The organism is Pedomonas mirosovicensis, assembly GCF_022569295.1.
In the GTDB taxonomy this organism is placed as follows: Bacteria; Pseudomonadota; Alphaproteobacteria; order Sphingomonadales; family Sphingomonadaceae; genus Pedomonas; species Pedomonas mirosovicensis.
The window spans coordinates 2334112-2388815 of record NZ_JAKFIA010000001.1 but is presented as its reverse complement, the minus strand read 5'-3'; the positions used below and the strand labels follow the sequence as shown (position 1 = coordinate 2388815).

General features: G+C 64.9%; 53 protein-coding genes, 1 tRNA gene and 1 pseudogene. 23 read left to right on the top strand and 32 right to left on the bottom strand.

Translation table 11 applies throughout. The features are described from left to right. Positions 1-12: 12 nt before the first annotated feature. Positions 13-1782 carry a sensor histidine kinase gene (locus L0C21_RS11390; RefSeq protein WP_259278463.1) on the bottom strand — a complete coding sequence of 590 codons (1770 nt, stop codon included), beginning with the start codon at positions 1780-1782 and terminating at the stop codon, positions 13-15. Between the two features lie 492 nt (positions 1783-2274). Between L0C21_RS11390 and L0C21_RS11385 the strand changes: the two genes are divergently transcribed. Further along, entirely contained in the window at positions 2275-2778 is a 504-nt protein-coding gene (locus L0C21_RS11385; RefSeq protein ID WP_259278462.1) for a Dps family protein, read from the top strand. Between the two features lie 106 nt (positions 2779-2884). Here the strand turns inward: L0C21_RS11385 and L0C21_RS11380 are convergent, their stop codons facing one another. The 3 genes from L0C21_RS11380 to L0C21_RS11370 form a co-directional block, all read right to left on the bottom strand. Then, positions 2885-3517 carry a YciE/YciF ferroxidase family protein gene (locus tag L0C21_RS11380; protein ID WP_259278461.1) on the bottom strand — a complete coding sequence of 211 codons (633 nt, stop codon included), beginning with the start codon at positions 3515-3517 and terminating at the stop codon, positions 2885-2887. Positions 3518-3581: 64 nt separating this feature from the next. After that, a complete protein-coding gene (locus L0C21_RS11375) occupies positions 3582-5789 on the bottom strand; it encodes a hypothetical protein (protein WP_259278889.1) in 2208 nt (735 codons plus the stop codon). A gap of 269 nt (positions 5790-6058) precedes the next feature. Beyond that, positions 6059-7318 (bottom strand): glycosyltransferase family 2 protein, encoded by a 1260-nt coding sequence (locus L0C21_RS11370; protein ID WP_259278460.1) that lies wholly within the window; start codon positions 7316-7318, stop codon positions 6059-6061. Between the two features lie 298 nt (positions 7319-7616). On the opposite strand from L0C21_RS11370, the gene ku reads away from it, so the two are divergent. Both ku and ligD read left to right on the top strand, forming a co-directional pair. Next, on the top strand, positions 7617-8525 hold the full coding sequence (ku, locus tag L0C21_RS11365) for a non-homologous end joining protein Ku (protein ID WP_259278459.1): 909 nt from the start codon (positions 7617-7619) through the stop codon (positions 8523-8525). 51 nt (positions 8526-8576) lie between these two features. Beyond that, on the top strand, positions 8577-9443 hold the full coding sequence (gene ligD / locus L0C21_RS11360) for a non-homologous end-joining DNA ligase (protein ID WP_259278458.1): 867 nt from the start codon (positions 8577-8579) through the stop codon (positions 9441-9443). 9 nt (positions 9444-9452) lie between these two features. On the opposite strand, the gene L0C21_RS11355 is transcribed toward ligD, so the two are convergent. The 9 genes and pseudogenes from L0C21_RS11355 to L0C21_RS11315 form a co-directional block, all read right to left on the bottom strand. Beyond that, positions 9453-9896, bottom strand: a complete 444-nt coding sequence (locus L0C21_RS11355; protein ID WP_259278457.1) for a DUF421 domain-containing protein — start codon at positions 9894-9896, stop codon at positions 9453-9455. Between the two features lie 10 nt (positions 9897-9906). After that, positions 9907-10413 (bottom strand): hypothetical protein, encoded by a 507-nt coding sequence (locus tag L0C21_RS11350; protein ID WP_259278456.1) that lies wholly within the window; start codon positions 10411-10413, stop codon positions 9907-9909. 138 nt (positions 10414-10551) lie between these two features. Further along, positions 10552-10857, bottom strand: a complete 306-nt coding sequence (locus tag L0C21_RS11345; protein WP_259278455.1) for a hypothetical protein — start codon at positions 10855-10857, stop codon at positions 10552-10554. 264 nt (positions 10858-11121) lie between these two features. After that, positions 11122-11283, bottom strand: a pseudogene (locus L0C21_RS11340) (plasmid stabilization protein); the annotation flags it as partial. Between the two features lie 207 nt (positions 11284-11490). Next, positions 11491-12114, bottom strand: a complete 624-nt coding sequence (locus tag L0C21_RS11335) for a DUF4142 domain-containing protein (protein ID WP_259278454.1) — start codon at positions 12112-12114, stop codon at positions 11491-11493. Positions 12115-12180: 66 nt separating this feature from the next. After that, complete coding sequence (locus tag L0C21_RS11330) at positions 12181-13308, bottom strand: OmpA family protein (RefSeq protein ID WP_259278453.1); 1128 nt, start codon at positions 13306-13308, stop codon at positions 12181-12183. Between the two features lie 308 nt (positions 13309-13616). Further along, on the bottom strand, positions 13617-13805 hold the full coding sequence (locus L0C21_RS11325; RefSeq protein WP_259278452.1) for a hypothetical protein: 189 nt from the start codon (positions 13803-13805) through the stop codon (positions 13617-13619). Positions 13806-14093: 288 nt separating this feature from the next. Further along, positions 14094-14534, bottom strand: coding sequence for a hypothetical protein (locus tag L0C21_RS11320; RefSeq protein WP_259278451.1), 441 nt, complete (start codon positions 14532-14534; stop codon positions 14094-14096). A gap of 7 nt (positions 14535-14541) precedes the next feature. Further along, positions 14542-14835 carry an ElaB/YgaM/YqjD family protein gene (locus L0C21_RS11315; RefSeq protein WP_259278450.1) on the bottom strand — a complete coding sequence of 98 codons (294 nt, stop codon included), beginning with the start codon at positions 14833-14835 and terminating at the stop codon, positions 14542-14544. A 195-nt stretch (positions 14836-15030) separates the two neighbouring features. Between L0C21_RS11315 and L0C21_RS16730 the strand changes: the two genes are divergently transcribed. After that, entirely contained in the window at positions 15031-15657 is a 627-nt protein-coding gene (locus tag L0C21_RS16730) for a PRC-barrel domain-containing protein (RefSeq protein ID WP_310593371.1), read from the top strand. Positions 15658-15988: 331 nt separating this feature from the next. Here L0C21_RS16730 and L0C21_RS11305 read toward each other — a convergent pair whose 3' ends face one another. Beyond that, a complete protein-coding gene (locus tag L0C21_RS11305; protein WP_259278448.1) occupies positions 15989-17086 on the bottom strand; it encodes a mechanosensitive ion channel family protein in 1098 nt (365 codons plus the stop codon). Between the two features lie 345 nt (positions 17087-17431). Then, the gene (locus L0C21_RS16890) at positions 17432-17788 is read right to left on the bottom strand and encodes a con-10 family general stress protein (protein ID WP_374940235.1); all 357 of its coding nucleotides are present in this window, start codon (positions 17786-17788) and stop codon (positions 17432-17434) included. A 226-nt stretch (positions 17789-18014) separates the two neighbouring features. Between L0C21_RS16890 and L0C21_RS11290 the strand changes: the two genes are divergently transcribed. Then, entirely contained in the window at positions 18015-18470 is a 456-nt protein-coding gene (locus tag L0C21_RS11290) for a PA2169 family four-helix-bundle protein (protein ID WP_259278446.1), read from the top strand. Between the two features lie 83 nt (positions 18471-18553). Here the strand turns inward: L0C21_RS11290 and L0C21_RS11285 are convergent, their stop codons facing one another. From L0C21_RS11285 to L0C21_RS11255, 7 genes are all read right to left on the bottom strand, one after another. Next, on the bottom strand, positions 18554-19258 hold the full coding sequence (locus L0C21_RS11285; protein WP_259278445.1) for a phytanoyl-CoA dioxygenase family protein: 705 nt from the start codon (positions 19256-19258) through the stop codon (positions 18554-18556). Positions 19259-19498: 240 nt separating this feature from the next. Continuing rightward, a complete protein-coding gene (locus tag L0C21_RS11280; protein WP_259278444.1) occupies positions 19499-20134 on the bottom strand; it encodes an acyl-homoserine-lactone synthase in 636 nt (211 codons plus the stop codon). Between the two features lie 94 nt (positions 20135-20228). Beyond that, positions 20229-21032 carry a LuxR family transcriptional regulator gene (locus L0C21_RS11275; RefSeq protein ID WP_259278443.1) on the bottom strand — a complete coding sequence of 268 codons (804 nt, stop codon included), beginning with the start codon at positions 21030-21032 and terminating at the stop codon, positions 20229-20231. A 146-nt stretch (positions 21033-21178) separates the two neighbouring features. Beyond that, positions 21179-22138, bottom strand: a complete 960-nt coding sequence (locus L0C21_RS11270; RefSeq protein ID WP_259278442.1) for a hypothetical protein — start codon at positions 22136-22138, stop codon at positions 21179-21181. Further along, on the bottom strand, positions 22135-22992 hold the full coding sequence (locus L0C21_RS11265) for an ABC transporter ATP-binding protein (protein WP_259278441.1): 858 nt from the start codon (positions 22990-22992) through the stop codon (positions 22135-22137). Before L0C21_RS11265 ends, L0C21_RS11270 begins: the two co-directional genes overlap by 4 nt. Continuing rightward, positions 22989-23360 (bottom strand): GntR family transcriptional regulator, encoded by a 372-nt coding sequence (locus L0C21_RS11260; RefSeq protein WP_259278440.1) that lies wholly within the window; start codon positions 23358-23360, stop codon positions 22989-22991. Before L0C21_RS11260 ends, L0C21_RS11265 begins: the two co-directional genes overlap by 4 nt. A gap of 68 nt (positions 23361-23428) precedes the next feature. Then, the gene (locus L0C21_RS11255) at positions 23429-24358 is read right to left on the bottom strand and encodes a DUF3667 domain-containing protein (RefSeq protein WP_259278439.1); all 930 of its coding nucleotides are present in this window, start codon (positions 24356-24358) and stop codon (positions 23429-23431) included. 83 nt (positions 24359-24441) lie between these two features. Here L0C21_RS11255 and L0C21_RS11250 point away from each other — a divergent pair, with 83 nt between their 5' ends. The 5 genes from L0C21_RS11250 to L0C21_RS11230 all read left to right on the top strand — a co-directional run bounded on the left by L0C21_RS11250 (position 24442) and on the right by L0C21_RS11230 (position 31953). Beyond that, complete coding sequence (locus L0C21_RS11250; protein ID WP_259278438.1) at positions 24442-24972, top strand: hypothetical protein; 531 nt, start codon at positions 24442-24444, stop codon at positions 24970-24972. A gap of 232 nt (positions 24973-25204) precedes the next feature. Further along, positions 25205-26611: an efflux transporter outer membrane subunit gene (locus L0C21_RS11245; protein WP_259278437.1), complete on the top strand. Its 1407-nt coding sequence runs from the start codon at positions 25205-25207 to the stop codon at positions 26609-26611. Positions 26612-26616: 5 nt separating this feature from the next. Then, a complete protein-coding gene (locus tag L0C21_RS11240; RefSeq protein ID WP_259278436.1) occupies positions 26617-27765 on the top strand; it encodes an efflux RND transporter periplasmic adaptor subunit in 1149 nt (382 codons plus the stop codon). A 12-nt stretch (positions 27766-27777) separates the two neighbouring features. Further along, positions 27778-30903 (top strand): efflux RND transporter permease subunit, encoded by a 3126-nt coding sequence (locus tag L0C21_RS11235; RefSeq protein WP_259278435.1) that lies wholly within the window; start codon positions 27778-27780, stop codon positions 30901-30903. A 114-nt stretch (positions 30904-31017) separates the two neighbouring features. Then, a complete protein-coding gene (locus L0C21_RS11230; protein ID WP_259278434.1) occupies positions 31018-31953 on the top strand; it encodes a MerR family transcriptional regulator in 936 nt (311 codons plus the stop codon). Between the two features lie 40 nt (positions 31954-31993). On the opposite strand, the gene L0C21_RS11225 is transcribed toward L0C21_RS11230, so the two are convergent. After that, positions 31994-32587 (bottom strand): nitroreductase family protein, encoded by a 594-nt coding sequence (locus tag L0C21_RS11225; RefSeq protein ID WP_259278433.1) that lies wholly within the window; start codon positions 32585-32587, stop codon positions 31994-31996. Positions 32588-32994: 407 nt separating this feature from the next. On the opposite strand from L0C21_RS11225, the gene L0C21_RS11220 reads away from it, so the two are divergent. The 6 genes from L0C21_RS11220 to L0C21_RS11195 all read left to right on the top strand — a co-directional run bounded on the left by L0C21_RS11220 (position 32995) and on the right by L0C21_RS11195 (position 40603). After that, the gene (locus L0C21_RS11220) at positions 32995-34641 is read left to right on the top strand and encodes a peptide MFS transporter (RefSeq protein WP_259278432.1); all 1647 of its coding nucleotides are present in this window, start codon (positions 32995-32997) and stop codon (positions 34639-34641) included. A 4-nt stretch (positions 34642-34645) separates the two neighbouring features. After that, positions 34646-36094 carry an amidohydrolase gene (locus tag L0C21_RS11215; RefSeq protein ID WP_259278431.1) on the top strand — a complete coding sequence of 483 codons (1449 nt, stop codon included), beginning with the start codon at positions 34646-34648 and terminating at the stop codon, positions 36092-36094. Beyond that, a complete protein-coding gene (locus L0C21_RS11210; protein ID WP_259278430.1) occupies positions 36091-37395 on the top strand; it encodes an amidohydrolase family protein in 1305 nt (434 codons plus the stop codon). Before L0C21_RS11215 ends, L0C21_RS11210 begins: the two co-directional genes overlap by 4 nt. Before the next feature lie 145 nt (positions 37396-37540). Further along, entirely contained in the window at positions 37541-38251 is a 711-nt protein-coding gene (locus L0C21_RS11205; protein ID WP_259278429.1) for an NnrU family protein, read from the top strand. A gap of 159 nt (positions 38252-38410) precedes the next feature. Next, complete coding sequence (locus L0C21_RS11200) at positions 38411-39331, top strand: PEP-CTERM sorting domain-containing protein (RefSeq protein ID WP_259278428.1); 921 nt, start codon at positions 38411-38413, stop codon at positions 39329-39331. Positions 39332-39523: 192 nt separating this feature from the next. Next, positions 39524-40603 carry an acyltransferase family protein gene (locus L0C21_RS11195; RefSeq protein ID WP_259278427.1) on the top strand — a complete coding sequence of 360 codons (1080 nt, stop codon included), beginning with the start codon at positions 39524-39526 and terminating at the stop codon, positions 40601-40603. A 115-nt stretch (positions 40604-40718) separates the two neighbouring features. Here the strand turns inward: L0C21_RS11195 and L0C21_RS11190 are convergent. The 3 genes from L0C21_RS11190 to L0C21_RS11180 form a co-directional block, all read right to left on the bottom strand. Continuing rightward, positions 40719-40806: transfer RNA gene (locus tag L0C21_RS11190), tRNA-Leu, on the bottom strand. Positions 40807-41029: 223 nt separating this feature from the next. Then, entirely contained in the window at positions 41030-41410 is a 381-nt protein-coding gene (locus tag L0C21_RS11185; protein WP_259278426.1) for a hypothetical protein, read from the bottom strand. Between the two features lie 151 nt (positions 41411-41561). Beyond that, the gene (locus tag L0C21_RS11180) at positions 41562-42317 is read right to left on the bottom strand and encodes a competence/damage-inducible protein A (protein ID WP_259278425.1); all 756 of its coding nucleotides are present in this window, start codon (positions 42315-42317) and stop codon (positions 41562-41564) included. Between the two features lie 50 nt (positions 42318-42367). Here L0C21_RS11180 and sfsA point away from each other — a divergent pair, with 50 nt between their 5' ends. Genes sfsA through radC form a run of 3 tightly spaced genes read left to right on the top strand, consistent with a single transcriptional unit; the run spans position 42368 to position 44683 of the window. Beyond that, a complete protein-coding gene (sfsA, locus tag L0C21_RS11175; RefSeq protein WP_259278424.1) occupies positions 42368-43168 on the top strand; it encodes a DNA/RNA nuclease SfsA in 801 nt (266 codons plus the stop codon). After that, positions 43165-44004, top strand: a complete 840-nt coding sequence (gene map, locus L0C21_RS11170; protein ID WP_259278423.1) for a type I methionyl aminopeptidase — start codon at positions 43165-43167, stop codon at positions 44002-44004. Before sfsA ends, map begins: the two co-directional genes overlap by 4 nt. Next, on the top strand, positions 43997-44683 hold the full coding sequence (gene radC / locus L0C21_RS11165; RefSeq protein ID WP_259278422.1) for a RadC family protein: 687 nt from the start codon (positions 43997-43999) through the stop codon (positions 44681-44683). The genes map and radC overlap by 8 nt, the downstream gene beginning before the upstream one ends. Positions 44684-44781: 98 nt before the next feature. On the opposite strand, the gene L0C21_RS11160 is transcribed toward radC, so the two are convergent. The 6 genes from L0C21_RS11160 to L0C21_RS11135 all read right to left on the bottom strand — a co-directional run bounded on the left by L0C21_RS11160 (position 44782) and on the right by L0C21_RS11135 (position 50595). Beyond that, positions 44782-45570 carry an MHYT domain-containing protein gene (locus L0C21_RS11160; protein WP_259278421.1) on the bottom strand — a complete coding sequence of 263 codons (789 nt, stop codon included), beginning with the start codon at positions 45568-45570 and terminating at the stop codon, positions 44782-44784. A gap of 210 nt (positions 45571-45780) precedes the next feature. After that, positions 45781-46569, bottom strand: a complete 789-nt coding sequence (truA, locus tag L0C21_RS11155; protein WP_259278420.1) for a tRNA pseudouridine(38-40) synthase TruA — start codon at positions 46567-46569, stop codon at positions 45781-45783. Between the two features lie 9 nt (positions 46570-46578). Further along, complete coding sequence (gene fmt, locus L0C21_RS11150; RefSeq protein ID WP_259278419.1) at positions 46579-47496, bottom strand: methionyl-tRNA formyltransferase; 918 nt, start codon at positions 47494-47496, stop codon at positions 46579-46581. Between the two features lie 120 nt (positions 47497-47616). After that, positions 47617-48846, bottom strand: coding sequence for an HlyC/CorC family transporter (locus tag L0C21_RS11145; protein ID WP_259278418.1), 1230 nt, complete (start codon positions 48844-48846; stop codon positions 47617-47619). A 31-nt stretch (positions 48847-48877) separates the two neighbouring features. After that, complete coding sequence (gene aroB / locus L0C21_RS11140; protein ID WP_259278417.1) at positions 48878-50002, bottom strand: 3-dehydroquinate synthase; 1125 nt, start codon at positions 50000-50002, stop codon at positions 48878-48880. After that, positions 49999-50595 (bottom strand): shikimate kinase, encoded by a 597-nt coding sequence (locus L0C21_RS11135; RefSeq protein ID WP_259278416.1) that lies wholly within the window; start codon positions 50593-50595, stop codon positions 49999-50001. Before L0C21_RS11135 ends, aroB begins: the two co-directional genes overlap by 4 nt. Positions 50596-50776: 181 nt before the next feature. On the opposite strand from L0C21_RS11135, the gene L0C21_RS11130 reads away from it, so the two are divergent. The 4 genes from L0C21_RS11130 to L0C21_RS11115 are packed head-to-tail and all read left to right on the top strand — an operon-like array spanning position 50777 to position 54686. Beyond that, positions 50777-50917 (top strand): hypothetical protein, encoded by a 141-nt coding sequence (locus tag L0C21_RS11130; protein WP_259278415.1) that lies wholly within the window; start codon positions 50777-50779, stop codon positions 50915-50917. Continuing rightward, a complete protein-coding gene (locus L0C21_RS11125; protein ID WP_259278414.1) occupies positions 50898-52760 on the top strand; it encodes a hypothetical protein in 1863 nt (620 codons plus the stop codon). Before L0C21_RS11130 ends, L0C21_RS11125 begins: the two co-directional genes overlap by 20 nt. Positions 52761-52766: 6 nt before the next feature. Beyond that, complete coding sequence (locus L0C21_RS11120; protein ID WP_259278413.1) at positions 52767-53699, top strand: tyrosine recombinase; 933 nt, start codon at positions 52767-52769, stop codon at positions 53697-53699. 36 nt (positions 53700-53735) lie between these two features. Next, positions 53736-54686 (top strand): acetyl-CoA carboxylase carboxyltransferase subunit alpha, encoded by a 951-nt coding sequence (locus tag L0C21_RS11115; protein ID WP_259278412.1) that lies wholly within the window; start codon positions 53736-53738, stop codon positions 54684-54686. The last annotated feature ends 18 nt before the right edge of the window (positions 54687-54704 follow it).

The window sequence follows — 54704 nt, the reverse complement described above, 5'->3', positions numbered from 1 at the left end:
CGCGGGTCAGGGTCAGACCCCGGAGGACCCGCGCGCCTGGAAGTTGATTTCCCAGAGCGAATCCGTCCTGCCCTTGCTCTGGTGATCGAGCTGCTTTCGCAGCACATTGACCAGCTTCTGGCTTACGTCTTCCACATCGTCATAGTCATGCGGGGATATTCCCTCAATTCCGATCAGCTTCATGGTGACGAGGCCGGAGATCCGGTCCATCGTCAGGCTGAGCACGGGGGTTACCGCCTCATCCGTGTGGATGTGATTGAGGGCGCGCACCCATTCGCACACCAGCAGCGCCAGCGGTACCGCCTGGTCGATGGGCAGCTCGCATGAGGCCGCTTTCATTTGCAGGCGCTTCACCAGCGGCGAGGCGTTATCCTGCCCGCGCAGCCGGTCCAGCAGGTCCGAGAGGCTGCTGGTAAAGTCGATCATGTCCGTTCGCAGCCCCTCGTAGAAGCGGCGGTGGACGATGGCGATGGCCAGCACCCTCTGGATCAGATTGTTGAGCTGGGAGACGTCTTCCTCGCGGTTGGCGGCGCGGGCCTCCAGGTTCAGCAGCCCGAGGATGATCTGCATGTTGTTGTTGACGCGGTGATGCAGCTCGCGCCGCAGCGCCCGTTCCCGCACCGCCGCATGCACCAGGTTCTGGTTGATCTCGGCGAATGAGCCGGCCATGCGGTTGAAGGAGACGGCGAGGGAGCGGATCTCCCGCGCCGCATGGGCCTGGGGCCGGGCGCGCACGGACAGGTTGCCGTTGGCGTAGGCAAGGAAGGTCTTCTCCAGGCTGGCGACCGGCCGCGTCACGAAGTGGTGGAACAGCCACCAGACCGCGCCCAGCATCAGCACCAGCATGAGAAGCGACCCGGCGATGCCGCTCAGCAGCACGAACAGGGCCATGTCCCGCACCGAGGCAATGGGGGCGGCGGCCACCAGCAGCATCTGGGAGTCGCCCAATTTCCGCACGATGTAGAGCCGCTCCTTGCCGTCTCGCGCCACCAGCGTCGAGGCAACGGCGTTGCCGGCCAGAGGCAGCAGGGCTTGCGAGGGCAGCCACTGCACGCTGTCCGGGTCGTCGCCCGCCAAGGTCAGATGATGGCCTTCGCGGTCGATGACCGCGAGGGACGTCTGGCTGGGCAGGGACAGATCATCCGCCGCATCTGTGAAGGCGCGGGCGTCGATGGCCGCGATGAGCTGCCCGCTGGTCTCGCCGTTTGCGCCGGTCATCCAGGGCACGGCCACAAGGCCGATCGGCCTGTGCTGGTTCGGCAGGGCCGGCATCAGGCTGACGAGGCTGGAGGACTGGCGAAAGGCGAAGCGCTCGGACGAGATCTCCACCGAGAGGTCGTTGCCATAACGGCACACCGTCTGTCCCAGCGGATCGATCGCCTGGAAGCCGATCAGGTAGGGCGCCATGGAGGGGCTGGCGCTGATGTCGGGCTGGCACGTGGCGGTCGAGGCGGTCGTGTCGATGTTCAGCTTGGCATCGCCGCCGATGCCCTGCAGCATGTGGCGGGTTTCTTCCAGCAACAATTTCTCGCGGGCCGAGATGACTTCGGCGGCGAGAAAGACCGTGTGCTCAAGCTGGTCGCGGTAGGTATCGTAAGCGCGATTGGCATTGAGCAGCGCAAGGAGGAAGAACGGTGCCAGCGACAGGGCCAGGAGGAAGGTGAGTTGCTCGCGAAAGCCGATCGATCGCAGGGGCGTCCGCAGGCGCAAGCGCCCAAGCCCCGGTCCGCGGCGGACCTGGCGAGCCTGCTTCTTGCGCGCGAGGTGAAGGGCGGTTGTCAACAGCTTGCCGCTCCTATGACTTGGTCCACCCATTTTATGGCACAGGAAGCCTTAAGAAAATCAGAATTACGGCCGATTTGCCGGGCGAGCCGCCGCCCGCGCGCGCGTGGCGGCATCGCTGCGTGCGTCACGCGCACGGCAAGGTGGTCGCGCCGGATTGGCGTGGCTGACCACCGGCATCTCGTCTTTGGCATATTGCCCCCTTCCCGGCCGCGGGCGGCTCCGCAAGCGGATTGCCCAGCTGGCAAGGACTGCCTGCATGATTACGTTGTTTATAAAAATGGTTTGTTGTTGGCCGCTGGCACCCCCACCGACCGCATTTTCGCAAAATTCCCCGCGCCGCGGTTTGTTCCCCCAAGTTTCGATGTGCGACGCCTGACCGCAGCCATGCCGATGGGGGGGTAGGGCGGGAACGGGGGCGGATGTGTCGCGTTAGCCGGTCAAGAGACGGCGCTTTTGCCCAAGACAAAAAAGCTGAAAAGGAGTCGCCCTGTGATCAGCAATGAACCGACCCACACTGCCACCGTGCAAACCCTTGATACTGGCATCGATCAGGCCATGATCGGCCGACTGGCGGATGCCCTTTGCCGCGCCGTGGCCGATACCTTCAGCCTGTACCTGAAGACCTTGGGAACGCACTGGAACATTGTCGGCCCGAACTTCTACGGCATCCACAAGCTGACCGAGCAACAGTACGAGGATTTGGACGAGGCCATTGATGCTCTGGCGGAGCGCATCCGCGGGCTGGGCTATCCGGTTCCGGCCGGGTTTGCCGAGTTCCGCCAATTCAGCATCATCGAAGTGGAAAGCACCATCAAGTCCTCCGAGGAGATGCTGCGGGCCCTCATTGCGGACAATGAGGCGCTGGCGAAGCGGTTCCGCGAATTCTCGAATGCCGCGCAGGACGCGCAGGACAAGTTCACCGAGGACATGCTCATCGGCCGCATCGGCGCGCACGAGAAGAATGCTTGGATGCTCAAATCCCTTCTGTCCTGAGACATTGCGGGCATGGGCCCAGACCTGGGGTATCCGTCGCGGGCCCCGGGTCTGAAGGCCAGGGCAGGAGGGCCGGAGGCAGTGGCATTGCCTCGTGGCGGGAGCGTTACTTCAGGCGCCCCTCGTCTTCATCATCCTCATCTTCGCCGTTTATGTCTTCCTCGTCGAAGCCATCCTTCTCCTCGACGAGGCTGAAATCATCTGCCTCGTCGTCCTCGTCGTCTTCCTCCTCATCCTTGTCTTTCTCCTTGGCGGAGGCGGGGTTGATGGCAGTTTCGGCAAGGTGGGTGAGCAATTCGTCGCTGGCATAAACCTTGTCGAGGTCGGTGGACAGAGTTTCGGCATCGGCGCTCAGGCCGAGCGCTTCGGCAAGGGCGCGCGCCGTGCCGTAGGCGGCGATGCAGTAATGGGACATGCGTTGGATCCGGGCGATAATCACTACATCGCGCGAGGCCTCGGTGAGCGGTTTTTCCAGAGCTTCGTCGCGCGCCTGGCGCACCAACCCCTGCATGGCCATGCTAAGGGTTGGTTCGTCCTGCTCGCCATGCTTGGCAAGAAGCTCGCGGATGCTGCGGCTGCGGGCCTCCAGACGGGTGATAACGCCCTTCAGCAGTTCGGACAGGCGGCGGTTGCCCGCGGCATCGGCCATCTCGATCACGAAGTCGCGCATCTGCTCGTTGGCGTTCCACATGTCCTTCAGTTCGTCGAGGTAGACATCCAGTAGGGTGTTATCATCCATGAGGGTTCATCCTTGGGCGGGCGTCGGGGCGGGGCGGCCCTGCCCCGACGCGCCCTGGCTGCCGTTACTTGCGCTCGCTCGATCCCCGGCTGGTCGAGGATGTCGACTTGTCGGAGGCCGACCCGCTGCGTGAGCCGCTGGCGCTCCGGCTGGTGCCGGATGCGGCGCTGTGCTCGGTGCCCGTGTCGGTGTCGTCGCCCAGGCCGCGCGAGCCGGTCGGGTCGGAGGACATGCCGCTCGCAGAAGCGCCGGAGGACTGGCTGCCCGTTGCGGAGCTGCCCGACGACAGGCCCGCCGTGCTGCTGCCGGTGGCGCTACCCATGCCGGACGAGCTGCCCAGCGTGCCTTGGTCGCTCCCGCTGCCGGTAGCGCCCAGGGAGGTGGAGGACGGCGAGCGGCTGCGGCGCCACTCGTCGAATTCGGAGCTGAAGCGCTTCTGGCGCTCCCGGCGCCATTCGTCATAGTCCTGGTCGAAGGCCTTCAGCTGGCTCTCGCGCCAGTGGTAGTAGTCTTCATCGACATGACCGCGCGGCGTCTGCTGGCCACCATAGGCGCCCTGCGATGTGCCGCCGCCCATGCTGGAGCTGCTGTAGCCGCTGTGGCCGCCGTAGCCTTGGCCGTAGCTCTGGGCTCCGTAACCGCCACCATAGCCTTGTCCGCCGTAGCCTTGGCCGTAGTCCTGGCTGCCATAAGCGCTGCTCTGGCCGCCATGGCCGCCGTAGCTTTGGGTGCCGTAATCACTGCCCTGGCCACCGTAGCCTTGCTGGCCGCCGTAGCCCTGACCGCCATAACCGTGGGCCTGGCCGCCCATACCATGGCTGCTCATATAGCCTGGGCTGTAGCCGCCATAGTTCTGGCTCTGCCAATTTTGGCCGGTGCCGAGCCCGCCGTAGCCATAGCCACCCTGGCCGGCCTGGCTGCCGCTATAGCCGCCCTGGCCGTAGCTGCCCTGGCCATAGCCGCCCATGCTGGCGCCGCCGCCACCGCCCATGCCTCCGCCGTAGCCGGGGCTGCCCGAACCGCCATAGCCGCTCGCGGCGCTGTAGCCGCCGCCGGTGCCGCTATAACCCATGCCGCCACCACCGTAGCCTTGGCCGCTGTAACCCTGACCACCGTAGCTCTGGCCGCCATAGCTGCTGCCACCGATGCCGCTGGCCTGGCTCAGGCCGCCATAACCCTGCTGGCTGCCGTAGCCGGTGCCGCCGTGGCTGCCCTGGCCGCTTTGTCCACCATAGCCGCCCTGGCCGCCGTAGCCCTGCTGGCCCTGTTGACTGCCATAACCTGCGCCATAGCCGCTGGCATAGCCCGAGCCACCGTAGGTGCTCTGGCTCAGGCTTCCGCCCTGATGGCTTTGGTTGCCATAGCTGCTCTGGCTGCTCTGGCTCCCTTGCGTTCCGCCGTAGCCGCTCTGGCCGCCGTAGCCTTGGCCACCATAGCCCTGGCTCCCGTACCCTCCGAACTGGCCGCCCTGGCCGAACTGGCTGCCCTGACCAAACTGGCCACCCTGGCTGAAGCTGCCGTAGCCGCTCTGGTAGCCGCGGCTGCCGTCATCAATGCCCTGGGTGGCATAGCTCTGGCCGATCGCCCCATGACCCTGGCTCTGGCCCAGCGCGCCGTAGCCCTGGCTCTGGCCGCCGTAGCCGCTCTGGCTACCATAGCCGCCAGTTCCGCCAATGCCGCCGTAGCCTGCGCTGCCGGTGTTCTGGCTGCCCTGGCCCATGCCGCCATAGCTCTGGCTGCCATAGCCGCCATAGCCTTGGCTGCCGTAAGACTGGCCATGGCCGCCATAGCCCGACTGCGATCCCTGGCCGTAGCTCTGGCTCGAGCTGCCCGGCGACTGTCCCTGGCCAAACTGGCTGGAGCTGCGCTCGCCCGAGGTGCCGCCGCCATAGATGCCGCCCGTGGACTGGCCATAGCCGCTCATGCCAGTCTGGCCGTAGCTGCCGGCAGCCTGGCCATAGCCGCCCATGCCGCCACCCAAGGTGCCGCCGCCGCCCATGCTGCGGCCGGAAGAATAGCCTTCGTCATGGCCGCTCTGACGGTATTGTTCGGATCCGCTTTGAGAGCCAAGATCCTGGCGCTCACGGTGGCTGTATCCGCCCTGCGAACCGGAGCTGTGTCCCAGGCCTGATGGGCTCTGGGTTTCCTGGCTGGAGCCGACCTCGCCCTGTCCGTAGGTGCCCTGGTGGCCGTGCGTCTGATTGGTTGAGGTGGATCCAGGGGTGCGTTGTTCTTCTGATTTTTGTCCGCCGAATTGGTCTCGCTGGCTCATGATCATCTCCTGATGACTTTGGGAAAGGGGGAAGCGCCAAACTCACGCGGCGGGCCAAAAGCCGCGTTTCAGCGCTTGCTGCCCGCCTTTGAAGAAAACGAACGGAGTCTCGCCGTCGCTCCACTCATTGAGCGCGAGGCGGCAAATTGCGTCCCGTCCGGCAAGGCGGACGCGCGCTGGAGACCAAACAAACCGGCCAGCCGGAGAGTTGCCGACTGGCCGGTCGAAATGCCGATCCTGAGTGCTGCGCCGCTTGTGACGGCAAGGCCTCAGGATGTTGTGCCGGCCGCGGTTGCTGCGGGCGGTTCGGCAAGAGGCTTGGCAATTGCTGTGGCCGCGACGGCCTTGGCGGCGACGCTGGCGGCCCGGTCCATGTATCCGGGTGAGACGCGCTGGCCATTGGCAACGGGTCGGACCTCGTTCTGCTGGGCGATCTGCTGCAACCGCAGCCGTGCCACCAGGGCTTCCAGCTTCTGAAGTTCCTCACGCAGCGTGTCCATGGTGAGGCATTGGCGCGCCAGTTCCGGGCTGGCGGCTTCAATGCACTGCCACGCCTGCCCGAAGCTGGGCGCGGCCCATGCCGCCCGCAATCGGGCCGGAGCGATTTTCAGTGTCTGGGCCCAGGCTGCCGGTAGCGCCGCCGGCCAGATGTCCCGCAGGGTGCGCCGCCATTCAGCGCGCTTGCAGGCAAGGGCCACCGGCTCGAGAAGCGGGTCGCAGGGCAGGCTGGGGTCATTCGCCCGCGCCTTGAGGGTGGCGGCCATGCCGCCGTCGGCGCGTCCGGCAAGACGGCTGGAGGTGTAGGCCACCACATCGCGCGGGAACTGCACCCTAGCGTCGATGCGCTCCAGCGCGGCAATGAACGCGCGGTCCTCCCCGCAGGGAATGGGCGGAACGCCGCCGCACTTCTGGTAGGCCTCGCGCGTTGCCGCCAGGCTCGCGCCGAGCGTAATCATGTGGTTCGGCCATGGGTTATGCGGCCGGGGGTCGAGCAGCGAATACAGCTCGGCGAGCAGGTTCTCGTAAGTGCACTCCAGGTCGGTCCGCTCCTTCAACTCCTGCGGCCATTCGTTCTTTTCGGCCGGGTTGTGCTGCACGAAGCCGCTGACGCCTTCTGCGCCGTTGGCCACATGCTTGCGGGTCATCGCCAGCCAGTCATCCGCCACCACCGCGTCGGCGTCGGTCGTAAGCACGATGCCATGGGGCTCGGTCAGCCGCGCGGCCGCATCCATGGCCAGCTTGCGGGCCATGCCGGCGTGGGCAAGATTTTTGGGCAGGGGAATGTCGCACACATAAACGTCATGCTTGAGGTCCTGCGCCAGCGAGCGCACGACCGTCAGCGTGCTGTCGGTGCAGTTGTTGAGCAGCAAGACAATCGCAAAATCATCCATCGGATCGATCTGATGATCGAGCAGTCTCAAGCTGCGGGCGATGTAATGTTCTTCGTTATGAACAGGAACGCCAATGACCGCGGAATATTTGGGATAACCCGCCCATTCCGGTGTTTGCGTCAGTTCAAGGAGGGGCATTGACGACTCATCCTTTTACAACGGCGGAGGCAGAGAAAACTGCCGATCCTTCGTGATCCAAACGCGAGATTTTATCCAAGGTTCCGTTGCCATAACGGTACGTCACGAACCTAAGCTGACTATATTATTCACGGAACCAAGAGTCCTGCTGCCGCGCTTTTCAAGGTTGAGGAAAATCACCGCGCGACAAAGGCGGAACGACAGTTTTTTCGTGCGGAATTTTTCGGGAAAAGTGCTGTTCCGCTTCAAGCCGCGCCCGTGGTCGGGCCGCGTTGCAACACGCCGGGAGGGAGCACAGATGCGCGCACTCTGGCAGGGATATTTGAAGCTCTCCCTGGTGTCCTGCGCTGTGGCATTGCACAGCCTGGTCAGGCAATCAGAACGCATTTCCTTCAACACGTTGAACCGCAAGACCGGCAACCGGGTGCGCCGCTTGTATATCGACGCTGAGACGCGCGAGCCCGTCGAGCCTGAGGATCAGGTAAAGGGCTACGAGGTTGCCGAGGGCGATTACGTGGTGATCGAGGACGAGGAGCTGGACTCCATCGCGCTTGAGGCGACGCGCGTGATCGATATCCACAGCTTCTGCCGCCCGGAGGAAGTAGATCCGCTTTATTTCGACATGGCCTATGCCCTGGTGCCCGAGCCCGGCGCGGGGGAGGAGGCCTTCGCGCTGATCCGCGATGCCATGGATGTGAGCGGCATGGCCGGGCTCGGCAGCATTGTCTTGCAGCGGCGCGAGCGTCCCGTGCTGCTGCAACCGCGCGCCGGCATTCTGGTGATGACCGCGCTGCGCTTTAATTATGAGGTGCGGGACCTGAATGAGATCGCCAGCACGGTCGAGCAGGTTTCGGCCGAACCCGAGATGGTGGCATTGGCAAGCCATATCATTCAAACCCGCGCTGCGCCGTTCGCGCCTGAAACCTTCGCTGATCGTTATGAAGAGGCGCTGATTAACCTCATCAAGGCCAAGGAGGCGGGGCGCCAGTTGCCCCAGCCGCCGGTCAGCTTGCCCGCCAATGTGGTCGATCTCTACGAGGCCCTGCGCCAGAGCCTTGCGACGATGGGCGGGGGCGGATCACCCCGCGGGGGTGGCTCCCCGCGTGGCTCGGGCGTTCCCGGCGCTCGCGGCGTCTCCAGCGGTGCGGGCCGAAGGGCCAGCGTCGCACAAAGTCCTCCCCGGCAGCGTGCCTCCGGCCGCAAGTAGCCGTGTCCGGCTCTGTTTTTTCATCTGCCCTGCTCTTGCTGTGAGATTTTCATGCCCGATGCCTCCCGCCATTCCCTCACCAGTCCGGAGCGTGTGCTGTGGCCGGACACGGGGCTGACCAAACAGGGCTTGCTCGAATACTATGTCGCCGTGTGGCGCTGGATGGAGCCCCATGTCGTCGGGCGCCCGCTGGCGCTGTTGCGCTGCCCGGATGGCGTCGGCGAAAGCTGCTTTTTCCAGAAACATGCGGCGCAAAGTCTGCCGGAGGGAATTCGCACTGTCACGCTTGACGAGGCCAATGACCTGGCACCTGTGATTGACGATTTCACTGGCTTGGCCGGGCTTGTGCAATTGAGCGTTCTTGAAATCCACCCCTGGTCGGCAAAGGCCGATGACATCGAGCATGCGGATCATCTGATTTTTGATCTCGATCCCGACCCATCTATTGACTGGGATGAAGTGACCGCAGCGGCGCTGCTGCTTCGCAAGAAATTGGAGGATCTGGGACTGGCCGCCTTTGCCAAGACATCAGGCGGCAAGGGGTTGCATGTCATTGCGCCGCTCGATGCCACGGCGGAGTGGGAACAGGTGCGGGACTTCGCGCGGGATTTCTCCAAGCGCCTGGCCGAGGACGAGCCGGAGCGGCTGACCGCCCAGTCGGCCAAGGACCGCCGTCAGGGTCGGATTTTTATTGATTATCTGCGAAATGGCCGGGGCACCACATCCGTTGCGGCCTATTGCCCGCGCGCGCGGCCGGGCGCGGCCGTGGCGGCACCGGTTACATGGGCCGAGGTGGAGGCGGGCGTGCGGGCGGATGCCTTTACCGTGGAAAACATGCCCGAACGGCTCGCATCGCTCGCGCGCGATCCGTGGGACGGCTTTGATGCCGCGCGCCGCCCCTTGCCCAAGCTGCCGTGAACCCTGCCATTATTTCGAGGGAATGATGGAGATTTCGCCGTTGGTTTCCAGAATGGCGAAGCGGATCTGATCCAGCCGTTCCAGGCCATGTTTTAGGCGGGCCGATTCCATGATGTCTGCCAGATCCACCCGCGCCCGTCGCATCGCCTCCGTGCGGCACTGGCCTTCCTCGATCAAAATGGTGGGCACGCCCTGAATGTAGGCATCGATCTGCCGGAACTGGAGACGCAGGAGCGACAGGCCGACATCGAGCGTGACCAGCGTCACGAAGACAATCAGCGCATTGGTGAAGGAGTAGTCGTCCCGGATCAGCGCCTGCTGGACGGACTCGCTGATGATGAGCAGCACGACTACGTCGAAGTTGGTGATATTGCCGAGGCTGCGCCGGCCGGCGATACGAAACACGATCAGTAAGGCGATGTAGACGCCAATGGTGTTGAGCACCGCGGTCATGGCCGATACCTCATGGCAGGACCAGGGGAGAGCGGGGAGGCAGGGGGTGCCCGTTGATCTGGGGAGCGAAGTCAAGCCATCCGATGTGGCGCGGACGAATGGTCAGTCTGATCCGTGTCCGCGCCTCGGGGGCTGCGAATATGAAGGTCTGTCCATCCTTGCTGGCATAGGCGGCCAGGGGTTCCGGCTGGATGCTGGCAATCTTGACGGCATCAAGATAGCTGGCGGGCAGGGTCAGGCTGGCCCTGCCGCTGGCGGGCGCCGGCGTGTCGAAGGTGATGACCGTATCGGCCTCGCGGCGGAGAATGAACTCATACTGCGCTTCGATGGGGCCCAGGCGGGTGCTTGTCTTGGCCAGGGGGCCGTTTCCGAACAGGCCCGCAAGGCCAGCCAAGGTAATCAGCACCAGAACCCACCAGCCAACCCGCTGCGCCCGCCACGTCGCCTGCTGAATATGTTTGTAGCGATGCAGCTCTTGGATGTCGCGAGGAGCGTCAAGGATGGGATCGGTTGTCATCACTAGAGCGAAACGCCGCGGAAACGTGGCTGTTCCGCCTTTGGCTTTGAAGGGGAAGGGCGATGCCCTGCCCGAAAATGAAAGTGCCCCGCCTCATGAGAGCCGGAGCACTTTGAAAGGTCGGGAACGCAGGGCCGCTTATTGCGGACCGGTCGGCTGCGTGGTGGTGTCGGACGGCGGCGTGGTCGTTGTACCAGTATCGGGCTGAGCCCGCTCGACGTCGGCCTGCTCCTCCAGGGTATCGGCCTGCTGCTCCGCCTGCTGGCGAACCTGATCGGCTTGGTTCTCCAACGTCTCAGCCTGCGTTTCCGACTGATCCGTGGTCGTGGTCTGGTCCGTTGTCGTTCCGGTGTCAGTACCAGCCTGCTGGTTTGCACCTTGGTCGCAAGCGGCAACAAGCATCAGCGCAACAATCGAACCCAGAGGGAGAAGAGTCTTTCCCATAACAGCCTCCAGAAGGTTAACCGCAGCTAAAACATTCTCTGGGAGAAAAAGTTCCCCCGAAATGGGAGTTTGGCACGTTAATGTCTTGATAAAAAATATAATTATATCAGATATTTATGTTGTTCAGTTGGCGTTCATGCTGGCCCTGGGGGCGGTTTTGCGGGGCAAAGCACAAATAATCCAACAATCGCCTCGCCTTAGGGGAAAGGCGTTGGTTACGGCCATGGGCCGCGCCCGCTCAAAGTTTTTCCTCAAAAAATCTCAGGAAGAACTGCGTTTTCCGCCGCCATCCTGTTTGTTGACGGTTGCCCAGGCTCTCCTTTCCGCCTCCTCCTCTGATACGCCACGCTTCTCGTAGCTTTCCTCGATGTGTTCAGCCTTGCGTTTCTGCTTGTCGGTGTAATCCGACTTGTCCCCGCGGGGCATGGCCGGCCTCCTCGCAGTCAATGGTTGGGTCGTAACTACCAAAAAACACCGCAGACCGCCTGCGCTCATGCAATCAGTCTGCCGCTGTCCAGATCCAGCTCAAGGGATAACGATGGGGAGCCGCTGAATGTTCATCAAAAATGAAAGCCGCTGCCTTCTGGGTCCGGCAGATGAAGGCAGCGGCTTCGTGACTAGCAAAAAATCATATCACTGATTTAGATTTTGGATCTGCTTCAGGTGGCCCTGGAGAACCGGCAAGGTTTCCCGGGCAAAGGCGCGCAACTTCTCGTCGGTGCCCGTCTCGGCGTAGCTCTGGTAGAGCTGGACGGCCATTTGGTGGGCCTCCAGCTGTGCGCTGGCATAAAGCCGGTCGAACTCCGCGCCGGTGGCATTTTGCAGGGATTCCATGCTGCGCTGCTGGCGCGGCTCCATGGTCACCGGAGCTTCAGCTTGCCCACGGTCGGCGGCCAAGCCTGCCAGCCGCTTGTCGGCGCGGCTGTGATCGTCAATCATCAGGCGCGCGAAGGTCTTGAGCGCCGGCTGGGTCGCCTTGTCCGCGGCCAGGCGGCTGCTCTCGATCTCGAAGGCGTTGCCGGCGCGCGCCCTCTCGATGAAGGTCGCGGCCGACATCGGCGCCTGGTTGTCCTCCAGTGGGGCCGGAGTGGCCCCGGATGCCGGCGGCTGGGGAGTGGTCGGGGTGGCTATCGTGCCGGGCGCCTGCCCTCCTGACTGCGCCAGCGCGATCTGCTGGTTGTCCTGCTCGGCAGCCGCCTGCCATGACGGCAAGAAACAAGCGGCAACAATTGCAATGCTCGTGATCCGTTTCATCATGTTGGCCCTGTGTTCTGTTGAAATCGAATGGGCCGCAGCCGGCTGCCGATTTCAGGTTCTCAGCTGTTAACGCGTACGGATTTCGACGCGCCGGTTCTGCGGTTCGCGAACACCATCCGCCGTTTCAACGAGCGGCCGGGATTCGCCAAACGCTTGAACGGTGATGCTGCCCGCAGGGATGCCCTGACGCTGCAGGTAAGAGCGGACGGCATCGGCGCGACGGCGTGACAGACCTTCATTGTACTGGTCAGTACCCGAGCGGTCTGCGTGGCCTTCCACCTGGATGGAGGGGTTGCCGCCCTGGCGGAACTTCTCCACGGCCTGCTGGAGCACGCTCGTGGCCTCAGGCGTCAGGCGCGCCGAGTCAAACTCGAAGAATACCATCAGCGGCGCTTCGGAGACCGGAGCGGGCGGCGGAGGCGGCGGGGGCGGCGGAGGCGGCGGCGGAGCCGGTTCCGGAGCGGGCGGCGGCGGTGGCGGCGGAGCCGGCTCGGGCGCGGGCTCCTGAGCGCCGCCCAGCTTGAAGCGGGCGCCGACCAGGAACATGTGGGTCTTGTACTTGCCCTTCACGTCCCCATTTTCGGGGATGAAATCGAGCTTGGTCGTCTGGAGATAATGGTAGTCGGCGGTCAGGTCGATCCGCTCGTTCAGCGGCATGCTGACGGAGCCGATGGCCTGCCACATGAATTCCTTGTCGGCCTTGTCCAGAAGGGCGGGAGCGCCGTCGGTGGCGGCGATGTTCTTCATCGACACCATGCCATAGCCTGCGCCGCCGCCGGCCGAGAAGGCGAAGCCCTTCCATTCGACGATGTCGAACAGCACGTTGAACATGGCCGTGTAGAGCTTGGTCTTGCCATCCGGATCATCGTAGACGCCCGGCGGGGAGGCGCGGCCCGGCTCGGCGATCCAGACTGAATCCACCTTGGATTGCTGGTAGCCAAGCTCCGCTTCCAGGCGGATCCGCCCCATGTCATAGCCAACGTTGCCCAACACGGCCCAGCCCAGCTTCGGGTCGACCCGGAAGGCGAAATCGCCATTATCATTCCGGTCGAAATCGGTATCGAGCGGGCGGGTCAGGCCACCTTTGATGCCATAGTACCATGTGGGACTTTGATCTCCTTCCTGCGCGAGCGCAGGTATGGAGAAGCCGCTTAGGGCCACGATACTGGTCGTCGCGAGAACAAATTTCCGCATCTTGGTTTCCTCAAGACATGTGGAATGGGGAAGACACGCCTGTGCAACAAAAGCGGTCAGTGCGTGGGTTTCAACGATCCATATTTTGGAATGTTCCGGGGAGCGGCCGGCCCTGATTGTCTCTCCTTTTTCAAAAAATCATGAAATAAATTAATGCTATAGCGTTGCCGCATTTCATAAATGCCGCGCCTGGGGGCGGGGCGGCGCCCCGAGCCGGGGCCAATAAAACCGGACTGAGACTTTTTTCGACAACGGGTGTGGCATGTTTGCAGCAATGGCCGGACGGCCCGTTGCGGGCATTTCACCGCTCATGCGAAAACCGCAAAATAGGCGATGGCAAATCCGATGATGACGAGGCCGATGCCAGTGAACAGGACATAGCGTTGCACGCCAAGCATGCGCCCCTGGCTCGCCTGGGTTGAGGGAATGCCAGGTTCCGCGTCCTTGTGCGGATTACCGGTTCGTTTCTGCTCGTCATACTCCGGCGCTCGGGTCATAGACGCATTCCTTGCAACTGAGCGGATTGAACGGGCGATCGGCCCTGCCACGGACACCGCAGCGGCGCGGATCAGGGCGGATGAACGCAAGGCGGCCAGCGGCTGCGCTGCCAGGGAAGGAACGCTGCGCGAATAATGGGAGTTCCGTCTTCTGGCAGCTTAGCCATTTTCCCAGCACGGGCGCGCAGGGAACGGCCGGCGCATGAGATGCGCGCAGGGCCTAACGCGGCAAGGGCGGGTAGGTTTGCCTGGCCGTCCGGGAAAGGGGACAGGGCGTCCCCCGGAATTTTAGAAAAAGCGAAAAACCGATTTCCACACCATGCGGCGCACGGCGGGGCTTTTGGCGAAGACAATGCCGGCAACGACGGCAACGCCCAGGGCTGGCACGGGGAAGCGGCGGATGAAGTTGCTGGCGGTACTCATGGCGTTGACGCCGCCAAGGAGTCCTCCGTGGGATTCACCGGTGTCGGTTTTCTGTTCGGCGATCTGTCGTTCGATCAGTTTGGCTCGTATGAATTGAATGAGGGCCAGCATGCCAATGATCGAGAGGACGATCAGCAGAGCGGCTGTGATCCATGTGGCGGCCACGACCCCCGTTTCCGCGGCAATTGTGCGGTATAGGGCCGAGAAGACCAGCCCTATACCCACAAGTCCGATGACGACGGCGATGATGAGACCGGCAATGGCGATGCTGAGGGAAGTCCAATTGCGCTTGGTCATCTGCGTCATCGCAGCATCATGAACGGCGCATCAGCATGCCGATGAGGAAGCCCACGCCCGCCGCAATGGCGATGCTGGAAATGGGGCGTTCCTCAACCTGATGGCTGACCCTCTCCAGCCCCTCGCGGCTGTAGGTGCGCGTGGTGTCCATCATGCGGCGGGCGGCGTCGCCCAGCGTCTCGGCGGCAGCAGTCATGCTGCGGCGCACTTCCGCGCCGGTTGCGCCGGCCAGGTTGGCCGCATCTTCCCGAAGGCGGGAGGCGTGGGTGGCCATGTCGCCACCGTCCTGAAGGGTATCCCGAGTTGCCATGGACAGCTCCTGCACTGAAGTGAGTGGTTAAGTTCTGTCGTTGCTACAACGCGACGGAAGAACGACCGGTTCCCGCCGCGTTTGCCGCTGCGGAACTGGGGTTCGGGGCGCTCGTTTGTGTGGCGTTCCCCGCCGTGCGTCCTGTGTGTTCCAGCGTGCCTTTTCTTTTCCACACCCGGGCCAGGGAGAACCGTTATGCGACATCTTCTGCTTGTTGCGTCGGCGGTGTGCGTGCTTTCAGAACCAGTCATGGCGCAGGGCGCTCAGGACACCACATCCCGGCGGCAGGACGAGGCCCCCCTCACCGCGCAGGATCCGCCAGTTCCCGAGACTCCGGGGCCAAACGGCACGCGAGACTATCAAACGCCGGCAGGAACCAGTCCGGTGACGCCCGGAACCCCGCCCGGCGTGCCGACGCCGGAACCGGGTACGCCGAAGGTGCCGCCCGGCGCGCCTGAGACGCCTTCGCGGTCGCCGGCCACGATCGAGCCATCGGCTGGTATCCCGCAGGGCTACCAGCCGATGGAAGAGTTCCTGAAGCAGGATGGCGTCAAGCGCAGCCAGCTGGTCGGGCGGCCCGTTGCCACCCTTGATGGGCAGCAGGTGGGGTCCATTTCGGAATTCGTCTCTCGGGACAGCCGCCAGTATGCTCACCTGACGCTGGACCGCGCACAAGACAGCCCCCAGCAGGATGTCGTGATCTCGCTCGACAAGCTGCAGGTCAGCCAGGGCAGCCAGACCATTATCATTGAGGCGCAGAGCCGCAGCGATTTGGAGAAACTGCCCAAATACGATCCCGATAACTTCCAGACCGTGCGCTAGGCTGGCAAAAAGCGGATTCGTTGGGGAAAACGTCGCCCGAGCAGGCGGGTGGGGACGGGCAGGGTGCCGCTATGCGGAACGACAGCCTGCCTGCCTCCCGGCGACAGCTGGCGGGCACGACGCGCAGGAAAGCTGCAGAAAAAAGATCCCGGCCGCGACTAAATGGGGCGGGTCGTGCTCGCGGCCGGGAAGGGGGGTCTGCAAGGGCTCAAAGGCAGGATGTCGTCCTTGCAAACATCAGAACGCCCTTTGGGTCATAGGGTTCCCAGCAAAATCATCTTTTTGGTGAGATAATCTGAAGGCGGCCAACGGCTGCGGTTCGCCGTTGGTTTCAGGCGGGCAGGGCCGCGCCCGGAAGCTGGAAAATGTAGACATTGGCGAGCTTGATATCCTCCGCCGCCAGCTTGCGGAGGATGGCGGTGTTGATGGCGTGCCGCACGTCCATGTAGAGGTTGTAGTCGTCCGTGGTGATGAAATAGATCATTTCATATTCGAAGCCATAAAGGCTCATGTTGAGCAAGTGGCAGCGGTCGAGGCGGCAGTTGGGGGTGGTGCGGATGATCTCCCGCACATCCTCGGTCAGCTGCTCCAGGCGCTGGAAATCCGTATCCGGTGCAACGGTGAACCGCTGTTCGATCCGCCGCTCGAACGGCCCCTTGTAATTGTGGATAAGCTCGGAGAGCAGCTTGCTGTTGGGCACGATCAGCAGCTCGCCGCTCAGCGCCTTAATGCGAACGTTCTTGAGGCCGATGTCCTCCACCGTGCCGATGGTGTCGCCCGAGACAATGAAATCGCCGCGCTTGAACGGCTTGTCGAAGATGATCGTGAGGGCGGCGAACAGGTCCGAGACGATGCCCTGGGCGGCAAGGCCCACCGCCAGGCCGCCGATGCCGAGGCCCGCCAGCAATGTGGTCACCTCGACGCCCAGGTTGTCGAGGATGAAAATGAAGGCGGCGAACCAGATGACCAGCGAGATGAGAAAGCGCAGGATCGACAGGGCCGAGGCCAGGGTGTCGACGCCGTCGTCGTGTTGATAGGCCTTGCGGGTCAGCACCGCGAGGATGAAGTAGCGCAGCCAGATCGCCACTTGAAGAACAAAGGCGATGGTGAAGAAGACATCGATGGTGCGCGCCAGGAACGGCGGCGTTCTCAGCACTTCGATCGCGGCTCTGAGGCCGAGCGCGGCCAGAAACCACCAACGGGTCATCTGCACAAGCCGTCCGATGATCGCGTGCCAGCTGTGAATGTCGCCGTTGCTCTGGGCTTTGATGCGCCTGCCGATCGCGCACAGGAAGGAGTAGAGCAGGATCGTCAGCAGCGTGATAATGGCGAGGGTGATGAGCAGTTCAATGGGCTGGCTGGTGAACCACCAGACGGCCTGATCCCGCAGCAGCCTTTCGGCGTCTTCGAAAAACTCGGTCTTGAACATTCAGCGTTCCCGCAAAGCAACGGCCGCCACGCACCGGCAATGACGACAAGGGCGAAAATCAGGATATGGCCAGGCAGTTCCTCTCTGGCTTCGATCCAAGGTGTAACGGTTGCCGGCGCTGTTGTGTTCCGGCCCGGTTTGCTCCGGCCGGCTGCTGCGCGGGAAGGCGGGACGATAAAAGGCAGGGCCGCTCCGTAAGGATCGGCCCTGTCTGTTGATGCGCGCAGCCGGCGCGAACCGGCCAACGCCTGATGGTATTAAGGGGCGGCATTTTCCCTGAATCGTCTCCGCCAAGGAGCGTCGGGAGATGCCGAAGCGCGTCAGTTATCCTCTTGGAAAAGAGGCTCAGCGCTGCTTTTCGCGGCCACTTTTCTGGCTCTGCTGGCCACCGCCGTGGCTGGCTTCGCCGCCCTTGCGGCCCGCTTCGGCTGCGCGCTGCCGGTCATGGGCGAAATTGCCGCCGCTGGCCTGGCCGCCCTTCCGGCCGGCCTCGGAAGCCCGTTCCGGATCATTGGCGAAGTTGCCGCCGCTGGCCTGGCCACCCTTGCGGCCGGCTTCGGCTGCGAGCTGCGGATCTTGCGAGAAGCTGCGCTTCTCAGGAGGCACGCTTTGACCGCCCTTGCTGGCGATCTCGCGCTGCTTGTTTTCGTCCATGGACGCAAAGCCGCGATTGGACGTGCCACGGTCTTTGTTCTCGGCCATCATCGTTCTCCCTACTGGATCGGCACGTTCCGCGCCGATGCTCTAACAACGAGGACGAACCTCGACCAGTTCCCGATTTTCCCGCTTCAACGGTTGAGCGCCGCTAACCGGAACGCCAGCGAATCCGCGCCCTCCAGCCGAAGGCGGGCGCGTCTCTTTCGGTTTGGACGTGAAACCGGATTTCCGGGAGGGCGTTAGACAAATGGTCAAGCCAAGGAGACGGATCATGCAGAACAGGACCAATGACATCGACGCCCTCAACGATCTCATCGAGACATTGATCGACAGCGTGAACGGCTATGAGGAAGCCGCCGATGTCGCCAAGGATCCGTCGGTCAAGGCGAGCTTCCATCAGCTTGCCCAGGAGCGGCGCTCCATCGTGCGGGATTTCCAGAGCCGGGTGGCGATGCGCGGCGGCGAGCCGGAAGAGTCGGGCTCGTTCTCGGCGGCGGCCCACCGCAGCTTTCTCAATCTTCGCTCCCTGTTCCAGAGCGACACCAAGGCTGCCATCGCCGAGGTGGAGCGGGGCGAGAACGTGCTGCGCGAGCATTTTGAGAGCGTGCTCGCCAACGAGCAGCTTGCCCCGGAGATGCGGACCTTCGTCAACAGCGTCTATGATCGGGTGCGTCTGGATCACGCGCGCTGGGATTCCGTGAAGCGGGCGCTGGAAACAGCGTCCTAAGGCCTCCGCGGTCCGGATCAGGCAGGCCCATCCCCGGCCTAGGGTTGATTTCCTGGGCCGGGGTGGGTTTGTCCCCTGCAATATTACAATCCGAACTTCTCCCGCATGGCCTCTCGCCAGGCGCGCAGTTTTTCAACCTGCTCGGGCAGAAGTTCGTCCTTTGCTCCGCCCGTTATCTTTCCATCCCGCAGCAGCACGGCCGGCGACTGGCCCTCGCAGTTGCCAAGGTTCGGCCGGTGGATGCGGTAGCCCAGAAGGTCCTGGATTTCCGGCGAGAAGTGGCGGGCCACCTCGGGCGGGTAAACAAGGAAATTGTTCTCGTAGGATTTCAGCCAGCCCAGGCTGTAGCTGACGACCAATCCCGCGCGCGGCATGTCGGTGCGGTTGGCGCCGCCGCAGTGCAGGGTGGAGCCGAGATAGACCAGCGCATCGCCGGGGTTGGCTGTCACGGCGATGGAGTCCTCCATCGGCAGGATTCCCTCCGCCTGCCGCCGGTGGCTGCCCGGCCAGATCACCGTGCCGCCGTTCTCCGGCCTGAAGGGGGTGAGCGGCCAGATGACGTTGATCTGGTATTCGATGTCGCCCTTGGGCCCGCCGTACCACATGTCCTGGTCGCGGTGCGGAGCCTGCATCGGCTGGCCCGGATGAATGGCGATCACCTGGGAGAGATTGAGCTGTATCCAGTCGCAGTGAGCCGCCAGCGCGGCCTCCGCCAGGGCAAGGATGGTCGGGTGGGTGGCAAGAGCGTGGCTCGTGCGCGACTTGTTCAGAACCGCGCCGATCCGCACGGTGCGCCAGCCGTAGAAGTCCCCCCTCGCTGAAGGGGGTCTCCTCCAGATGCCGCGCCAGTTCCCCGCGCACGGCGCCGATCATCTCCTCGGTCACGGCGTTGCGGACGATGGTGTAGCCCTGCCCGAACAGTTCTCCGGCGTAGTCGTGCCCGATGGTGTCCGTTGAGAAGTCCGCCTGCTGGATCGCCGTGTCGTCGGCGGCGCAGGTTCCGGAAAGGGTGATGTCCATGCTCATGGTCAGGCAGCCTTTCGCGGACGGGCCGGGTGGGACTGAAGCACCGGCTCGAAGTGGTTGAACTGGGTCCTCAGGTTGGGAAGCGTCTCGGGCGTGAGGATCAGGCGCATGGCCGCGGCCTGCTGGCTGCCATCGATGGTGGGCAGGCCGAGGGGGCGGATATCCCAGTTGTAGTTGACAAGGCGGGCCAGGAACTTGGCGTGGGTGACGAAGACCAGCTCCCGGATGCCCCAAAGCTCGCAGAATTCGAGCAGGCCCAGGGCGAAGCGCCGGCGCGTCCGCAGCATGGTCTCCTCGTCCGCGCCTTGCAGGATCGGGTTGTAGAGCAGCCGGGAGACTTCAAGCACGTTCGGTCCGCGTGGCCATTCCACCGCGCACATATGGGAGAACAGGCTGTCCATCATGTGCGGCCCGGTGGTGGGCAGCAGGCGCATGCTGCTGAGCACCGTGCCGGTCTCGGGATCCTGGTCGAAAAGGTAGAAGGCGTCGGGCGTGTCGAACTGGTCGTATTCCAGACCGTTCACGTGGGTCAGGTCCCACTTGAAGAAATCGATGAACACCTGCTTCCGCAGGCGATGGATCTGCTCAATCGCATCGGTAAACCGGTCGCGATTCTGCCAATCGATGACATGCACCATGATGACCCCCCTTCAGATGGCGAAGACATCCGGTAGAATCGCCATTCCGGTAGCCGGGGGTCGATACGTCTAGTCAGGGGTATTGCCGGGGTCTTTATGCGCCGGGCGGGGGAACTTGGGAGGATTCGAGGGCCGCGAGGAAGCTGGCGCCTTCCTCGCGCAGTATATCGGCAAAGGCCAGCTCGCCGTCAAACAGGGCGCGCACCACCGCCTCCACCCGCGAGGAGACGCCATAGCGGTTCTTGGCGAGTTCGATGTGCATGTGAACGGTCTGCTGGCTGAGGGTGAGCAGCTGCCCGATGGACCAGTCCGACTTGCCGCGCGCTGCCAGTGCCAGGCACTGGCGCTGGCGGTTGGTGAGGCGCACCGCCTGTTCCGGGCGCTCGGCGGCGCGGCCGGAGAGTTTGAGGGCGGCGTTGAAGGCGTAGATGCCGATATAATGGGCGGCGGGGAAGGCGGCTGGGTCCACCGCCTCCGCCTCGTAGGAAAAGGAGCAGGAGCCGGAGACCTGCCCCGGCACGTGGATGGGCACGGTGTAACCGTGGGCAAGGCCGGCGGCGCGGGCTTCCTCCAGAATGGCCTGCTGGCGGCGGGTGAGATCGAGGTGGCGGGGAATGTCTTCCCAGGTGAAGGGCAGGGCCATCCGCTGGGCGGTGAGGAGGACGGGATCATCCGCAAAGTAGCGCTGCTGGGCGCTGCGCTCTTTCCAGCTCTGCGGATAGTCGATGATCCGCACTGCGCCCTGTGGCGGCGCCAGCAGGTCCACATGGCTGATAATGGCGTAGTGACGAAAGCCGAATTCCTGGAGGACCTGGGCGACGAGCCTGGTCAGCTCCTTCTCCGTGCGAACGGCCCTGATGTCCTCAAGGAAGCCGCACACTCGCGTGTAATAATCCATCGCCACCTCCTTTCACATGAACCGCAGCGGGCCGGTTCGTCGGGAACCGGCCCGCCTGCATCAGTTTCGGTAGGCGCACAACTTTAGTCTAAATAAACTGTATATTCGTATGGATAAGCTTCATTTGATGAAAATTTACCGCTGGATCAGGCAATTCGACGGCGGCGGATTTCGCTGGTCCCCCAGATGCACAGCACCGTGAAGACCAGGCCCAGCCAGAAGCGTGGGCTTGCGGCGCTCGCCGCCATGGTGGCGATCTGGTTCATCAGCATTCCGGCAAGGCCGGAGGGGGAGTAGAGAACATTACCGAGCGGAAGGTCGATGTGCAGCATGGAGCCGCTGACGCGCGTGCCAATCTCGCGCATCAGCCAGCTGCCCGAGCGCGTGGTCAGCACCTCAAGGATGCCGATGGCTACCGGCGGAATGGCCGTGTACAGCAGCGGCGAGCGCGGCGCCCAGGCCGAGGCCAGCAGGATCCAGCCATAGACCGGCGCGGCCCACAGCACATAGAACAGGCAAGTGGCGATGGCGAGCAGCGCCGTGGAGCCGATGACGGCGGGATGGATGGCGGACTGCCATTCCGGCGTGGCGGTGGCGGTGGAGCCTGCCACGGCGTAGCAGATCGCGGTGATGAGCGCGGTCGCGATGCCGACGGCGGCGGCAAAGAGCAGGGTGCCGAGCGATGACGAAAGAAACTTGGCCACGGCTACCTTGAGATCGCTGACCGGCATGGATTTCCAGAACAGCACCGAGCGGTCCGCTCGCTCGCTGTGCATGCTGCTCAGCATGATGAAGTAGCTGGCGAGGGCCGCGATCAGCAGGACGGGCAGAAGCGCGATGTAGGTGGAGCTGAAGGCGATCGCCTGCAGCACTGGCTTGGCCTTTTCAGGTCCCAAGTCGGTCCGGATGGCCTCGAGGACGTCTTCCACCGACCGCACGTCCACGTTAGTGTCTTCAAGGGTCACGTTAATCAGCATCGAACCCTCGTAGAGCATGCCGCCCAGCAGCAGCACGAGCAGGATGGCGCTGACGATCACCGGCGTCCACAGCTGTCCGGCGCGGTGTTCCAGATGCTCGGATTTCAGGAGGCTCAGGAAGGCTTTCATTCGGCCTCTCCCTTCGGCTGGACGGTAGCGACGAACAGATCGGCCAGCGAGACGCGGCGCGGCTCGCCCAAGGCCGCCAGACGATCCTGCGGCGCGGAGTCGAAGACATAGCTGGTGCGGCCGATGGCGCGGCGGGAATAGACCGGCCGCAGGGCCTCGGCTTCGGCTTTCCGGCTGTCCGGCACATCGACGGCGGCGAAGCGCTCGCTCAGTTCGTCGATGCTGGCATCAAGCACCACTTCGCCCTGGCGCATCATCATGACGTGGGTGAGAACGTGCTCGATCTCCTCCACCTGATGGGTGGTGACGATGATGGAGCGGGTCTCATCGAAGAAGTCGCTGAGGATGGCGTCGTAGAAGCTGCGCCGGTTGATGAGATCGAGGCCGAGGGTCGGCTCGTCCAACACCAGGAGGCGGGCATCGATGGACAGGACGATGGCCAGGTGCAGCTGGACGATCATGCCCTTGGAGAGTTCGCGCACCCGCGCCGTCGGCCGCACCGTAGTGCGGGCAAGCCGGTCTTCCGCCTTGCGCCGGTCGAAGCGGGGGTGGATGCCCTCGACGATGGAGAGCAGGTCCTTCACCCGGATCCAGCGGGGCAGGGTCGCCACGTCGGCGATGTAGCTGACCTCGTGCATCAGGCTGGCGCGATCCTTCAGCGGATCGCGGTCCAGCACCCGCAGCGAGCCTTCATGGTTGATGAGGCCGAGCAGCGCATTGACCAGCGTGCTCTTGCCTGCGCCGTTCGGCCCGATGATGCCGACGATGCGGCCGGGCGGAATGGAAAAGCTTGTCGGCTTCAGCGCCTGGATTTGGCCGTAGCGCTTGGCCAGTCCGTTTGCTTCCACAATCATTGTTCACCCCCTTGCGTGCCCTCGGCCTCCAGCAGGTCTTCAAGAGACAAGCCGAGACGCCGGATGCGGGCCGCGATTTCCGGCCATTCCTTGGACAGAAAATTCTCCCGCTCGGCCGACTGCAACTGCCGCCGCGCGCCGGGCATGACGAAGAGCCCGAGGCCGCGCCGCGGCTCGGCGACACCCGCCTGCTGCAATTCCTGATAGGCCTTGGAAACCGTCAGCGGATTAACCTGCAACTCGACAGCCACCGTACGGACGCTGGGAAGGGCCTCTCCTTCCTTGAAGGTGCCCTCCAGAATGCCGTCGATGATCCGGTCGCGGATCTGCCGGTATATGGGTTGGTCTTCGCGCCAGTTTTGGGTCATGACTGAGCGTGTCCTGTGTGATCTGGTGTACTATGTGGGTAATACACCACCGCTGTCAAGCCCTTGTCTTAGGATATCATTGCCGCGATCAGCAAATAGAGCCCCGCCCCCATCAGCGCGACCATATAAGTTCCTGTAATCAACGCAGACTTTATAATGGTTGTGGTCCAGCTCTGCTGATACATCCGCTTCAAGGCCAGCAGGAAGTGGAGGCTGTAGCCAAGCCATAATGCGAGCAGCACCCACTTTCCGGGCAGCAGCCCCCTGGTTGCCCATTGCAGCGCCACGGCGATCAGCAGGCCGATGAAGAAGAAGGTGTGGATGTTGAGCGCAAAGACCACATGCTCGGCAAGATAGCGCTTCTGACGCAGGTAGAGGAGCCAGAGCAGGGTGGCCATCACCGGCACCGCCAGCAGCATGAAGCGGCCGAGCGACTTGCCGATCACCGTGTTGGAGAGGTGGGGGTCGCGCGCCAGGGTGTTGATGCCGGTCACGAAGCGGGAGGCGAACTTCTGCTCCGTCGCGTCGCTCGAGGCGTGATCCGCCATCGATTCATCGATCGTCGGGGTGGCGGCGGCATCGGGGGTGAGGCTGAGGAATTCAATCCCGAGGCCGGGCAGGGTCATCTGGCCCGGCGCGGTGGCCGTAGCGGCCGGCGCGTTGCCCTGCGGGACCAGGCGCAACAGCGCCACGTCGCTCAGCGTCAGCACGGTGACGAGGATCAGCGAGGTGAAGATGAACAGGCGAATCGGCGGCATGTAGCGGGCCTGGCGGCCATCGGCCCAGTCTGCCGTCATCTCGCCGGGGCGCAGGAACAGCGAACGCAGGGTGCGCCACAACCGCCCGTCGAAGTGGATGACGGTGTGCAGGAAATCCTCAAGGATTTCCCAGAACGGGCGGTGCAGATGCTCCGCCTTCTGCCCGCAGGCCGCGCAGTAAGGCCCCGTCAGCGCAGCCTCGCAGTTCCGGCAGGTTGCTGCCGACTCCTCGTGTGACATTGTTGTCGCCCCCAACTTTCTCGATTAAGCCATAGCGTGCTGGCGTGCAGATGCAACGACCAGGAAGGAAGGGGTGGAAGGCAATGAGGCAGGTCATCTTTCACATGACGTTGGCCGGGGCACTGCTGGCAAGCGGCGGGGCTTTCGCGCAGATCGAAGGGTTCAAGGCGTGTGCCGGCATCGGCGACGGCGAGAAACGGCTGGCCTGCTACGACAAGGCGCTGGCGGCGGCCGATGCGGAGGCTGCCGCCCGGCTGGCCGAGCAGCGCCGCGCCGCCGAGCTTGCCGCTGCCAAGGCCGCCGCCGAGACCAAGGCCCGGCAGGAGCAGGCGCAGCTTGCCGCTTTTGGTTCGGAAAGCACGGCGAAGGGCAAGGAAGAACGGGAAGAGGCGCCCAAGCAGATCAGCGCCAGCATTGCCAGCATAGACAACAATGGCCTGGCCGGCCTGGTGTTCACCCTCGATAATGGGCAGGTGTGGCGTCAGACTGAAAGCAAGACCCTGCCGCCGGTGCGCGCGGGCGATGCTGTGACCATCCGCCGGGGCATGATGGGTGGCTACCGCATGACGCTGGAGCGCCAGCATCGCACCATTTCCGTCAAGCGCGTCAGCTGACGGTAACCTAAAAAGCTTACTTTCCCATCGCGGGACTCGCGGAAAACACGTAAAAAGGCCCGACTCGCTCGCCGTTTAATGGTGGGCGTTCGGGCCCTTTTTGCCTGCGGCAGTTGGCTGGATTCCCCGAAATCGACGGCGTTCCAAGCGCTTGTTGATATAAAGCGCTTGACTGTGAAATGGTGTGTTATGTAAGTAGTACAGCATATCAGTCATGCAGCTTGAGGGGACTATGCAAAAGCTCAGCACACTTGCCGCGACAGGCGCCGCCGTTCTGGCGCTGGCGGCCTGTGCGCCCTCGCTTCAGGAGCCGCCGCGCACGGCCGACGTGGCCGTGCCGTCGCAGTTCCAGGCCATAGAGGCGGGCGAGGCCGAAGGCTTTGCCGATACGAACTGGGTGGAAAGCTTCGGCTCGCCCACCCTGACGGCGCTGGTGGGGGAAGCGCTGGCGCACAACCGGGACCTGGGGGCAGCCAGCGCCCGGGTGGCCCAGGCGCGGGCGCAGGCGCGCATTGCCGGCGCCGATTTGTGGCCGCAGATCGGCCTTGAGGCTGAGACGACGCAGAGCCGCAATGGTCTCCGCAATGGCGGCGATTCGGATGCGAATTACCGGGTAGGACTGGGCGTCACGTGGGAGGCGGACCTGTGGGGCCGTCTTGCTTCCGAACAGCGGGGCGCGGCGCTCACCGCCGAGGCGGCCGCGCAGGACTATGCCGCCGCCCGCCTGTCTCTCGCCGGGCAGGTGGCGCAAAGCTGGTTCTCGCTCATCGTCGCCCAGCAGCAGTTCGATCTGGCGATGCGGACGGTCGAGACCTTCGCCCGCTCCGAGCAGATCGTGCGGGAGCGGCATCAGGCGGGCCTGGCGTCCGACCTTGATCTCAGCCTGGCCATTTCCAACCGCCAGTCCGCCGAGGCGCTGGCCCGCCAGCGCGAGCAGCAGCTGCGCGAGACGCGCCGGTCGCTGGAAGTGCTGCTTGGGCGCTATCCGGCGGCGGAGCTGGCGGGCGGCGATGTTCTTCCGTCTCTGCCCGCGCGTCCCGGCGCGGGCGTGCCTGCCGAGGCGCTGGCCCGCCGCCCCGACCTTCAGGCCCAGTTTTCCCGCCTGATGGCGGGCCGCTACGGCGTGGCGGCGGCGCAGCGCGCCCTGCTGCCGCGCCTCACGCTGACCGGCTCGATCGGCGACAGCGGCTCCAGCCTCGCCGATGCGCTTGATTTCAAGCAGGTGCTGGCCTCCATCATCGGCAATCTTACCCAGCCGCTGTTCCAGGGCGGGCGGCTGCGGGCCAATGTGGACCTTGCCCGCGCGCAGGAAGATGAGGCGGTGCAAACCTACGCGCACACCGTGCTCACGGCCATGCGCGAGGTGGAGGATGCGCTGGGGGCGGAAAGCCTGCTCGGCGCGCGCGAGGTCGCGCTTGCGGAAGCATCCCGGCAGGCCGCCAACGCGGAGCGCCTGGCCGAACTGCAATATACCAACGGCCTTACCGACCTGCTCACGCTTCTCGATTCACAGCGCCGCAATCTCGAGGCGCAAAGCCAGCTTCTCGATGTTCGCCTGACCCGCATGGCCAACCGCGTGCGCCTGCACGTGGCGCTGGGCGGTTCGGTTCAGCCGGTTGCGACCGGCGGCCAGGAGTAAGATCCATGCTCACTATCGAAAAATCCAAGTTCTCGCGTAAGTCCATTGTCATTGGGCTGGTCGGAGCCGGTCTGCTTGGCGGCATTGTCGGTTTCACCGCCCTGTCGGGGGAATCCGACGCGCAGGCGGCCGATGACGGTCAGACGGCCGAAAAGGCAGGCGCCGCGCCGCGGGTGACCGTGCTGGTCCCCGGCGCATCACAGGTCACCGCCCGCATCAAGGTGACGGGCACCATCTCGGCCCAGTACGACATGCCGGTCAGCGTTGAGGGCGACGGCGGCCGGGTGGCTGCCGTGCTGGTGGAGGCCGGGGACTGGGTGAAGAAGGGCCAGGTCATGGCCCGCATCAACACCGATGTGCTGCGCCCGCAGGTCGCCCAGCTGGCCGCGGCGCTGGATGAAGCCAAGGCGGATGCCCGCCTGGCCGTGGCGGAATATGAGCGCGTCAAGGCCGTCTCCGGCAGCGGCGCTATTTCCCGCGAGGACGTGGAACGCCGGGCTGCCAGCGCCGAGACGGCGCAGGCCCGCGCCAAGGTGGCCGCGGCGCAGCTGGAGGAGGCCAAGGCCCGTCTCGCCCGCGCCGAGATCCGCGCGCCGGCGGATGGCCGGGTGCTGGTTCGCGCCGTCGAGGTGGGCCAGGCGGCGTCGCCCGGCGTCATCCTGTTCCGCGTCGCCAAGGATGGCCTTGTCGAGCTGCGCGGCGAGGTGGCCGAGCAGGACATGCCCAGCCTGAAAGTGGGGCAGAAGGCGACCGTCCGCATCACCGGCGTTGACCGCGACTTTGCGGGCAAGGTGTGGCTGCTTGGTCCCACCATCGATCCGGAGAGCCGCCTCGGCACGGTTCGCGTCGCGCTGACATCCAACCCGCTGCTGCGGCCGGGCGCGTTCGCCCACGGCTTCGTGCTGGCGGGCGAGGCGAAGAAGCCGGTGCTGCCGCACTCGGCGCTCCAGGCCGATAGCAAGGGAGCCTTCGTCTACGTGGTGGGCGGCGACAACAAGATTGCCCGGCGCGCCGTGCGCCTTGGCACCACCACCGCCAAGGGCGTCGTCATCGAAGAAGGGCTGGTTGGCTCGGAGCGGGTGGTAGCCACGGCCGGCGCCTTCCTGCGCGAGGGCGAGGCCATTGCCCCGGTCATGCAGCAGCAGGCGAGCTAAGGAGTCGGCAGAATGAGAAACATGTCTTCCTGGGCGATCCGCAACCCGATCCCGCCCATCGTCCTGTTCGCCGTGCTGACCGTGATGGGCTTCATCGCCTTCATGCGGATGCCCATCAACAACATGCCCGACGTGTCGTTCCCGGTGGTGCAGGTGACGATCAGCCAGCCGGGCGCCGCGCCGACCGAAATGGAGATGCAGATCACCCAGATCGTCGAGGGTGCGGTCGCCAGCGTCGGCAACGTTCGCAACATCACCTCCCGCACCATCGAGGGCACGGCGTTCGTCATCGTCGAGTTCCAGGTGGGCACGCCGGTTGACCGCGCGGTCAACGACGTGCGCGATGCGGTGACGCGGGTGCGCTCCGAGCTGCCCGAAGGCATTCTGGAGCCGAACATCCAGCGCATCGATACCGAAGGCGGGGCCATGTCCTACATGGTCGTCAGCACCACGGACCTGACGCCGGAGCAGCTGAGCTGGTTCGTGGACAACAGCATCACCAAGCGGCTGCTGACGCTCGGCGGCATCGCGCAGGTGCAGCGTATCGGCGGCGTCTCCCGCGAAATCCGCATTGATCTCGACCCGAGCCGGCTTCAGGCCATGGGCCTGTCGGCGGCCGATGTGAACCAGCAGCTGCGGATGCTCAATCTCGATGCGCCGGGCGGCCGGGCAGATGTCGGCGGCTCCGAGCAGGCGGTGCGCGTGCTGGGCGGCGCCAAGACGGCCCAGCAGCTGGCCGATACCCGCATCATCGCGCCGGGCGGCCGTGTCGTGCGCCTGTCGGACATCGCGCAAGTGCGCGACGGCGTGGACGAGCAGCGCAGCCTGACCCGTCAGAACGGCCGCCTCGTCACCGCCTTCAGCGTGACCCGCGCCAAGGGCTCCTCGGAGGTGAGCGTCTACGAGGCCATGCACAAGGAGCTGGACAAGATCCGCAAGGAGAACCCGAAGGTCCAGATCGAGGAGTTCTTCACGACGGTCGGCTACACCAAGAGCAACTACAACTCGGCGCTCTGGGCGCTGATCGAGGGCTCGATCCTGGCGGTTGTCGTGGTGTTCCTGTTCCTGCGCGACTGGCGGGCGACGCTCATCTCGGCGCTGGCCATTCCGCTGTCGGCTATCCCGACCTTCCTCATCATGGATGCGATGGGCTTTACGCTGAACATGCTCAGCCTCCTCGCCCTGTCGCTGGTCGCCGGTATTCTGGTCGATGACGCGATCGTGGAGATCGAGAACATCGTCCGCCACATGCGGATGGGCAAGTCGCCCTTCCGGGCGGCCATGGACGCTGCGGACGAGATCGGCCTCGCCGTGGTCGCCACCACCATGTCGATCGTCGCGGTGTTCCTGCCCGTCGGCCTGATGGGCGGCATCTCGGGCCAGTACTTCAAGGAGTTCGGCCTCACGGTCGCGGTGGCGGTGTTTATGTCGCTGCTGGTTGCCCGCCTCATCACGCCGCTCATCGCCGCCTACTTCCTGAAGCCGGAGGACCCCAACGGCAAGAGCCACCACGGCCATGCCGATGGCTGGGCGATGAAGAAGTACATGGGGGCCCTGCGCTGGTCCCTGCGTCACCGCTGGATCACGCTGTTCGGCGGCGTTGTCTTCTTCCTCTTCTCCATCTTCATCGCCACCCAGATTTCGGTCAGCTTCATGCCGCCGATCGACGACAAGGTGTCGGTCGTCAACATCGAGCTGCCGCCGGGCTCGCGCCTGGATGACTCGGCCCGCGTGTCGGCCGAGGCGACCAAGGTGCTCAAGCAGCACCCGCAGGTGGTGAGCGTGCTGGAACTCGTTGGCGAGAACGTGGGCGACCTGCGGAAGGCCCTGCTCCTCGTCAACCTGACCGACCCGAGCGAGCGCAAGGCTACCCAGAAGGAGATCGAGCAGGAACTGGCGCCGAAGCTCGCCGCCATTCCCGATGCCCGCATCAACTTCCAGAGCAACAGCGGCGGCTTCGGCCGGGATATCTCGGTGGTCATCGGCGGCGACGATCCGGTGCTGCTGGAGCAAACCGCCAACAAGATCGTCGATGAGATGCGGAAGCTGCCCACGCTGCATGACCCGCGCATCAACGGCGATCTGCAGCGGCCGGAAATCGTCATCAAGCCGCGCTTCGACCTGGCGGCGGAGATGGGCGTGTCGGTCTCGGCGTTGAGCCAGACCGTCCGCATCGCCACCATGGGCGACGTATCGCAGAACCTGGCCAAGTTCTCGCTCTCGGACCGTCAGGTGCCGATCCGGGTGAGCCTTGCCGAGGGCGCGCGGGAAGACCTGTCGACGCTGGAGAACCTGCCGGTGCCCACCAGCGGCGGAAACTGGGTGCCACTGAAGTCGGTGGCGGACATCACCTTCGGTCAGGGGCCCACCTCCATCCGCCGCTACAATCAGAGCCGCCGCATTGTCGTTGAGGCGGACGTGCAGGGCGTGAAGCAGGGCGTGGCGCTCGCGCAGGTGGAGGACCTGCCGACCCTGAAGAATCTGCCGCAGGGCGTGCGCCGCATCTATGCGGGCAATGCCGAGTTCCAGCAGGAGATGATGACCAACTTCATGATCGCCTTGCTGACCGGCGTGATGCTGGTGTTCGCGGTGATCGTGCTGCTCTACAAGCGCGCCTTCCAGCCGATCGTGAACATGGGGTCGCTGCTGCTGGCGCCGGGCGGGGCGTTCCTCGCGCTCCTCATCTGCGGGTTCGAGATCACCCTGCCGGTCTTCATCGGCATCCTGATGCTCTTCGGCATCGTGGCGAAGAACTCGATCCTGCTGGTGGACTTCGCCATCGAGGAGATCCGCCTCGGCAAGGACCGCGAGACGGCACTGATCGAAGCTGGGCACAAGCGCGCCCAGCCGATCATCATGACCACCATCGCCATGATCGCGGGCATGCTCCCCGTCGCCATCGGCCTCGGGGCGGACACCTCCTTCCGCGCGCCGATGGCGCTGTCGGTGATCGGCGGCCTCATCACCTCGACGGTGCTGACGTTGGTGATCGTCCCGGCAGGCTTCACGGTGGTGGACGACATCGAAAAGTGGCTGGGCCGCAAGCTGGGTCGTCTCATCACCACCCAACCGGGTGATGAAAACGAGGCAAAAGGCGAAGCAATCAAGCCGCACCCGGTTGCGACAGCGGCGGAATAACCCACATCTTACCTACGGCAACCTTGGCAGGCGAAGTCATCCGGCTTCGCCTGCTTTTTCTTTTTGTAAAAGGCACGTTGACTCTCCACCGACTGGAGGCCGTAGGACCGCGACATGGCTGAGAAACTGTACACGATCGGCGAGCTTGCGCGCCTCAGCGGCGTCTCGGTGCGGCGTATCCGCTTCTACTCCGACGAAGGCCTGCTGCCGCCGAGAACACGGACTTTCAGCGGATATCGGGTCTATTCCGATGCGGATGCGGCGCAGCTCGATTTGATTCGGGCGTTGCGGGAGGCAGGCATCGGCCTTGATGTCATCAAGAGCATCCTGGCACGGCGGCTTTCGCTGAAAGCCGTGCTCGAGATGCGCCTGGAGACGCTTGAAGCCGAGATTGCCTCCCAGCGCCGGGTCGCCGCCGTGCTGCGGGCGACGCTTCGGATACCCGATCCAAGCGAACGCGATCTGAGGAGATTATGGACCATGACCAGCATGTCCAAAGCCGAGTTCCGGGCGAGAGTGGAGCGGTTCGTCGATAAGGTGGCCGAAGGCACCCCGATGGACGATGCCTGGAGGCAGCGCATGATCGAACTCAACACGCCCGATCTGCCGGAGGAGCCAACGCCCGAGCAGATCGATGCCTGGAACGAGATCATGAGCATCCTGTCCGACGAGGCATACATCGACGCCATGCGCGCCGACATGGCGCGTGTCTGGACGGATGGGTTCGATGCGGCGGCCTATGCCGCGGCGTCGGAGGAGATCTTCGCCAAGGTGCGCGTGGCCATGGATGCGGGGGCGGAGCCGACCTCCCAGACCGGCCGGGCGCTGGCGCAGGAGTGGCTGGAACGTTCGGCCAGGTGTATGCGGCGAGAGCCGGACGAGGCGTTCCTGGCGTGGCATCTTGGCCAATACCGCAAATATCACGCCCGCTCGGTACGCTATCATGAGCTGCAGGCCATTTTGCGCGGTAGCGACACCGCGACCACCTCCGGCGCTGAATGGCGCTGGCTCACCAACGCCATGACGCAGCTCGTCGCGCAGCCCGCCTGATTGGTCGGTCAATCAGGCGGGCGATGCGCCTGGGCGCGGCTCAGCCGCGCGGGGACCAGAGGGTGGTGATGGCATCGAGGTTGGGGCGGGGGCGCTCCTCATCCGGCCGGGTGCCGGTGCCGATGAAGATGAACCCGGCGATGCGGTCTCCCGGCTCGCCGCCGAGCAGGGCGACAACCTTCTCAGAATAGGCGGGCCAGGTGGTCAGCCAGTTGGCGTGGTAGCCGAGCGCATGGGCGGCCAGCAGCATGTTTTGGCACGCCGCGCCGGCGGAGAGTTCCTGCTCCCAGGCGGGAATGGGAATGTCCTGCTTCACCCGGCTGAGCACCGCGATCATCGTCGGGGCCTGGCGCGCGAACTGGCGCTGGGCCTCGACCTCCACCTCCGAAGCCTCCGGCTTTTCGGCCTTCAGGGAAGCGACGAGGCTCTCGCCGAAGGCGTCCCGCTGCTCCTGCGGGATGATGACGAACCGCCACGGCGCCAGCTTGCCATGGTCCGGCACGCGCGCCGCCACCGTCAGGATCTGGCGCAGTTCCGCCTCGCTCGGCCCCGGCCCGGCCAGATCGCGCGCCTTGGCGGAGCGGCGGGTGAGCAGCAGGCTGAGGGCGGAGGTGCGGTCATTGAAAACGGTCATGGTCCAGCCTTTCGCGGCAGAGATTGAAAAACGCGAGCGCGCAGAGCTACCACGCGGGGGCGAAACGTCGAAATGCAATCCATCGCGGCAAAGGTGCGCTTCGTCGCAACGGTCGTGGTTCATCTCCCGTTCATCTGCTGATGTGTGTGAATTAAAAATACCAGGGGGCAAGGGGGCGGACCGTCCATGCGCGGTCTGTAAAGACCGTTACTATTGTCGAGCATCCGTTGGCTTTATAGGCTGAGCGCTTCGCCGTTCGGCGATAATGCTTGTTTACGGGCCTTTTCAATGGGCGGTTCGACAATCTCAGGGAGATCCTAATGACATCAGAGGGCGGCGCTGCAGCTACGCGAGCGGGCACATGGCTTGGCCATCCGCGACAGCTCCTCGTTTGCTTTACCACAGAGATGTGGGAGCGCTTTGGCTACTATGGCATGAGGGCAATCCTCATTCTCTATCTGACCAAGCATTTCCTGTTCGATGACGGCGAGGCCGCCGGAATCTACGCCAGCTACACGGCTCTGGTTTACCTCACCCCGCTGATCGGCGGCATGATCGCCGACCGCTATCTTGGTTCGCGCGGCGCGGTGAAGTTCGGCGCCGTCATGATGATGCTCGGCTATTTCGGCCTGGCCTTCGGCGGTCCACAGACCCAGCAGTTCCTCGAATACAACAATGGCCGCTACCCGATCGAAATTGTCGATGTGGGCAACGATCGCACCGAGCAATTCGTCACGGTGGACGGCGCGCGGATGCGGCTGCTGCCCGGCATGGAGGGCAGCGTCGTGCTGCGCGGCACGGGCGAGGCGGCTACTGCGCCGGAGACGACCCTGGCCCAGGGCAGCTACAGCCTGCCGGTGGAACGCAACCAGGTCTTCCTGTACCTGATGTACCTGTCGCTTTCATTCGTCATCATCGGCAACGGCTTCTTCAAGCCGAACATCTCGACCGTGGTGGGCGACCTCTATTCGCCGCAGGACAAGCGGCGCGAGAACGGCTTCTACATCTTCTACATCGGCATCAACCTCGGCTCGGTTCTCGGCCAGATCCTGCTGCCCAACCTGCGCCAGAACTTCGGTTTCGACGTGGCGTTCGCCGCCGCGGGCGTCGGCATGACCATCGCCTGGGCCATCGCCACCTTCAGCGACCGCATCATGGAAGGCTACGGCGAGGCGCCCAATCCGACCTCTCTCGTCAAGAAGGTCTTCGCCGGGCTCAGCCTGCGCTGGACCATCTACGTGCTGGCCTTCGCGGCGCTGGTTCCGGCATGGATCCTGGTGCAGCAGAACGAGCTGGTGGGCATCCTGCTCGCCACCTTCGGCTTTGGCTCCTACATCGCCATGATCCTCTATGCCGTGCTCAAGTGCGGCTCGGTGGAGCGCAACCGCATGATCGTGGCGGTGGTGCTCAGCATGTCGACCATCGTGTTCTGGTCGCTGTTCGAGCAGGCGGGCACCACGCTCACCCTGTTCGCGGACCGCAACACCGACCGCGAGGTGTTCGGCTGGGTCATGCCCGCCGATCAGGTGCAGTTCTTCAACGCCCTGTTCGTCGTCAGCCTGGCGCCGGTGTTCGCCATCTTCTGGTCCATGCTGCAGAAGCGGGGCCTGGAACCCTCGACCCCGGTGAAGTTCTCGCTCGGCCTCGTTCAGGTGGGGCTCGGCTTCCTGCTGCTGGTCTATGCCATGGACACCGCCGACGCCAACGGCCAGGTGGCGCTGGTGTGGCTGGCGGCGGCCTACCTGCTCCACACCATGGGCGAGCTGTGCCTGTCGCCCGTGGGCCTGTCCATGATCACCAAGCTGTCGGTGCCGCGCGTCGTCGGCCTGATGATGGGCATGTGGTTTTTGTCGACCTCACTTGGCCAGTACGTCGTTGGCCTCATCAGTGAGCGCGCTGCCGTCGAGTCCGTCGGCGGCGCCGTCAACCCGCATGAATCCCTTGCCGTCTACGCGCAGACCTTCAACGAGGTTGGTCTGTTCGCCGTCGGCTTCGGGATTTTCATGCTGGTCATTTCGCCGCTGCTTAAGCGCGGTATGCATGGAGTGAACTGAGACGATGAAGCACATTCTGTTAACGATGAGTGCGCTGGTCGCGCTCGGCGCCTGCGCCACCACCGGTCAAACCGGTGGCGGCCAGGCCGCCGCCGCGAACAAGGCCGGGGCAAGCGCTGCCACGGCTGATGCGTCGGTGGTGCGGATCAACAAGGACCCGTATCCCTCGACCTACAAGCCGTATCCCAGCGTGCCGACGCTCATCCGGGGGGCAACGATTCTGGACGGTAAGGGCGGCCAGATCGAGAATGGCGAAATCCTCATGCGCGATGGCAAGATCGTCGCGGTGGGCCAGACCGTCGAGGCGCCGGCGGACGCCGTCGTGGTCGACGGTCGCGGCAAGTGGGTGACGCCGGGCGTCATCGACGCGCACAGCCACATGGGCGACTATCCGGCGCCGGAAGTGCAGGCCCATGCCGACGGCAACGAGGTCACCGGTCCGGTGACGTCCCAGGACTGGGCCGAGCACGCTGTTTGGCCGCAGGATCCGCAGTTCACCCGCGCTCTGGCAGCGGGCGTGACCACGGTTCAGGTTCTGCCCGGTTCGGCCAACCTGTTCGGCGGCCGCTCCGTGACGCTGAAGCTGGTGCCGTCGCGCACCATGCAGGGCATGAAGTTCCCCGGCGCTCCCTATGGCCTGAAGATGGCCTGCGGCGAGAACCCGAAGCGCGTCTACGGCAGCAAGGGCCAGGCGCCGGGCAGCCGCATGGGCAACTTCGCGGTTGATCGCCAGACCTGGGCCAAGGCGCAGGAATACAAGCGCAAGTGGGACGCCTACAACGAGAAGGTTGAGAAGGGCGAGAAGGCGGAAGCGCCGTCCCGCGACCTGCAGCTTGAAACCCTGGCCGGCGTGCTGTCGGGCGAGATCCTGGTGCAGAACCACTGCTACCGGGCGGACGAGATGGCCAACGTCATCGATATGTCCAAGGAGTTCGGCTACAAGGTCACGGCCTTCCACCACGCCGTCGAGGCGTACAAGATCGCAGACCTGCTCGCCAAGGAGCACATCTGCGCGGCCCTGTGGGCCGACTGGTGGGGCTTCAAGATGGAAGGCTACGACGGCATCAAGGAAAACATCCCGATGGTCCATGCCGCTGGCGCCTGCGCCATCGTGCACTCGGATGATCCCAACGGCGTGCAGCGTCTGAACCAGGAAGCCGCCAAGGCCCTGGGCGCTGGCCGTCGCGCTGGCATCAACATCTCCGAGGCCGAGGCCTGGCAGTGGCTGAGCCTCAACCCGGCCAAAGCTCTGGGCATCGCCGACAAGACCGGCAGCCTGGAGAACGGCAAGATGGCCGACGTGGTGCTGTGGAACGGCGATCCGTTCAGCGCCTACAGCCGCGCCGAGAAGGTGTGGGTCGACGGCGCGCTGCTGTTCGATGCCAACAATCCGAAGTTGCGTCCGGTTTCTGACTTCGAACTGGGTCAGCCCGGCGAAGGAGATGCGAAATGATGCGGGCGGCTGTCATTGCCCTGGCCCTGGCCTCCGGCGTGTCCGTAGCCCAGGCCGAAACCATCGCCATCGTGGGCGGCACGGTGCACACCGTTGCTAACCCCACGCCCATCGAGAACGGTACGGTCGTCATCCGTGACGGCAAGATCGTGGCCGTCGGCCAGAACGTTGCCGTGCCTCAGGGCGCGCGCGTCATCGACGCGAAGGGCAAGCAGGTCACGCCGGGTCTGTTCAACGCCTTCACGGCGCTGGGCCTGGCCGACGTGGCTGCCGTGCGCGAAAGCAACGACATCCGCACCAGTGGCTCCAGCTACACGGCCTCGCTCGATGTGAGCTATGCCGTGAACCCGAAGGCCGTGCCGATCGCGGTGACCCGCGTTGACGGCGTCACCCGCGCCGTGGTGTCGCCGCAGCCGAACCAGTCGGTGTTCGGCGGGCAGGGCGCGCTCATCCAGCTGGGCGATTCCAACGACCTGGTGTTCAAGCCGCGCGCCTTCCAGTTCGTGGCGCTGGGCGAGCACGGCGGTGAGCTGGGCGGCGGCAGCCGTCCGGCGGCCTACGCCGAGTTCATCAATGCCCTGAAGGAAGCTCGCGACCTCTCCAAGACCGACTTCGTGAACACGGGCGGTTCGCGCTCGCCGGTCTACAACCGAGCGGACCTGCAGGCGCTGCAGCCGGTGCTGAACGGCGACATGCCGGTGCTGGTGTGGGCCGAGCGCGCGGTGGACATCCACAACGTGATTGGCCTGCGGAAGGAGTTCCCGAAGCTGAAGATCGTCATTCTTGGCGCATCGGAAGGCTGGATGGTCGCCAACGAGCTGGCTGAGGCCCGCATTCCGGTGGTCATCAACGCGCTCCAGAACCTGCCGACGACGTTCGAGCAGTTGGGCTCCACCATGAACAACGCGGGCCGCATGGCCGCTGCGGGGGTCACGGTGGCGCTGGGCACCATGGCGCGTGACGAGGCGCACCAGGCTCGCCTGGTGGTTCAGGACGCAGCCAACCTGGTGGGGCAGTCCCGCGTTCCGGGCGGCACCGGCCTCAACTGGGAGGACGCTCTGAAGACCGTTACCCTCAACCCTGCCAAGATCTTCGGCGTGGACAAGCAGCTTGGTACGCTGGAGCCTGGCAAGGTGGGCGACGTTGTGGTTTGGAGTGGCGATCCGTTTGATCTGCGGCAGGCGCCGACCAACGTGATCATCGCCGGTCACGAGGTGAGCCTTGAATCCCGCCAGACCAAGCTGCGGGATCGCTACCTTGGCCTGCAAGGCAAGAACCTGCCGTATCAGTATCGCTACTGAGGCAGGTCCAGGCCCGCAGGAGGCGTGAGGGTCCTTTCCGGGCAGGCCGGTCACGGCCTGCCCTCAAGGAGAAGTCACCATGGCGGGGCCATGATCCGTCCCGAAGGGATGGGGCAGGGCTCTTGAAACGGGAGAGGGGACAGGTATGACGCAGCTCATCATCGCATTGGTTGCGTTTGTGGGAGGCCACTTCCTCCTGTCCCATCCCCTGCGGCACCCCTTGATACAGGCCCTTGGGCAGCGGGGGTTCCAGGGCCTCTACGCCCTGATGGCCACCCTCACCCTGGTCTGGGTTGTTATCGCGTACAGCAAGGCGCCGGCGGTTTCCCTGTGGGAGCCGCCGGCGTTCGCTTATCCGGTCGGCGTTGTCTTGATGCTGCTGGCGCTCATCCTGTTTCTCGGCTCCCTGGTTCAGCCCAATCCCACGTTGATGGGCTCCGTCGGCGTCCATGGCGAGGCCGCAGCCGCTGCGCCCCGCCTGTCGGGGGCGCCGCGCGGCGTCGTTGCCATCACCCGCCACCCGATGATGTGGGGCTTCGGCCTGTGGGCCATCAGCCACGCGCTGGTGAACGGCGATGCGGCAACGATCTTCCTTTGCCTCGGCATTGCCATTCTCGCTCTTGTCGGCGCGGCGTTGCAGGACCGCCGCAAGGCCGTCGAGTTCGGCCCGGCCTGGCACGATTTTGCGGCACGCACCGCCTATATTCCCTTCAACGCCCAGATCACGGGCCGCCTGCCCTGGCGCACGGCATGGCCCGGCTGGCTCGTGGTGGTGGGCGGCATCTCCCTGTTCGTCATCTTCACCTATCTTCACGAGGCCCTGTTCGGCGCGCCTGCGCTCGCCTTCTGGTCCTAGGCGAAACGCCGGAAATTCTGACGCCACGGGTGTCGAAATATCTGACATGCAGGGGCGCGCGCCGGCAGCGCCCTTTTTTGGTTTCAAGCATTTAACGACTGGCGAAGATTTTGCATCCCTGTCCCCAGGTGCATTCATCAACCCAAAGGGGGACAGGCCATGCACAAGGCGCTTCGGGGAGTTGTAGCGTCTGTCGCGTTCCTGTGGAGTGGTGTTGCTCTGGCTGGGGCGATCGAGCCGTACTTCGCGACGGTGGAAATGATCGCGACCGTCCGCAGCGTATCGGCCTCCGGCCGCCTGCTGGATGCGAACCAGAACTATGTCCGTGATTTGACGACGGCCGACCTGCCCATTCTGCCGTGGAATGTGGGCGACCGGCTGACCGTGCGCTGGCAGCAGCACTCGAATGACCTAAATCGGGAATTCTGCCCGCAAGGCACTCCTCAGCTGGTTTTCGGCGGCATCACCTTCGACGCGGTAGGCTCCAGCCTGGGCTCGCCATGTCCGGGCTCGGCTGCCAGCTTCGCGCAGGTGGACCGGGCTGGGGGCGGCACGTCTCCAATCTGGGACGGCTGGGAGAGCGGCATGAGCCGAGGCCCAATTCTGGATCTGCTCACCGGCGAGCTGATTGGCGAGGACTCTTTGTTCGAGCCGATCGACGGTCTGGTGGTGGACTGCTGCGTCTACCTTTATGATGCAGAAGCCGATGAAATCATTGGAATACAGAGCAACGGCAGCGGCGGGGCGGTCGGGATCGAGGAATATTCATCCCTTCCTTCCTGGCCCGTTCAATTCCTGTGGCCTGCCTCCTTTGGCCGGGAAACCGGCGGCGGCGGAATGAACATCCTCACGTCCCAGGAGCTTGGCTATCTGGAGTGGGAAGATCCGGAAACCGGAGAGCCTGTCTCCCTCGGCTGGCTGGAGGATGCCCACTTCGGCGTCAGCTTTGATGTCGAGTGGCGAACCAGCGTCGAGCATCTCGCCGTGCCGGAACCCGGCGCGCTGGCGTTGCTTGGCGCAGGGCTGCTGGGCGTTGCACGGCTGACGCGCCGACGCGAAGCGGGAGCATCACGCGCCTGACCTGCTCCTTTTCGGACATCGCACCGGGTTGGGGCGGCAATGGCTATGGTTGTTGCTGCCCCACATCGTTTGGGCTATGGCAACCGTATCAATCTATAGTTGTTTTATTGCGGTGTTGTTGGGTGGGCTTTCAGAGGCGCTCCTCCGCGCGGGCTCTGCATAGAAACAGAAACTGACAGCGAGACGACTTTTATGCCGACCACTGCCGAGTTGCGGCCTGCCCAGCAGGTCATGGAAAAGCCTGTCCGCTCTCGTGAATTTCAGCAACATATCCATATCTTTCGCGCCGTTGCCATTTGCCTGATCGTGGGCGCGCATTCCGTCCCGAGCTTCGAGTGGGAGCGCCGGCCGCTGGCGGGGCAACTGGTCGACACGGTGTGCAATCAGGCCTCGGTGTTCTTCTTCTTCATCGCCGGCTACCTGTTTCAATATCTCTCCGGCCGGTTCGCGTATGGCGCGTATCTGCGGCAGAAGTTCAAGACGGTGCTGCTGCCCTACCTGCTTGTCTCCATCCCGGCGATTGTCATTTCGGTGTGGTTCATCCCGCAGGAGGGGATGTGGCGGTGGTTCTATGATCTGCCCGCGTGGCAGCAGGTCGGCCTGTTTTACCTGACCGGCAAGCATCTGGAGCCGCTGTGGTTTGTCCCCACCATCGCCCTCTATTACCTGGCCGCGCCCTTGCTGCTGGCGCTGGATCGGCGGCCGATGTTCTACTGGGTGATCCCGCTGCTTGTCATCCTGTCGGTTGAACTGGGGCGCGACGGCGCATGGGGTCCCATCAACAAGGCCATCTACCTGTTGCCGGCCTATTTGTTCGGCATGGCGTTCAGCCATTTCCGGACCCAGGCCGAGGCGCTCAGCCGCAAATACCTGCTGTTGGCCGTTGCAGCCTCGGCAGCCTGCTATGCGGCGTTGGTGGAAGCTCCCGTTGAGGCGGGCAGCCTGCAAATCCTCCTCAAGCTGCTGCTTTGTCCCATCCTGATTGTGCTGTTCAAGGCGCTGTCGGGGAAGATCGGCAACCGGCTGGACTATGTGGCGCACGTCAGCTTCGGCATCTTCTTCGTCCATGCCTATTTCATCTCCGCCTTCCGCCTGCTGTGGACCATGGCGGGCGGCAAGTCCTGGGTCGGGGCGGAATCAACCGCCCTGTTCCCGCCGAGCGTGCTGCTGTTCTTCTTGCACGCCATCGTGGTGCTGGCCGCATCCGTTGCCATCATCTGGGCGGTGCAGAAACTCTTTCCCAAGCACAGCCGCCAGCTCATCGGGGCGTGAGGAACGCCGGGCGGGCCGTCCCCGCCAGTGGGGCGAGCAGTTCATGCGCGCAAGCCACGCACGAGCGGCGGCCGCATCAGCGGCCCTACGCCCCTTGCCATGGATGATGTGACAGTGGTGCCCACGGTCGGACTCGAACCGACACGATCCTCGCGGATCGAGGGATTTTAAGTCCCTTGCGTCTACCATTTCGCCACGTGGGCGGCCATGAAGGCCTGCTGGCGAAAGGTTATAGAGTGGGTGGGGAAGGAAGGGAAGCCGGGGCGTGATATACGCCACGCCCCGGCTCGGGGGCTTACGCGGGGGCGTAAGCTCGTGGGAGGAAGCGAGGCCCGCAGGTGGCGGGGCCTCGCTTCCTCCGAACTGTCCGCACATCAGGCGAGGCGATGTGGAAGCCCGGCTTCCCGCCCGGTGCTGTTTGCCGCCTTAATCGTTGGTGGCGGCCAAAATTCCGGCCAGCGCCGCAGCGCCCAGGCCGACGCCCAGCAGAACCTCGCCGGTATTGTCGTCATGGTCGCGGTGATGATGGTGGCGGTCGTAATCGCGGTAGTAGTGGCGATCGCGCTCCCTCACGTAGACCACCTCGCGCGGCGGGGCGTAATAGTGGCGGTCCCGCACGTAGACGACCTTGCGCGGCGGTGCGTAGTAATGGCGATCGCGGCGGTAGTCGCGGCGGTCGATAACCACAACGCGGTCATGCTTGCGCCAGTGCTTGCCATGATCCCGGTCGGCAAAGGCGGGGGCTGCCGCGCCCAGGGCAATGCTGGCGGTGACAAGTGCAGTAACGGCGACTTTGAGGCTACGCATGGGATACACCTCCAGTGAACTGTTATCGCCATTTAATGGTTTTGCGTATGAACCGAGGCTGAACAATCCAAGGCTCTGGCGCGGATCATCAGGTTGGGAAGCGCCAGGGTAGGGCGCACTTGGTCGTTTGCGCCAAGCAACAAAGGCCGGGCTAGATTTCGCCGTCGACCGGGTCCAGCCCCATCTCGGCAAGACCCTTCAGAATCGCCTCGGCAGCAAGGTTCATCGCTTGCGGGTCGGTGGAGCGGATAACGAAATTGGCGTTGGGCTCGCCGCCCCGCCAGAAGGGATAGCTGCCCACCTGCACGCCGGGGTGGGCGGCCTCGGTCGCGGCAAGCAGGTCGGCCACGGTGCTCTCGCCCACCTTGGCGCCGATGGTGCGGGAGAGGACGGGCCTGCCGCCCTCCAGCCTGCCGTCCAGCGCATGGAGCATGGCGCGGGCCACGCCCGGCACGCCCGCAAGAATGTAGACGTTCTTGATGCGAATGCCCGGCGCGGCGCTTAAGGCGTTGGGGACCAGCTCCGCCCCCTCGGGCACGCGGGCCATCCGCAGGCGCGCGTCGGTCAGCGCGTCGCCGTAATAGGCGCGCAGCATCGCCTCGGCTTCCGGATGCACGATCACCGGCACGCCGAAGGCCTTGGCGATGGCGTCGATGGTGATGTCATCGTGCGTGGGGCCGATGCCGCCGGTGGTAAACACGTAGTCGTGCCGCGCCCGGCAGGCGTTCACTGCCTCCACGATCTCCGCCTCAATATCCGGCACCACGCGGGCTTCCCTGAGGCGGATTCCCTGGACATTGAGCCACTTGGCAAGGTACGCCAAGTTCGCATCCTGGGTGCGGCCGGAGAGAATCTCATCGCCGATAATGACAAGCGCGGCGGTGTAGATGCGGTCGGGCGGGGTCATGGCTCTGGTTTAGTGGAAAAGCCTGGCGTTGGGGAGGCTGAAAAAAGCTTATGCGTTTTGAAGAAATGCTGGTGCCGGCCAAACTCGTGCGGCGTTACAAGCGGTTCCTGGCCGATGTGGAGCTGGAAACGGGCGAGGTCGTCACCGCCCACTGCGCCAACTCGGGCTCGATGATGGGGCTGGCGGTGCCGGGCAGCCGGGTGTGGCTCTCCCCCAACCGCAACCCCAAGGCCAAGCTGGCCTGGCGCTGGGAGGCAGAGGAGTGCGAGGGGGGCTTGGTCGGCATCAACACCAGCCACCCCAACCGTATTGTCGAGGAGGCCATCCGCGCCGGGCTCATCCCGGAGCTTTCGGGCTATGACTCGCTGCGCCGCGAGGTGCCCTACGGCAAGAACAGCCGTATCGATCTTCTGCTGGAAGGCGGGAAGGGCCTTTGCTTCGTCGAGGTGAAGAACGTGACCCTGCGGCGGGAAGGCCGGGCGGAGTTTCCCGATTCGGTGACGGCGCGGGGCACCAAGCATCTGGCGGAACTGGCCGAGCAGGTGGCAGCGGGCCACCGGGCGGTGATGCTCTATCTCATCCAGCGCAGCGACTGCGATTGCTTTACCGTCGCCGCGGACATCGACCCGGCCTATGCGGATGGCTTGGCCAGGGCGCGTGCGGCGGGCGTTGAGGCCTATGCCTATGCCTGCGCGGTTTCCCCCAGGAAATCTGCCTCTCGGGCGCGGTGCCGCTGGCGCTATAGGGAGCCCCTACCCGAATGGGCGGAACGGCTGGCCTTGCCTGCCCGTTGTTCCGACCTCAAGGGGGCTTGCAGGATGAAGCGGCAAGGGCGAAGTAAAGGTTTATGAATACGGAAACCGACATCGACACGGATGAGGAGCTGGACGAGTTCACGCCGGCCTCTGCCATCCGCATTCACAAGCCCGAGGACTTCGAGGGCATGCGCGCGGCCGGGCGGCTGGCGGCTGAGGTTCTCGACTACCTCACCCCCATGGTGAAGCCGAACGTGCTGACGGACGATCTGGACCGCGCGGCCTACGAGTTCATCGTCTCCCGCGGCGCGGTGCCGGCGCCGCTGTTCTACCGGGGCTTCCCCAAGTCCATCTGCATCTCGGTCAACCATGTGGTGTGCCACGGTATTCCCGGAAGCAAGCGGCTGAAGGACGGGGACATCGCCAACATCGATGTGACGGTGATCCTGAACGGCTGGCACGGCGATACCAGCCGCATGTTCCTCGTTGGCAACGTGCCCTTGAAGGCGCGCAAGCTGGTGGAGGTGACCTACGAGTGCCTGATGCGCGGCATCGAGGCGGCCAAGCCCGGCAACACGCTGGGGGACATCGGCCATGTCATTCAAACCCACGCCGAGAGCCTGCGCTATTCGGTGGTGCGGGACTTCTGCGGCCACGGCATCGGCCGGGTGTTCCATGAGGCGCCCAACGTCATCCACGTGGGCAGGCCGGGCACCGGCCCGGTGCTGAAGCCGGGCATGTTCTTCACCATCGAGCCGATGATTAATCTCGGTAAGCCGGACGTGAAGGTGCTGGATGATGGCTGGACGGCCGTGACGCGCGACCGCTCGCTCTCGGCCCAGTTCGAGCACATGATCGGCATCACCGAGGATGGCTGCGAGATCTTCACCCAATCTCCGGCGGGGCTAAACGCGCCGCCGTATAATGTCTGAGGCGGATGCTCCCGCGTATGGCGTCGGTCATCGGCAGCGGCTGCGCGAGCGGCTGCTGAACGGCGGGGCCGACGCCTTCCACGACCATGAACTGCTGGAATACATCCTGGGGCTGTGCATCCCGCGCCGGGACACCAAGCCGCTGGCCAAGCGGCTGATCGAGACCTTCGGCAGCTATTCCTCCGTGGTCGCCGCCGAGCCGGACGTGCTGATGGCCTCCGGCGTCAGCGAGGCGGCGGTGGCGGGCATCAAATTCATCGAGGCTTCCGCCGTCCGCATGCTTCAGGCGGCGGTGCACAAGCAGCCGGTGCTCTCCAGCTGGCAATCCCTGCTCGATTATCTGCATGCTGACATGGCCCACGGCATTCGTGAACGCTTCCGTGTGCTGTTCCTGAACGGCCGCGGCATGATTATGCGTGATGATGTGATGTCCCACGGCACGGTGAGCCACACGGCCGTCTATGTGCGCGAGATCATGAAGCGAGCGCTTGATATTGGCGCGACCGGCCTCATCCTCGTCCACAACCACCCCTCCGGCGATCCTGCCCCTTCGCAAGATGATATTTCCCTGACCAAGGAAATCATCGAGACCGCCCGCCGGCTCGGCATCACCGTGCACGACCATGTCATCGTGGGCAAATCCGGCTTCAAGAGCTTCAAGGCGCTGGGGTTGATGTAAGGGGGCGGGCAGCGGCTGCGCTCGTGCCATGGCAAAACGCGGCGCATTTTTAGTTTGCCGGCATTTGCGCGGTTTGGGTTGCCCGCCTGGGCCGTGCCTTAAATCTGCTGCGGCGTATTGTGTTCTGCGGTCAGGCCTGCCGGCAGCTGGTCGGCTTCGTCCAGGCTGAAAGACCAATGGCGAGCCAGCGCGATGACGGTGACGAAGACCCAGAGCGAAAACACCACAATTGCCAGCACCGTGCCGTTGATGCCATCCGCAATGTTTACCGGATCGGGCGACGGGATGAATTCCGTCCAGCTCATGGCGATGAAGTGCAGGGTGCAGACCGCCACGACCATTAGGAAGCTGGCGACGGGATAGCGCCATGTGGAGCGGATGCAGGCGAAGGCGGCAAACGCCAGGGCCGAGAGCAGGCAGCCGGCAACGATGGCGAAGATGGTATAGGGCAGGTGGAACACCATCCAGCCATGCACCTGAACGGCGAACATGCCGAGAAAATGCATCACCGCGATGCCAAGCCCGAGGTACAGCCCGCCAAGGGCATAGGACAGCACGGAGTTGAAAAAGACGCCGAACACCATGCCGAAGGCAACGGTTACGAATGAGAACAGCGCGGCTATTCCCGTGATTGCCAGGTTGTAACAGGTATCAAGGCCGGTGTCGTAGCCGAGGACGGCGACGAAGTGCGTGGCCCAGATGCCGATGCTGGTCACGCAGATGGCCGGCAGCAGCTTGGTGGAAATGGAGGGAAAGTGCAGGCTATGGCAGTTCCCGAGAAGATGCACTGCCGTGGTGCTGGACAGGATGCAGATCAGGATAGCGGCGACGACGAACCGTATATCATGCTGTTCCTGCAGGCATGTCATCACGGTGTAAATCATCATAACCCTCCAGAACGCCGGAGATGTCCGCACAATTTGATTAAATCGCAAAAATACTTAAATTAAGTAAACATTAGTTGTTAGTTGTAAGTAATGTCCCAAAAGCGGGATTTTGCGGTTTATTTAAATTTAACCGAATTGTTTTTTTTGAGGTCTCAGCAGGGCGATTTCAGCTGCCATGCTGTTGCTATGCCGGGGTAATTTCGGCTGTGCCTACTCGTCATCCTCGCCCAGCGGCTCGTCGGCAGCGGCGGCGGGCAGGGGCTCGTAGCCAGCGGCAACGAAGTAGAGACCATCCGGCGGAGCGTTGAAGCCGAGCGCGGCGCGGTCGCAGGCGTGGAGCGCTTTTTCCAGGTCGCGCGCCGTCCACTTGCCCTCGCCCACCAGCTTGAGGCAGCCGACCATCGAGCGCACCTGATGGTGGAGGAAGGAGCGGGCCTCGGTTTCCACGATAATTTCGTCCCCCCAGCGGGAGACGATGAGCTTGTCCAGCGTCTTCAAGGGCGAGGCGGACTGGCAGTGCACTGAGCGGAAGGTGGTGAAGTCGTGCTTGCCGACGAGAATTTGCGCTGCTGCGTGCATGGCCTCATGGTCGAGCGGCACGGCCACCTGCCAGGCAAGGCCCTTGTCGAAGGTGAGCGGCGCGCGGCGGTTGATGATGCGGTAGCGATAGCTGCGCTTGGTCGCCGAGAAGCGGGCATGAAAGTCGGGCTCGGCAATCTCGCATTCCAGCACGGCGACCGGGTCGGGACGCAGGCGGGCGTTCAGCGCCTCGCGCAGCTTGAAGGGCGTGAACGGCTTTTCGATGTCCACATGCGCGGTCATGGCCAGCGCATGGACGCCCGCATCCGTCCGCCCGGCTGCAATCACCTGCGCTTCCTCGCCCGTGATCTTGTAGACGGCCTCTTCCAGCGCGCCCTGCACCGAGGGACCGTGCTCCTGAAACTGCCAGCCCATGAACGGGCGGCCATCGAACTCAACTGTCAGGCGGAAACGGGTCATGCGTCCCCGTTAACCGAACCGCGCGCCGGAGGGAATGGAAAAGCCGCGAAGCAGGGCCTCGGCCTCCAGCGCCTGCTTGCCCGCCCGTTGCAGCACGAGCGGCCGCAGCGCGCCGTCAGCCGTGGCAATGGTGATGCGCTCGTCAATCACGGTGCCGGGCTCGGCCCCCGCCTTGGCAGGCACAACCTCGGCGGCCAGCACCTTGATGCGCTCGCCATTCAGCTCTGCATAGGCGCCGGGGAAGGGATTGAGCGCCCGCACCTTGCGCTCCAGCACGGCGGCCGGTTGGGTGAAGTCGAGCTTGGCTTCCGCCTTGTCGATCTTGGAGGCGTAGGTGACGCCCTCCTCGGGCTGGGGTTCCGGCGTGAGGGCGGGCAGCTTGTCGAGCGCCTCGACGATCATCTCTGCGCCCATGGCCGCCAGCCGGTCGTGCAACTGGCCGGTGGTCTCCTTCGCGCCAATGGGAGTTGCGCGCTTGAGCAGCATCGCCCCGGTGTCCAGTCCGGCATCCATTTGCATGATGGTGATGCCGGTCTCCGCATCCCCCGCCTCGATAGCCCGGTGAATGGGCGCGGCCCCCCGCCAGCGCGGCAGCAGCGAGGCGTGGATGTTGAGGCAGCCGTATTTGGGCGCGTCCAGCACCTCCTGCGGCAGGATGAGGCCGTAGGCGGCGACCACCGCCACGTCCAGATCCAGCGCCCGGAACGCCGCCAGTTCCGCCTGCTGGCCGCGCAGCTTCAGTGGATGCCGTACCTCGATCCCCAGCTGTTCGGCGCGGCTGTGCACTGGCGTTGGCGTCAGCGACTTGCCCCGGTTGGCCGGGCGCGGCGGCTGGGTGTAAACGCACACGATCTCATGGCCCGCCGCGTGCAAGGCATCAAGCGCGGCAACGGCAAAGTCCGGCGTTCCCATGAAGGCAAGGCGCATGGCGGTTGGTCCCCTATTACGTGCTGGTGCGGTCGGGCTATCTAAAGCCTTCTGCTTTCTTTTTGCAGGTTTTTGCAGGGGATCCAGTCCCTCCTGCAATCAAACCGAACCACAAAACCTCTAAACCACCGTTTCACGTCCCAGCGGGGTGAGGCGCAGCTGGGTGATCTGGTTGCGGCGGCGCTCCAGCACGTCGAAGCGCAGGCCATAGTAGGTGAAGCTCTGGCCCTTGACCGGGATGACGCGGACGGCATTGATGAGCAGTCCGGCGATGGTGTTGGCGTCGTCTTCCGGCAGGTCCCAGCCGAAGCGGCGGTTGAGGTCGCGGATGGTGACGGTGCCCTCGACTGTCAGGCTGCCGTTGTCGTTGATGATAACGCCTTGCGGGGTGGGGCGGTCCTCGGTGTCGGTGATATCGCCCAGCACCTGGGCGAGAATATCGGCGAGCGTGATGACGCCCTGAAAGCTGCCATACTCATCAACGACGAGCGCGAACTGGGAGCGGCGGGCGATGAAGGCGTTCAGCTGTTCGCGCAAGGATGTGGTGTTGGGCACGAACCACGCCGGGCTCAGCAGTTTGCCGATGATGAGGGTTTCCGGCCGCGCGCCGCGCTTGGCGAGCGCCCGCAGCAGGTTCTTGCTGTGGAGGATGCCGATGATGTTGTCCGGGTCGTCGCGGTAGACCGGCAGGCGGGTGTGGCGCGAGCGGGTGACGATGCGGACGATCTGCGCGGGCGGCGTGGCGATGTCCAGCATCTCGACCGAGCGGCGGTGGACCATCACGTCGTCGGCGAGGGTTTCGTCCAGGTCGATCATGCCCTCTAGCCGTCGGATGGCATCCATCGGGCCATAGGCCGGGGCGTTGCCGTTGCCGCCCACATGCAGGCGGGCAAGCGGGCGGCGGATGAGGCGCACCAGCGCGTCGGCCAGCGGCCCGAGCGGGCGGGCGATGATCTCCAGCGCTGGGGCGAGCCGCAGGGCCAGCGGTTCGGGCCGGGTGGGGGCGATGGCGCGGGGCAGGGCCTCGGCCAGCAGGAACACCAGCGCCGTCACGCTGAGCGCCGCATAGAGAACGGCGGCGGTCCCGAAGGCATCCGCCAGCGCGAAGGTGACGAGTGATGCCGCCAGCGTGTTAAGCAGCACCGCGCCGAGGATGGCGGCGCGGTTGAGCCGGTCGCGCTGGCCCAGCAGCTTCTCGGCCCGAAGGGCGCGGCGGTCGCCTTCCCGCGCCATGCGATGGATACGGGAGGCCGACGAGCCCGCAAGGCTCATGCCCGCCGTCTCCAGCACGGCGGAGGCGAGAATGAGGGCGAACGCCGCGCCGAGAAGGGCGATGTCGGTCAGGGTCATGGCCGCGCCTTGCTGGTCAGTCTGATACCCCTCAGGCGGAGGGGCGGTTGAGCAGGGCCTTCACCTGCTCCATGTCCACATTGCGCTCCAGGTAGGACTGGCCGATGCCGCGGGCGAGGATGAAGGTGAGGCGGCCCGCCTCCATCTTCTTGTCCTGCGCCATGTGGGCGACGAGCTTGTCGCCCATGCCTTCCAGGCCGATCTGCTTGAGCGTCGTCGGCAGGCCTACCGAATCGAGGTGGCGGCGCACGCGCTCAAGGTCTTCCTGCGGGCACAGGCCCATTTCCACCGAAAGCTCGAACGCCAGCACCATGCCGAGCGCAACGCCCTCGCCGTGCAGCAGCTTGCCGGTGTAGCCCAGCTCCGCTTCCAGCGCGTGGCCGAAAGTGTGGCCGAGGTTGAGGAGGGCGCGCAGGCCCTTGGTCTCGAACTCGTCCTCTTCCACCACGGCGGCCTTGGCGCGGCAGCTGACGGCAATGGCATGGGCGCGTTTTTCGGGGTCGCCCGCCAGCACGTCCTCGCCGTTTTCTTCCAGCCAGGCGAAGAACGCGGGGTCGTTGATGAGGCCGTACTTCACCACTTCCGCGTAGCCCGCCAGCGCCTCGCGATCCGGCAGGGTGTCGATCACGTCCGTATCGATGAGCACCAGCTTGGGCTGGTGGAAGGCGCCGATGAGGTTTTTGCCCTGAGGCGTGTTGATGCCGGTCTTGCCGCCGACGGAGCTATCCACCTGCGAAAGCAGGGTCGTCGGGATCTGCACGAACGGGCAGCCGCGGCGCAGGATGGCGGCGGCAAAGCCAACGAGATCGCCGATCACCCCGCCGCCCAGCGCCACGATGGCGTCCTTGCGCTCGATGCCGAGTTCCAGCAGCTGCTCGGTGAGCCACTCCAGATGAGGGAAGGATTTGGTCTGCTCGCCCGCCGGCAGCACGATCGGCTCGGCCACGATCCCGGCGCGCTCGCAGGAATCAAGCAGCCGCTGGAGGTGCAGCTCGGCCACGGTTTCGTCGGTCACGATGGCGGTGCGCTTGCGCGGCAGCAGCGGCAGCAAATGCTCGCCCGCCTCGTCCAGCAGCGCATCGCCGATGAGGATGGGGTAGCTGCGTGGCCCGAGGTTGATGTCGATGTAGGTGCGGACGGGGGCGGTTTGGGTCATTTGGTCAGATATCCCTGGCGATGAAGGGCGGTGATGATGGCATCCACCGCCGCGTCGTGCGGGCCGCGCCCGCTGCGGATGTGAATGGGGGCCTCGGCGTAGTAGGGCGAGCGGGTGCCCGCAAGGCGGGTGAGAATTTCCTTGGGGTCGCCCGCGCGCAGCAGGGGCCGGGTATTGCGCCGCGAGGTGCGCTCGACCAGGATGTCGATATCCGCATCGATCCATACGGCGATGGACTGGTCGAGGATGACCTGCCGGGTTTCATCCTGCACGAACGCGCCGCCGCCGGTGGCGATCACCTTCACGCTGCCGTCCAGCAGGCGGCGGATGACGCGGCGCTCGCCATCGCGGAAGGTCTCCTCCCCGTAGCGTTCGAAGATCTCGGAGATGGAGAGGCCCGCCGCCCGCTCGATTTCCTCGTCCGCATCGACGAAGGGCAGGTTAAGGCGGCTGGCCAGCCGCCGGCCGATGGTCGACTTGCCAACGCCCATCAGCCCCACCAGAACGATGGGCTTGGCCAGGAGGCCGCGGCGGCGCGAGGGCTGCGTCGGTTTGCGCTGGACCGGTTTACGCTGGGGATGGGTCTTCGCCAAGCTGCGTCAACTTTCACTTTTGGTCATGGATTTGCACCGCTATACACACGGGAGAGGCGGCCGTCCAAGTCCGGCCGCGCGAGAATTGGCCTTCGCAGCGTAGGAGGGCCACCGTATCGGGCAGCCGGAGGCGCATGCCTCGTGCCGGGTACGCGATGTGTCGCATAAAGGTAAGGATGTCATGGGGCGAATATTATCGATCCTTCTGGGCCTGTTGCTCCTGGTCATAATCGGCGCAACCGTTTATTTCGGCGTTGCCGACGTGAAAGCGCCGCAGGAGCGGGTCGAGAAGGTCATCCCGAATGAGAAGCTTGGGGCTTAAAGCCACCGCCTCGGCCCTTGCAGTTCTGGTAACGGCGCTGGCGGCAGAAGGGTTTGTTGCGCCTGCTGCCGCGTTTCAGGCCGCGCCTGGCGCTGCGCCGGTGCCTGCGCCGCAGGTGCCGCCGTCGGCCGCGCCCAAATCCCTGCTGCCTGCGGGCACCTTCGCCCCGCCGCCGCCCCCGCCTGTGGAAGAGCCCGCGCCGGTTGGCGACGCGGCAGTCCCCGGCGTCGAGGCGGTGCCGGAGGAGACCGTGCCGCAGGCGGAGGAGGTGGCCGAGCCTGCCGCGCCCGAGCCGCAGACGCGCCTTGCCATCCTGTCCCAGTCCGACCTCATCGGGCTGCACGGCCCAAGGACGGGCGGGTTCGAGGAAACCCTCTGGGCCGGCTCAAGCGGTCCCTTCGTGCGCGATTTTCTGCGCGGCCTGCCGGCGCCCACGGCATCTCGCTGGGGCCATGTGCTGCTGCGCCGGGCGCTGCTGACCCGCACCCCGACGCCGGAAGGCGTGCTGCCGGCCAATTTCGTGGCGGAGCGGGCGCACCTCCTGCTTCGCATGGGCGAGGCCGAGGGCGCGCGCCGGCTGGTGGCGCAGGTGCCGGTCTCCAGCTTCACCCGCCGCATGTTCGATGTGGCGCCGCAGGCCCACATGGCGGCGGGCGACGTGCCAGGCCTGTGCCCTCTGGTGCAGACCGGCATCACGGTGTCGGCGGACCCGGTGTGGCCGCTGGCGTCCGCCGTGTGCGCGGCGCTTCAGGGCGATGACGCCGGCGCGGCGCTGACGCTCGATCGGGAGCGGGAGAACCGCACCGCCAAGACCTTCGATATTCAGCTGGCCGAGGTGGTCTCGACCACTCTTGCCGGCAGCGATCGGGGCGTGAACGCCGCCTGGCCGCAGACGGCGCGGCTGACCACCTATCGCCTCGCCATGGCGCTGGCGGGCGGGGTCGAGGTGCCGCGTCAGCGGCTGGCGGACGCCAACACGGCGGTCAAGGGCTGGCTGACCCGCAACGGCAGCCTGCCGCTGGCCGTGCGGCTGGAAGCGGCCCGCACGGCAGCCGCCACCGGCGCGCTGCCCGCACGGGACCTCATCAACCTGTGGTCGCTGCAGGCGGCCGGTCTTGACGAAACCGCCATTCGGGCGCTGCCGGTCGGCAAGCTTCGCACGGCCTATCAGGCCAGCTCCCTTCCCGCGCGGGTTCAGGCCATGCGCGACCTGTGGAATGCCGCCTCGTGGCCCCACGGCAAGGCGGCCATGCTGCTGGTTACGTCAGATGCCGCGGCGCGGCTGCCGGTGCGCGCTTCCCTGGTCGGGGCCGCGCCCGAATTGGGCCGTTCGCTCCTGCTGGCGGGCGACGTTCCGGCCGCCCTGCGCTGGTATGATCTGGCCCGCCGCGAGGCGAAGGGCCGCAACCCACAAGCGGGCGCGCCGCTCATGGCGCTGTGGCCGCTGGTGGCAACGGCTGAGGCGCGGGGGCATGTGCCCCACTCGGTCGGCCTGTTCGAGCTGTGGGACGATATGCAGGACGGCGAGCGGGCCGAGCAGGCGCGCCGCCGCCAGCTGGTCAGCGCGGCGATGACCGGCTTGCAGCTGCTGCCGGTGGCGGAGATGCCTCGCTCGGCGCAGGTGGAGCTGGTCAGCAACGCCTACACCCGGCGTTTGCGGGCGGCGGCCAAGGCCGGGCGCAAGGGCGAGGTCATCCTGCTCAGCGCCGCCGGTCTCGGCAAGGATGCTGCCCAGGTGAGCCCCGCCTACCTGTTCGAGATCACGCGGGCGCTCTCCATCGTGGGGCTGAAGCAGGAAGCGGGGCTGATCGCGGCCGAAATCCTCATCCGCAACGGAGTCTAGGGTCCGATGAGCGACCGCCGCCTCACGGACCCGGCCGCCATCGGCCTGTTTCTTGACATGCTGGCGTCAGAGAAGGGCGCGGCACGCAACACGCTGGCGGCTTACGAGCGCGACCTGCGGCTTGTCAGCGAGGCGCTGGGCGGGCGATTGCTGGCGGCCGAGGCCGAGAACCTGCGCGGCTGGCTGGCCGGGCAGGGCAGCCTGGCGCGCGCGTCCATCTCGCGCAAGCTGTCGTGCCTGCGGCAGTTCTTCCTGTTCGCCTTCCGCGAGGGCTGGCGGCGCGACAATCCGGCCAGCGATCTTCTGGTTCCCGCGCCGGCGCAGCGGCTTCCCAAATCGCTGAGCCGGGATGAGGTGGACCGCCTGTTCGAGGCGGCCAAGGCCCGGCTGGAGCGCGCGCCGGTGCCGGCCAGCGTGCGGCTGGTCGCGTTGATGGAGCTGCTCTACGGCTCCGGCCTCAGGGCGACCGAGCTGGTCAGCCTGCCGCGCAATGCCATTGCGCCCGGCAGGCCCTACATCATCCTCAAGGGCAAGGGCGGGAAGGAGCGGCTGGTGCCGCTATCCACCCAGGCGCTGGCGGCCGTCAGCGCCTGGCGCGAGCATGTGCCCGAGGAGGCGCGCTATCTCTTCCCCTCCGGGGGCAAGAGCGGGCACCTGACCCGGGTTCGGCTGTTTCAGCTTGTGCGCGAGTTGGGGCTTGAGGCGGGCGTGCCGCCGGAGCGTTTGTCTCCGCATGTTCTCAGGCATGCTTTTGCCACCCATTTGCTTGACAACGGCGCGGATTTGCGTGCCTTACAACAGATGCTCGGCCATGCCGATATCGCCACCACGCAGATCTACACGCATGTGGCCGAGGCGCGTCTGGTTGAGTTGGTAAACGAGAAGCACCCGCTTGCTAATATGCCGAGCCCGGTTGACGGGCGGAAGCGTCGTGGCTAGCGTCGCCCGCTTCTGAGGTGAGTAATTGACCGGAACATGGTGACTTTTCTCGACTTTGAACGCCCCATCGCCGAACTGGAGGCGAAGATTGCCGAACTTCAGGCCGGTGCCGCCGGGCGCGTGGACATCGGCGCGGAGATCAGCAAGCTTCAGGCCAAGGTCGACAAGCTGCTGAAGACCACCTACGCCAACCTGACCCCGTGGCAGAAGGCGATGGTCGCGCGGCATCCGAACCGGCCCCACTTCCGCGACATCGTGGCGGGGCTGATCGACGACTTCACGCCGCTGGCAGGCGATCGTGCCTTTGCCGAGGATTCGGCCATTATCGGCGGCATGGGCCGGTTCCGGGGCCAGTCCGTCATGGTCATCGGCCATGAGAAGGGCAACGACACCGCCTCGCGCATCAAGCACAACTTCGGCATGGCCAAGCCCGAAGGCTACCGCAAGGCCATCCGCCTGATGCAGATGGCGGACCGCTTTGGCCTGCCCATCCTCACTCTTGTGGACACGCCGGGCGCATTCCCAGGCGTGCAGGCGGAAGAGCGCGGCCAGGCCGAGGCCATCGCCCGCTCCACCGAGGCCTGCCTCAACGTCGAGGTGCCGCTGGTCTCCTGCATCGTGGGCGAGGGCGGCTCGGGCGGCGCGATCGCGCTGGCCGCGGCCAACCGGGTGCTGATGATGGAACACGCCATCTACGCCGTGATTTCGCCCGAGGGCTGCGCCTCCATCCTGTGGCGCACGGCCGACAAGGCGGCGGAGGCCGCCGAGGCGATGAAGCTGACGGCGCAGGATCTGGCGACGCTGGGCGTTATCGACGGCATCGTGCCCGAGCCGCTGGGCGGCGCGCACCGCGACCCGAAGACGGCCATCAACAATCTCGGCAATGTGCTAGAGCGCGAGCTGAACCAGCTCACCGGCCTCAGCCGCGCCGAGATCAAGGCCGACCGGCGCGAGAAGTTTCTCGCCATCGGCCGCGCTGGCCTTTGAGCCCATCCCGTTTGTGCT

What these genes read in the sequence shown, in the direction of transcription:
- L0C21_RS11380 (WP_259278461.1), bottom strand. Translation starts at nt 3,517, where the DNA reads ATGGATGATAACACCCTACTGGATGTCTACCTCGACGAACTGAAGGAC.
- L0C21_RS11375 (WP_259278889.1), bottom strand. Translation starts at nt 5,789, where the DNA reads ATGAGCCAGCGAGACCAATTCGGCGGACAAAAATCAGAAGAACAACGC.
- L0C21_RS11370 (WP_259278460.1), bottom strand. Translation starts at nt 7,318, where the DNA reads ATGCCCCTCCTTGAACTGACGCAAACACCGGAATGGGCGGGTTATCCC.
- ku (WP_259278459.1), top strand. Translation starts at nt 7,617, where the DNA reads ATGCGCGCACTCTGGCAGGGATATTTGAAGCTCTCCCTGGTGTCCTGC.
- ligD (WP_259278458.1), top strand. Translation starts at nt 8,577, where the DNA reads ATGCCCGATGCCTCCCGCCATTCCCTCACCAGTCCGGAGCGTGTGCTG.
- L0C21_RS11355 (WP_259278457.1), bottom strand. Translation starts at nt 9,896, where the DNA reads ATGACCGCGGTGCTCAACACCATTGGCGTCTACATCGCCTTACTGATC.
- L0C21_RS11350 (WP_259278456.1), bottom strand. Translation starts at nt 10,413, where the DNA reads ATGACAACCGATCCCATCCTTGACGCTCCTCGCGACATCCAAGAGCTG.
- L0C21_RS11345 (WP_259278455.1), bottom strand. Translation starts at nt 10,857, where the DNA reads ATGGGAAAGACTCTTCTCCCTCTGGGTTCGATTGTTGCGCTGATGCTT.
- L0C21_RS11335 (WP_259278454.1), bottom strand. Translation starts at nt 12,114, where the DNA reads ATGATGAAACGGATCACGAGCATTGCAATTGTTGCCGCTTGTTTCTTG.
- L0C21_RS11330 (WP_259278453.1), bottom strand. Translation starts at nt 13,308, where the DNA reads ATGCGGAAATTTGTTCTCGCGACGACCAGTATCGTGGCCCTAAGCGGC.
- L0C21_RS11325 (WP_259278452.1), bottom strand. Translation starts at nt 13,805, where the DNA reads ATGACCCGAGCGCCGGAGTATGACGAGCAGAAACGAACCGGTAATCCG.
- L0C21_RS11320 (WP_259278451.1), bottom strand. Translation starts at nt 14,534, where the DNA reads ATGACGCAGATGACCAAGCGCAATTGGACTTCCCTCAGCATCGCCATT.
- L0C21_RS11315 (WP_259278450.1), bottom strand. Translation starts at nt 14,835, where the DNA reads ATGGCAACTCGGGATACCCTTCAGGACGGTGGCGACATGGCCACCCAC.
- L0C21_RS16730 (WP_310593371.1), top strand. Translation starts at nt 15,031, where the DNA reads ATGCGACATCTTCTGCTTGTTGCGTCGGCGGTGTGCGTGCTTTCAGAA.
- L0C21_RS11305 (WP_259278448.1), bottom strand. Translation starts at nt 17,086, where the DNA reads ATGTTCAAGACCGAGTTTTTCGAAGACGCCGAAAGGCTGCTGCGGGAT.
- L0C21_RS16890 (WP_374940235.1), bottom strand. Translation starts at nt 17,788, where the DNA reads ATGGCCGAGAACAAAGACCGTGGCACGTCCAATCGCGGCTTTGCGTCC.
- L0C21_RS11290 (WP_259278446.1), top strand. Translation starts at nt 18,015, where the DNA reads ATGCAGAACAGGACCAATGACATCGACGCCCTCAACGATCTCATCGAG.
- L0C21_RS11280 (WP_259278444.1), bottom strand. Translation starts at nt 20,134, where the DNA reads ATGGTGCATGTCATCGATTGGCAGAATCGCGACCGGTTTACCGATGCG.
- L0C21_RS11275 (WP_259278443.1), bottom strand. Translation starts at nt 21,032, where the DNA reads ATGGATTATTACACGCGAGTGTGCGGCTTCCTTGAGGACATCAGGGCC.
- L0C21_RS11270 (WP_259278442.1), bottom strand. Translation starts at nt 22,138, where the DNA reads ATGAAAGCCTTCCTGAGCCTCCTGAAATCCGAGCATCTGGAACACCGC.
- L0C21_RS11265 (WP_259278441.1), bottom strand. Translation starts at nt 22,992, where the DNA reads ATGATTGTGGAAGCAAACGGACTGGCCAAGCGCTACGGCCAAATCCAG.
- L0C21_RS11260 (WP_259278440.1), bottom strand. Translation starts at nt 23,360, where the DNA reads ATGACCCAAAACTGGCGCGAAGACCAACCCATATACCGGCAGATCCGC.
- L0C21_RS11255 (WP_259278439.1), bottom strand. Translation starts at nt 24,358, where the DNA reads ATGTCACACGAGGAGTCGGCAGCAACCTGCCGGAACTGCGAGGCTGCG.
- L0C21_RS11250 (WP_259278438.1), top strand. Translation starts at nt 24,442, where the DNA reads ATGAGGCAGGTCATCTTTCACATGACGTTGGCCGGGGCACTGCTGGCA.
- L0C21_RS11245 (WP_259278437.1), top strand. Translation starts at nt 25,205, where the DNA reads ATGCAAAAGCTCAGCACACTTGCCGCGACAGGCGCCGCCGTTCTGGCG.
- L0C21_RS11240 (WP_259278436.1), top strand. Translation starts at nt 26,617, where the DNA reads ATGCTCACTATCGAAAAATCCAAGTTCTCGCGTAAGTCCATTGTCATT.
- L0C21_RS11235 (WP_259278435.1), top strand. Translation starts at nt 27,778, where the DNA reads ATGAGAAACATGTCTTCCTGGGCGATCCGCAACCCGATCCCGCCCATC.
- L0C21_RS11230 (WP_259278434.1), top strand. Translation starts at nt 31,018, where the DNA reads ATGGCTGAGAAACTGTACACGATCGGCGAGCTTGCGCGCCTCAGCGGC.
- L0C21_RS11225 (WP_259278433.1), bottom strand. Translation starts at nt 32,587, where the DNA reads ATGACCGTTTTCAATGACCGCACCTCCGCCCTCAGCCTGCTGCTCACC.
- L0C21_RS11220 (WP_259278432.1), top strand. Translation starts at nt 32,995, where the DNA reads ATGTGGGAGCGCTTTGGCTACTATGGCATGAGGGCAATCCTCATTCTC.
- L0C21_RS11215 (WP_259278431.1), top strand. Translation starts at nt 34,646, where the DNA reads ATGAAGCACATTCTGTTAACGATGAGTGCGCTGGTCGCGCTCGGCGCC.
- L0C21_RS11210 (WP_259278430.1), top strand. Translation starts at nt 36,091, where the DNA reads ATGATGCGGGCGGCTGTCATTGCCCTGGCCCTGGCCTCCGGCGTGTCC.
- L0C21_RS11205 (WP_259278429.1), top strand. Translation starts at nt 37,541, where the DNA reads ATGACGCAGCTCATCATCGCATTGGTTGCGTTTGTGGGAGGCCACTTC.
- L0C21_RS11200 (WP_259278428.1), top strand. Translation starts at nt 38,411, where the DNA reads ATGCACAAGGCGCTTCGGGGAGTTGTAGCGTCTGTCGCGTTCCTGTGG.
- L0C21_RS11195 (WP_259278427.1), top strand. Translation starts at nt 39,524, where the DNA reads ATGCCGACCACTGCCGAGTTGCGGCCTGCCCAGCAGGTCATGGAAAAG.
- L0C21_RS11185 (WP_259278426.1), bottom strand. Translation starts at nt 41,410, where the DNA reads ATGCGTAGCCTCAAAGTCGCCGTTACTGCACTTGTCACCGCCAGCATT.
- L0C21_RS11180 (WP_259278425.1), bottom strand. Translation starts at nt 42,317, where the DNA reads ATGACCCCGCCCGACCGCATCTACACCGCCGCGCTTGTCATTATCGGC.
- sfsA (WP_259278424.1), top strand. Translation starts at nt 42,368, where the DNA reads ATGCGTTTTGAAGAAATGCTGGTGCCGGCCAAACTCGTGCGGCGTTAC.
- map (WP_259278423.1), top strand. Translation starts at nt 43,165, where the DNA reads ATGAATACGGAAACCGACATCGACACGGATGAGGAGCTGGACGAGTTC.
- radC (WP_259278422.1), top strand. Translation starts at nt 43,997, where the DNA reads ATGTCTGAGGCGGATGCTCCCGCGTATGGCGTCGGTCATCGGCAGCGG.
- L0C21_RS11160 (WP_259278421.1), bottom strand. Translation starts at nt 45,570, where the DNA reads ATGATGATTTACACCGTGATGACATGCCTGCAGGAACAGCATGATATA.
- truA (WP_259278420.1), bottom strand. Translation starts at nt 46,569, where the DNA reads ATGACCCGTTTCCGCCTGACAGTTGAGTTCGATGGCCGCCCGTTCATG.
- fmt (WP_259278419.1), bottom strand. Translation starts at nt 47,496, where the DNA reads ATGCGCCTTGCCTTCATGGGAACGCCGGACTTTGCCGTTGCCGCGCTT.
- L0C21_RS11145 (WP_259278418.1), bottom strand. Translation starts at nt 48,846, where the DNA reads ATGACCCTGACCGACATCGCCCTTCTCGGCGCGGCGTTCGCCCTCATT.
- aroB (WP_259278417.1), bottom strand. Translation starts at nt 50,002, where the DNA reads ATGACCCAAACCGCCCCCGTCCGCACCTACATCGACATCAACCTCGGG.
- L0C21_RS11130 (WP_259278415.1), top strand. Translation starts at nt 50,777, where the DNA reads ATGGGGCGAATATTATCGATCCTTCTGGGCCTGTTGCTCCTGGTCATA.
- L0C21_RS11125 (WP_259278414.1), top strand. Translation starts at nt 50,898, where the DNA reads ATGAGAAGCTTGGGGCTTAAAGCCACCGCCTCGGCCCTTGCAGTTCTG.
- L0C21_RS11120 (WP_259278413.1), top strand. Translation starts at nt 52,767, where the DNA reads ATGAGCGACCGCCGCCTCACGGACCCGGCCGCCATCGGCCTGTTTCTT.
- L0C21_RS11115 (WP_259278412.1), top strand. Translation starts at nt 53,736, where the DNA reads ATGGTGACTTTTCTCGACTTTGAACGCCCCATCGCCGAACTGGAGGCG.